60 protein-coding genes and 4 tRNA genes are annotated in these 55,458 nt (G+C 60.8%); 5 read left to right on the top strand and 59 right to left on the bottom strand.

Annotated elements, in window-relative coordinates; translation table 11 throughout:
- Positions 1-107: 107 nt before the first annotated feature.
- Genes pilQ through pilM form a run of 4 tightly spaced genes read right to left on the bottom strand, consistent with a single transcriptional unit; the run spans position 108 to position 4,198 of the window.
- Positions 108-1,700, bottom strand: coding sequence for a type IV pilus secretin PilQ (gene pilQ, locus J8I87_RS31055; protein ID WP_209935979.1), 1,593 nt, complete (start codon positions 1,698-1,700; stop codon positions 108-110).
- A gap of 19 nt (positions 1,701-1,719) precedes the next feature.
- Positions 1,720-2,619, bottom strand: a complete 900-nt coding sequence (locus tag J8I87_RS31050) for a hypothetical protein (RefSeq protein ID WP_245254289.1) — start codon at positions 2,617-2,619, stop codon at positions 1,720-1,722.
- Positions 2,616-3,221 carry a fimbrial assembly protein gene (locus J8I87_RS31045; RefSeq protein WP_245254288.1) on the bottom strand — a complete coding sequence of 202 codons (606 nt, stop codon included), beginning with the start codon at positions 3,219-3,221 and terminating at the stop codon, positions 2,616-2,618. The genes J8I87_RS31050 and J8I87_RS31045 overlap by 4 nt, the downstream gene beginning before the upstream one ends.
- Before the next feature lie 17 nt (positions 3,222-3,238).
- Entirely contained in the window at positions 3,239-4,198 is a 960-nt protein-coding gene (pilM, locus tag J8I87_RS31040; protein WP_209935977.1) for a type IV pilus biogenesis protein PilM, read from the bottom strand.
- Positions 4,199-4,444: 246 nt separating this feature from the next.
- Between pilM and J8I87_RS31035 the strand changes: the two genes are divergently transcribed.
- Positions 4,445-6,835, top strand: a complete 2,391-nt coding sequence (locus tag J8I87_RS31035; RefSeq protein ID WP_209935976.1) for a penicillin-binding protein 1A — start codon at positions 4,445-4,447, stop codon at positions 6,833-6,835.
- Positions 6,836-6,947: 112 nt separating this feature from the next.
- Here J8I87_RS31035 and cyaY read toward each other — a convergent pair whose 3' ends face one another.
- Complete coding sequence (gene cyaY / locus J8I87_RS31030) at positions 6,948-7,265, bottom strand: iron donor protein CyaY (protein ID WP_209935975.1); 318 nt, start codon at positions 7,263-7,265, stop codon at positions 6,948-6,950.
- Positions 7,266-7,300: 35 nt separating this feature from the next.
- Between cyaY and lptM the strand changes: the two genes are divergently transcribed.
- Both lptM and lysA read left to right on the top strand, forming a co-directional pair.
- Positions 7,301-7,639 (top strand): LPS translocon maturation chaperone LptM, encoded by a 339-nt coding sequence (lptM, locus tag J8I87_RS31025; protein WP_209935974.1) that lies wholly within the window; start codon positions 7,301-7,303, stop codon positions 7,637-7,639.
- A gap of 9 nt (positions 7,640-7,648) precedes the next feature.
- Complete coding sequence (gene lysA, locus J8I87_RS31020; protein WP_209935972.1) at positions 7,649-8,917, top strand: diaminopimelate decarboxylase; 1,269 nt, start codon at positions 7,649-7,651, stop codon at positions 8,915-8,917.
- An 83-nt stretch (positions 8,918-9,000) separates the two neighbouring features.
- Here the strand turns inward: lysA and msrQ are convergent, their stop codons facing one another.
- The 5 genes from msrQ to J8I87_RS30995 all read right to left on the bottom strand — a co-directional run bounded on the left by msrQ (position 9,001) and on the right by J8I87_RS30995 (position 15,137).
- Positions 9,001-9,726: a protein-methionine-sulfoxide reductase heme-binding subunit MsrQ gene (gene msrQ / locus J8I87_RS31015; protein WP_209935971.1), complete on the bottom strand. Its 726-nt coding sequence runs from the start codon at positions 9,724-9,726 to the stop codon at positions 9,001-9,003.
- Positions 9,727-9,737: 11 nt separating this feature from the next.
- Positions 9,738-10,733 (bottom strand): protein-methionine-sulfoxide reductase catalytic subunit MsrP, encoded by a 996-nt coding sequence (gene msrP / locus J8I87_RS31010; protein ID WP_209935970.1) that lies wholly within the window; start codon positions 10,731-10,733, stop codon positions 9,738-9,740.
- 171 nt (positions 10,734-10,904) lie between these two features.
- Entirely contained in the window at positions 10,905-12,137 is a 1,233-nt protein-coding gene (gene ccsB, locus J8I87_RS31005; protein ID WP_209935969.1) for a c-type cytochrome biogenesis protein CcsB, read from the bottom strand.
- Positions 12,138-12,141: 4 nt separating this feature from the next.
- On the bottom strand, positions 12,142-14,367 hold the full coding sequence (locus J8I87_RS31000) for a cytochrome c biogenesis protein ResB (protein ID WP_209935968.1): 2,226 nt from the start codon (positions 14,365-14,367) through the stop codon (positions 12,142-12,144).
- A gap of 116 nt (positions 14,368-14,483) precedes the next feature.
- Entirely contained in the window at positions 14,484-15,137 is a 654-nt protein-coding gene (locus tag J8I87_RS30995; RefSeq protein ID WP_209935967.1) for a cytochrome c, read from the bottom strand.
- Between the two features lie 268 nt (positions 15,138-15,405).
- On the opposite strand from J8I87_RS30995, the gene yihA reads away from it, so the two are divergent.
- Positions 15,406-16,068 (top strand): ribosome biogenesis GTP-binding protein YihA/YsxC, encoded by a 663-nt coding sequence (gene yihA / locus J8I87_RS30990; RefSeq protein ID WP_209935965.1) that lies wholly within the window; start codon positions 15,406-15,408, stop codon positions 16,066-16,068.
- A 235-nt stretch (positions 16,069-16,303) separates the two neighbouring features.
- The gene (gene hemB / locus J8I87_RS30985; RefSeq protein ID WP_209935964.1) at positions 16,304-17,302 is read left to right on the top strand and encodes a porphobilinogen synthase; all 999 of its coding nucleotides are present in this window, start codon (positions 16,304-16,306) and stop codon (positions 17,300-17,302) included.
- Positions 17,303-17,451: 149 nt separating this feature from the next.
- Here the strand turns inward: hemB and dsbD are convergent, their stop codons facing one another.
- From dsbD to J8I87_RS30740, 49 genes are all read right to left on the bottom strand, one after another.
- Entirely contained in the window at positions 17,452-19,311 is a 1,860-nt protein-coding gene (gene dsbD / locus J8I87_RS30980) for a protein-disulfide reductase DsbD (protein WP_209935963.1), read from the bottom strand.
- Entirely contained in the window at positions 19,304-19,636 is a 333-nt protein-coding gene (cutA, locus tag J8I87_RS30975) for a divalent-cation tolerance protein CutA (RefSeq protein WP_409518844.1), read from the bottom strand. Before cutA ends, dsbD begins: the two co-directional genes overlap by 8 nt.
- A 149-nt stretch (positions 19,637-19,785) precedes the next feature.
- Positions 19,786-20,181 carry a 50S ribosomal protein L17 gene (rplQ, locus tag J8I87_RS30970; protein WP_007730705.1) on the bottom strand — a complete coding sequence of 132 codons (396 nt, stop codon included), beginning with the start codon at positions 20,179-20,181 and terminating at the stop codon, positions 19,786-19,788.
- 153 nt (positions 20,182-20,334) lie between these two features.
- Positions 20,335-21,312 (bottom strand): DNA-directed RNA polymerase subunit alpha, encoded by a 978-nt coding sequence (locus J8I87_RS30965; RefSeq protein WP_007730697.1) that lies wholly within the window; start codon positions 21,310-21,312, stop codon positions 20,335-20,337.
- Between the two features lie 124 nt (positions 21,313-21,436).
- On the bottom strand, positions 21,437-22,060 hold the full coding sequence (gene rpsD, locus J8I87_RS30960; RefSeq protein ID WP_035988825.1) for a 30S ribosomal protein S4: 624 nt from the start codon (positions 22,058-22,060) through the stop codon (positions 21,437-21,439).
- Between the two features lie 146 nt (positions 22,061-22,206).
- On the bottom strand, positions 22,207-22,611 hold the full coding sequence (rpsK, locus tag J8I87_RS30955) for a 30S ribosomal protein S11 (protein ID WP_017777173.1): 405 nt from the start codon (positions 22,609-22,611) through the stop codon (positions 22,207-22,209).
- 28 nt (positions 22,612-22,639) lie between these two features.
- Positions 22,640-23,005: a 30S ribosomal protein S13 gene (gene rpsM / locus J8I87_RS30950; RefSeq protein WP_054918516.1), complete on the bottom strand. Its 366-nt coding sequence runs from the start codon at positions 23,003-23,005 to the stop codon at positions 22,640-22,642.
- A 41-nt stretch (positions 23,006-23,046) separates the two neighbouring features.
- Positions 23,047-23,163, bottom strand: a complete 117-nt coding sequence (gene rpmJ / locus J8I87_RS30945) for a 50S ribosomal protein L36 (protein ID WP_004199844.1) — start codon at positions 23,161-23,163, stop codon at positions 23,047-23,049.
- Positions 23,164-23,183: 20 nt separating this feature from the next.
- The gene (infA, locus tag J8I87_RS30940) at positions 23,184-23,402 is read right to left on the bottom strand and encodes a translation initiation factor IF-1 (protein ID WP_004521905.1); all 219 of its coding nucleotides are present in this window, start codon (positions 23,400-23,402) and stop codon (positions 23,184-23,186) included.
- Positions 23,403-23,410: 8 nt separating this feature from the next.
- Positions 23,411-24,757: a preprotein translocase subunit SecY gene (gene secY, locus J8I87_RS30935; RefSeq protein ID WP_209935962.1), complete on the bottom strand. Its 1,347-nt coding sequence runs from the start codon at positions 24,755-24,757 to the stop codon at positions 23,411-23,413.
- A 46-nt stretch (positions 24,758-24,803) separates the two neighbouring features.
- Complete coding sequence (gene rplO / locus J8I87_RS30930; protein WP_209935961.1) at positions 24,804-25,238, bottom strand: 50S ribosomal protein L15; 435 nt, start codon at positions 25,236-25,238, stop codon at positions 24,804-24,806.
- Between the two features lie 30 nt (positions 25,239-25,268).
- Entirely contained in the window at positions 25,269-25,451 is a 183-nt protein-coding gene (gene rpmD, locus J8I87_RS30925) for a 50S ribosomal protein L30 (protein ID WP_004202755.1), read from the bottom strand.
- 10 nt (positions 25,452-25,461) lie between these two features.
- Positions 25,462-25,980, bottom strand: a complete 519-nt coding sequence (rpsE, locus tag J8I87_RS30920; RefSeq protein WP_004197945.1) for a 30S ribosomal protein S5 — start codon at positions 25,978-25,980, stop codon at positions 25,462-25,464.
- Between the two features lie 14 nt (positions 25,981-25,994).
- On the bottom strand, positions 25,995-26,360 hold the full coding sequence (rplR, locus tag J8I87_RS30915) for a 50S ribosomal protein L18 (RefSeq protein WP_087736419.1): 366 nt from the start codon (positions 26,358-26,360) through the stop codon (positions 25,995-25,997).
- Between the two features lie 12 nt (positions 26,361-26,372).
- Entirely contained in the window at positions 26,373-26,903 is a 531-nt protein-coding gene (gene rplF, locus J8I87_RS30910) for a 50S ribosomal protein L6 (RefSeq protein ID WP_209935959.1), read from the bottom strand.
- Positions 26,904-26,923: 20 nt separating this feature from the next.
- Complete coding sequence (rpsH, locus tag J8I87_RS30905) at positions 26,924-27,319, bottom strand: 30S ribosomal protein S8 (RefSeq protein WP_007730595.1); 396 nt, start codon at positions 27,317-27,319, stop codon at positions 26,924-26,926.
- A 14-nt stretch (positions 27,320-27,333) separates the two neighbouring features.
- Positions 27,334-27,639, bottom strand: a complete 306-nt coding sequence (gene rpsN / locus J8I87_RS30900; RefSeq protein ID WP_209935958.1) for a 30S ribosomal protein S14 — start codon at positions 27,637-27,639, stop codon at positions 27,334-27,336.
- A gap of 7 nt (positions 27,640-27,646) precedes the next feature.
- A complete protein-coding gene (rplE, locus tag J8I87_RS30895) occupies positions 27,647-28,186 on the bottom strand; it encodes a 50S ribosomal protein L5 (protein ID WP_006052214.1) in 540 nt (179 codons plus the stop codon).
- A gap of 16 nt (positions 28,187-28,202) precedes the next feature.
- Positions 28,203-28,511: a 50S ribosomal protein L24 gene (rplX, locus tag J8I87_RS30890; protein ID WP_209935957.1), complete on the bottom strand. Its 309-nt coding sequence runs from the start codon at positions 28,509-28,511 to the stop codon at positions 28,203-28,205.
- 9 nt (positions 28,512-28,520) lie between these two features.
- Entirely contained in the window at positions 28,521-28,889 is a 369-nt protein-coding gene (gene rplN / locus J8I87_RS30885; RefSeq protein ID WP_012402188.1) for a 50S ribosomal protein L14, read from the bottom strand.
- Positions 28,890-29,181: 292 nt separating this feature from the next.
- Positions 29,182-29,454, bottom strand: a complete 273-nt coding sequence (gene rpsQ, locus J8I87_RS30880) for a 30S ribosomal protein S17 (protein WP_054918505.1) — start codon at positions 29,452-29,454, stop codon at positions 29,182-29,184.
- Complete coding sequence (gene rpmC / locus J8I87_RS30875; protein ID WP_075159014.1) at positions 29,451-29,645, bottom strand: 50S ribosomal protein L29; 195 nt, start codon at positions 29,643-29,645, stop codon at positions 29,451-29,453. The genes rpsQ and rpmC overlap by 4 nt, the downstream gene beginning before the upstream one ends.
- Positions 29,646-29,655: 10 nt before the next feature.
- Positions 29,656-30,072, bottom strand: coding sequence for a 50S ribosomal protein L16 (rplP, locus tag J8I87_RS30870; RefSeq protein WP_012402192.1), 417 nt, complete (start codon positions 30,070-30,072; stop codon positions 29,656-29,658).
- 2 nt (positions 30,073-30,074) lie between these two features.
- The gene (rpsC, locus tag J8I87_RS30865) at positions 30,075-30,869 is read right to left on the bottom strand and encodes a 30S ribosomal protein S3 (RefSeq protein WP_012402193.1); all 795 of its coding nucleotides are present in this window, start codon (positions 30,867-30,869) and stop codon (positions 30,075-30,077) included.
- Positions 30,870-30,880: 11 nt separating this feature from the next.
- Positions 30,881-31,210 carry a 50S ribosomal protein L22 gene (rplV, locus tag J8I87_RS30860; protein WP_004199272.1) on the bottom strand — a complete coding sequence of 110 codons (330 nt, stop codon included), beginning with the start codon at positions 31,208-31,210 and terminating at the stop codon, positions 30,881-30,883.
- A 12-nt stretch (positions 31,211-31,222) separates the two neighbouring features.
- Positions 31,223-31,498 (bottom strand): 30S ribosomal protein S19, encoded by a 276-nt coding sequence (gene rpsS, locus J8I87_RS30855; protein WP_006998484.1) that lies wholly within the window; start codon positions 31,496-31,498, stop codon positions 31,223-31,225.
- 10 nt (positions 31,499-31,508) lie between these two features.
- Positions 31,509-32,336, bottom strand: a complete 828-nt coding sequence (rplB, locus tag J8I87_RS30850; RefSeq protein ID WP_028367649.1) for a 50S ribosomal protein L2 — start codon at positions 32,334-32,336, stop codon at positions 31,509-31,511.
- A gap of 2 nt (positions 32,337-32,338) precedes the next feature.
- Positions 32,339-32,653, bottom strand: a complete 315-nt coding sequence (gene rplW, locus J8I87_RS30845) for a 50S ribosomal protein L23 (RefSeq protein ID WP_054929165.1) — start codon at positions 32,651-32,653, stop codon at positions 32,339-32,341.
- Positions 32,650-33,270 (bottom strand): 50S ribosomal protein L4, encoded by a 621-nt coding sequence (gene rplD / locus J8I87_RS30840; RefSeq protein ID WP_087736410.1) that lies wholly within the window; start codon positions 33,268-33,270, stop codon positions 32,650-32,652. The genes rplW and rplD overlap by 4 nt, the downstream gene beginning before the upstream one ends.
- Positions 33,270-33,929: a 50S ribosomal protein L3 gene (rplC, locus tag J8I87_RS30835; RefSeq protein WP_209935989.1), complete on the bottom strand. Its 660-nt coding sequence runs from the start codon at positions 33,927-33,929 to the stop codon at positions 33,270-33,272. Before rplC ends, rplD begins: the two co-directional genes overlap by 1 nt.
- 187 nt (positions 33,930-34,116) lie before the next feature.
- Complete coding sequence (gene rpsJ, locus J8I87_RS30830; RefSeq protein ID WP_006998489.1) at positions 34,117-34,428, bottom strand: 30S ribosomal protein S10; 312 nt, start codon at positions 34,426-34,428, stop codon at positions 34,117-34,119.
- A 130-nt stretch (positions 34,429-34,558) separates the two neighbouring features.
- Positions 34,559-35,749: an elongation factor Tu gene (tuf, locus tag J8I87_RS30825; RefSeq protein ID WP_012402197.1), complete on the bottom strand. Its 1,191-nt coding sequence runs from the start codon at positions 35,747-35,749 to the stop codon at positions 34,559-34,561.
- A gap of 47 nt (positions 35,750-35,796) precedes the next feature.
- Positions 35,797-37,899 (bottom strand): elongation factor G, encoded by a 2,103-nt coding sequence (gene fusA / locus J8I87_RS30820; protein ID WP_209935956.1) that lies wholly within the window; start codon positions 37,897-37,899, stop codon positions 35,797-35,799.
- A gap of 126 nt (positions 37,900-38,025) precedes the next feature.
- A complete protein-coding gene (gene rpsG, locus J8I87_RS30815) occupies positions 38,026-38,496 on the bottom strand; it encodes a 30S ribosomal protein S7 (RefSeq protein WP_006053291.1) in 471 nt (156 codons plus the stop codon).
- A 184-nt stretch (positions 38,497-38,680) separates the two neighbouring features.
- A complete protein-coding gene (gene rpsL / locus J8I87_RS30810; protein ID WP_006053290.1) occupies positions 38,681-39,061 on the bottom strand; it encodes a 30S ribosomal protein S12 in 381 nt (126 codons plus the stop codon).
- A gap of 215 nt (positions 39,062-39,276) precedes the next feature.
- The gene (gene recQ / locus J8I87_RS30805; RefSeq protein WP_209935955.1) at positions 39,277-41,124 is read right to left on the bottom strand and encodes a DNA helicase RecQ; all 1,848 of its coding nucleotides are present in this window, start codon (positions 41,122-41,124) and stop codon (positions 39,277-39,279) included.
- A 214-nt stretch (positions 41,125-41,338) separates the two neighbouring features.
- On the bottom strand, positions 41,339-45,580 hold the full coding sequence (rpoC, locus tag J8I87_RS30800) for a DNA-directed RNA polymerase subunit beta' (protein WP_209935953.1): 4,242 nt from the start codon (positions 45,578-45,580) through the stop codon (positions 41,339-41,341).
- A gap of 21 nt (positions 45,581-45,601) precedes the next feature.
- A complete protein-coding gene (gene rpoB / locus J8I87_RS30795) occupies positions 45,602-49,708 on the bottom strand; it encodes a DNA-directed RNA polymerase subunit beta (RefSeq protein WP_209935952.1) in 4,107 nt (1,368 codons plus the stop codon).
- A 370-nt stretch (positions 49,709-50,078) separates the two neighbouring features.
- On the bottom strand, positions 50,079-50,456 hold the full coding sequence (rplL, locus tag J8I87_RS30790; RefSeq protein ID WP_209935951.1) for a 50S ribosomal protein L7/L12: 378 nt from the start codon (positions 50,454-50,456) through the stop codon (positions 50,079-50,081).
- A 75-nt stretch (positions 50,457-50,531) separates the two neighbouring features.
- Positions 50,532-51,053: a 50S ribosomal protein L10 gene (rplJ, locus tag J8I87_RS30785; protein ID WP_209935950.1), complete on the bottom strand. Its 522-nt coding sequence runs from the start codon at positions 51,051-51,053 to the stop codon at positions 50,532-50,534.
- Between the two features lie 279 nt (positions 51,054-51,332).
- Positions 51,333-52,031, bottom strand: coding sequence for a 50S ribosomal protein L1 (gene rplA, locus J8I87_RS30780; RefSeq protein WP_209935949.1), 699 nt, complete (start codon positions 52,029-52,031; stop codon positions 51,333-51,335).
- Complete coding sequence (gene rplK / locus J8I87_RS30775; protein WP_209935947.1) at positions 52,032-52,463, bottom strand: 50S ribosomal protein L11; 432 nt, start codon at positions 52,461-52,463, stop codon at positions 52,032-52,034. It abuts the gene before it with no gap.
- Between the two features lie 151 nt (positions 52,464-52,614).
- Positions 52,615-53,172 carry a transcription termination/antitermination protein NusG gene (nusG, locus tag J8I87_RS30770; protein WP_007578364.1) on the bottom strand — a complete coding sequence of 186 codons (558 nt, stop codon included), beginning with the start codon at positions 53,170-53,172 and terminating at the stop codon, positions 52,615-52,617.
- Position 53,173: 1 nt separating this feature from the next.
- Positions 53,174-53,554, bottom strand: a complete 381-nt coding sequence (secE, locus tag J8I87_RS30765; RefSeq protein ID WP_209935946.1) for a preprotein translocase subunit SecE — start codon at positions 53,552-53,554, stop codon at positions 53,174-53,176.
- A 35-nt stretch (positions 53,555-53,589) separates the two neighbouring features.
- Positions 53,590-53,665 (bottom strand) — tRNA-Trp (locus J8I87_RS30760).
- A 62-nt stretch (positions 53,666-53,727) separates the two neighbouring features.
- Positions 53,728-54,918 (bottom strand): elongation factor Tu, encoded by a 1,191-nt coding sequence (tuf, locus tag J8I87_RS30755; protein WP_012402197.1) that lies wholly within the window; start codon positions 54,916-54,918, stop codon positions 53,728-53,730.
- Between the two features lie 65 nt (positions 54,919-54,983).
- A tRNA-Thr gene (locus tag J8I87_RS30750) sits at positions 54,984-55,058 on the bottom strand.
- A gap of 22 nt (positions 55,059-55,080) precedes the next feature.
- A tRNA-Gly gene (locus tag J8I87_RS30745) sits at positions 55,081-55,154 on the bottom strand.
- 45 nt (positions 55,155-55,199) lie between these two features.
- A tRNA-Tyr gene (locus tag J8I87_RS30740) sits at positions 55,200-55,285 on the bottom strand.
- Positions 55,286-55,458: the final 173 nt, after the last annotated feature.

Raw genomic sequence — 55,458 nt, 5'->3', positions numbered from 1 at the left:
TGCGGCAGCTTACTGGCAAAGCGCCTGCCTTGTCGAGCCTGACGGCCGGCGCGCTTGCGCCCTGCCGTGCTTCCGGCCCGCGCCCGTGGCGCTTCGCCAGCGATCCGTCAATTTGTCTGCACAACCCTCGGCGTGATGAAGACGACGAGTTCGCTGGTCAGATCGCGACGGGCGCGATGACGAAAAAATGCGCCCAGAAGCGGTATTTTGCCCAGGAGCGGCACCCGCGTCACATCATCGCGTTCGTCGGCCTCGTAGATTCCGCCTATGGACACCGTTCCGCCGTCCTCCACCTCGACGCGCGTCTGCACGTGCTTGGTGTTGATCGCGGGCCCCGCCGCCGTCTGCTCGCCGACACTGTCCTTCGCGACGTCGAGATCCAGCACGACCCGGCCGTCGGGCGTGATTTGCGGCTCGACCTCCAGTTTGAGGCTGGCGCGGCGAAACTGCACGCCCGACACGCCTTGCCCGACTTTCGCCTGATACGGCAGCTCCGTGCCCTGCTCGACCACCGCCTTCATGCGGTCCGCCGTCACGACGCGCGGGCTCGACACGATCTGTCCGCGCCCGTCTGCTTCGAGCGCGCTCAGCTCGATGTTCAGGAGCCGCGTCGCCCGCGCCGCGAACAGCGTCAGGCCTGCCGTTGCCGCGTCGAAACCGGAAATCGGGCGCGCCGACAGATCGAAGATCGCGCCGTCCTTGCCGCCGACGACACCCATCCCCTTGCCGTCTTCGCTGGTGGCCGCCATCGACAGCTTGACCCCGAGATTGCGCGAAAAGCCCTTTTCCGCTTCGACGATCCGCGCCTCGATCAGCACCTGACGCGTCGGCCGGTCGAGCGACGCGACCAGCTCCGCGATCTGCGCGAGCCGCGCTTCGAGATCAGTGACGAACAGCAGATTGGTGCGCGGATCGGCCATGGCCGCGCCGCGTTTGGACAGCACGCGCTGATTGCCCGACGCCGTCAGCAGCTTGCGCAGTTCCTCGGCGTGTGCGTAGTGCAGTTCGAACGTGCGGCTCGCGAGCGGCTCGAGCTCGGCGGCGCGCGCGTGCGCTTCGAAACGCTGGCGCTCGCGCGCGGCCAGTTCGGAGAGCGGCGCGACCCAGATCACATTGCCGCGCTGTTCCATTGCGAGACCGTTGACGTCGAGCAGGGTGTCGAACGCGGCGCGCCAGGGGACATTAGCCAGATGCAGCGTGACCGTGCCGCGCGCCTTATCGCTGGCGACGATGTTCAGCCCGGTGAAACGCGCGAATGCGCCGAGCACGGCGCCCAGTTCGGCGTGCTGGAAATGCAGCGTGATGGGCTTCTCGCCAGCAGGCACGGTGGACGCGCTCGTGCTCAGGCGCGCCGCGGGCGCGAGCGGTATGGGCGGACCTTCGAGTGCATCCGGCTGCGCTTGCACGTCGCTTTTCGGTTGACGCCTGGATTCAGCTTCGTCACGTGCGGCAGAAGGCTGCTGAGCCGCGTCCGGCGACGCCGGTTCGCCAGCCGATGCTGCAACAGCGTTAGTTGCGTCCGGCGTGAAGGGATTGGCTACGTCCGTCGTGATTGCGCGTGGCAGCGGCGGCATGCCGGCAGGCGTGATCGCGTCATCGAGCGGCATGTGCGCGGGAAGCGGCGGCAACGACGCGCGCGCCGCCAGCGCGACGAACGACAGGCAGGCGAACAACCACCGTATGCTGTGCAAGCGGATCATTCGACAGCCTCCGCAAGCGTCAGCGAATGCATGCGGCATCGCGACTCGCCAGCGTAAGGCCGGTTGCGTCGATATGCGCGACCTGCTCATCACCCCATCGCTGTCCGGGTTCGAGCATCGCCGCGCCTTCGCCTGTTTCGATCAGCGCGAGCCCGCGCATATGATCCGCAAGAAGCCCGACCAAGCGCATCGACGTTGATGTGCGATCGAAGGCGGGCGCGAGCGTAGCCGGCAGGAAGGGATCGTAAAACATGATCTCTTCGTCAGGATCGAATGCATCCGGATCGTTGCGCGCAGATGGAAGGGCGGCATTCCGTACCGGATGTATCGCGCTGAACGACCGCAGCGTCGCGCTGATCGCCAATGACGCGCCCTGGCGTTTCAACGTCACCTCCTCGGGCACGACGAGCACGGGCAAACTCGCGAGCGCTTCGAAAAAATCGCCAACGTGATCGAAGTCGGCCTGTGCCGTCACATGCAGCACGCGCATCGCGTCGAGCCCGGCTCCCGTCATACTGCCCGGTTCGATGCCGAGCAGCGCCACGTCATGGTTCGCCGCCAGTTGCGAGATCACCCGTACGTCGTCGGCCGAGCTCCAGCTTGCCGGCACATGCTCGACGGGCGCCGCGCGACGCAACGCGGGCAGTTGCGCGACGGCGCGTTCGGCTTCGCTCAATTTGCGTTGCACGGCCGACAACGCTTCACTGCCCGCCTGCACGCCGCTCATGTCCGCCGCCAGCCACGCGTTCGCACCGAACGCAAACGTGGCGACAGCGATCGACAACGCCGCGATCCAGCGTCGCCGCACGCTCCACGCTTCGGGTGGCACGCGCAGACGTTCGACGAACCTGCGCGCCAAAATTCCCAGACTCTCACCCGCAGTCGGCGCGCCGATGCGCCCGGCAATCGTTATGTTCATTTCTCACCTCCTGTTTTCTGATGAGCCGCAACGGACGCCTTAGGCTTTTCCGGTGGTGGCCCGTCCCATTTCAGATGCGCGGTGATTTCAATCGCATCCTGCGAATCGGCTGCGTTCGCCGCGCGCCGCAGATCGCTCAGGTCCGAATCCGTCACGCCTCTCAACGTGGCAAGCCGGTTGACCCACGCCGCCGACGCCGCGTGATCCGCCGACACAGCGAGCAATTCCGTGTGGCGCTCCCGATGCCGCATTTGCCGGAGGAACACGGCCCCGGATGGCTCCTCACTCAACGCATCGAGCAGATCGAGCAGATGCACGAGCGGCTCGGCGAGCGTCATTGCGCGCTGGTTTTGCAGGCGTTCGCTGCGCGCTTCGCTGATAAGGCGTGCATGTTCCGCAAGCGGCGGCGCTAGCGTCGCGAGCCGTCGCTCAATCGATTCACGCTGCCGGTCGACACGCGTCCGTTCGATCGCCTGCCATCCCATCAGCATCGACACGCCAATGCATCCGCAAAGCGCCGCGCCCGCCCATTCGGCGTAGCGGCGCCGGCGCGCAAGTCGCGCGTCGCGCTGTCGATGCGGCAGCAGATTGAAGCCCCGCATTCCCGTTCGGGCCGCCGTCATTGCGCCAGCCCGCGCAGCGCCAGCCCGAAAGCGACCGCGAACGACGGGTCATGCAAAAGATCGGACGGCGGGATCACGTCGCCGTCGCTCAACGACGAACAGTCGAACGGCAGCACGGTGCAGCCCAGTACATCGCCGATGTCGGCGAGCGAAAAGCAGACGCCTTCGAGCAGTTCGATCTCGCCACCCACCAGCGCGCACACATTGAAGCTGTCGTCCGCGAGATCGCGCAACGCATCGGCCACGCATGTGTATTCCGGCGACGGGTAGCGGATCTCCTGCGCGATCGTCTCGCCCTCGATGCGCCAGCCGTACACGCCGTCGCTGCCGATCCAGATGGCGACATACGGTTCGTGCAATTCGAGCTCGAACCTGGCCGCGTGGCGCAACGCGCGCAACGCCGCGTGCGGCTCGACATCGACGGTGGTCAGTGTGATGCCCGCCATCGCCGCGCATCCGATGCGCGCTTCGAGATGCTCGCGCGCCGTTGCGGCGATAGCCATTGCGCCGATACGCGGCGGCGTGTCTTCGAGATACCAGTCGATGGCCAGCGCATGACGTTCGAGACCCGCGATCCGCTCGGCTTCCATCACCACAGCCGGTTCGAGCGATGCCTGCCGCCGGTGTGAACCGTCCACGTGCTCGACGGACAGATGCGTCGTGAACGTCGCCGAACCGGGAATCGCCATCGCACAACACAACGCCGCCGACAGGCATTGCTGCGGCACATTGCCGAACACCTCGGACAGCGCCCGCGCCACCGCCTGCCCGTCGACGATTTCCGCGCCGGCCATTGCACCGGGTGCGAGCGGCCCGGACGCGATGCCTTCGATGCGCACGTGGCCCATCCTTCGCGCGCTGCCGCTCAGCACCATGATCCTGACCGACCGCGCGCCTATGTCGATGCCGACTGCCCGCCGCCGCATCGCCAACCGTAACGAGTTTTTCAAGGCCATTCCTTCCCCCTCAGGTATCAACCGAAACTGAAGACCCGCGGTACGACGCGGGCAACGGAAGGAATTCTGCGCAGCGCGGCGCGCGCGCGAAATTCGGCCGAATGGCTAATGGCCGGCCAAGCGATATCCGGCGACAATCAAAGGAACTACAGTGTTCTCATAGTCGTGCGGTTCCCGTGGCCGTAAGCACGCCGAAAGCTGTCAGATCGGGCGGCTATAATCGCGGGACCGTTTTTTGGTGTTCATATGCAATCCACGACTCCTACGTCTCCGCCTCCGGCACCGCAGAAGCGCAAGCGTCCTCTCTGGCTCAAGATCATCCTGGGCTTCTTCGGGCTGATCCTTGCCGGCATCGTCTGCGCGGTGCTCGTGCTGGGTTATGCGCTGGTCGTCGCGACGCCCAATCTGCCGTCGCTCGACGCGCTCACCGACTATCGCCCGAAGGTGCCGCTGCGCATCTACACGGCAGATCACGTGCTGATCGGCGAATTCGGCGAAGAGCGGCGCGACATCGTGCATATGCGCGACGTGCCGGACAATCTTAAGAAAGCTGTGCTCGCAATCGAGGACGCGCGCTTCTACGATCACGGCGGTGTCGACCTGACGGGCATCGTGCGCGCGGGCGTCGTGGCGCTCACGAACGGCCACGCGACACAGGGAGCGAGCACGATCACGATGCAGGTCGCGCGCAACTTCTTCCTTTCCAGCGAGAAGACTTACACGCGCAAGATCTACGAGATGCTGCTCGCGTACAAGATCGAATCGAAGCTGACCAAAGATCAGATTCTCGAGGTGTACATGAATCAGATCTATCTCGGCCAGCGCGCGTACGGCTTCGCGAGCGCCGCGCGCGTGTACTTTGGCAAGGACCTGAAGGATCTGTCGCTGGCGGAATGCGCGATGCTGGCCGGCCTGCCGAAGGCGCCTTCCGCCTATAACCCCGTCGTCAACCCGAAGCGCGCGAAAGTCCGCCAGGAATACATCCTCCAGCGCATGCTGGAACTCGGCTACATCACGCAGGACCAGTACGAGACGGCAAGCCGACAGCCGCTGATCGTCAAGGGCGCGGGCAAGGAGTTCAGCGTGCACGCGGAATATGTCGCGGAAATGGTGCGGCAGATGATGTACGCGCAGTATCGCGAAGAGGCGTACACGCGCGGCCTGAACGTCGTGACGACCATCGATTCCGCCGATCAGGACGCCGCTTATCACGCGCTGCGCAAGGGCTTGATGGACTATGAGCGGCGTCACGGCTATCGCGGGCCGGAAGCGTTCATCGATCTGCCCGCCGATGCCGACGAACGCGAACAGGCCATCGACGACGCGCTGCTCGAACACCCCGACAACGGCGAGATCATTGCGGCTGTCGTGACGGCGGCCAGTCCGAAGCAGGTTCAGGCGACGCTCATCGACGGCAACGTCGTGACGATTCAGGGCGACGGACTGCGCTACGCGTCGTTTGCGTTGAGCGCGCGCGCGCAGCCGAACCAGCGCGTACGGCCCGGCGCCATCATCCGTATCGTGAAGAATGACGACGGCAACTGGTCGATTACGCAATTGCCGCAGATCGAAGGCGCGTTCGTCTCCGTCGTGCCGCAAGACGGCGCGATTCGGGCGCTCGTCGGCGGCTTCGACTTCAACAAGAACAAGTTCAACCACGTGACCCAGGCGTGGCGTCAGCCGGGCTCGAGCTTCAAGCCGTTCATCTACTCGGCGTCGCTGGAAAAAGGCCTTGGCCCGGCAACCGTCATCAACGACGCGCCGCTCTTTTTCAGCGCCGCCGAAACGGGCGGCCAGGCGTGGGAGCCGAAGAACTACGGCGGCGGCTTCGACGGTCCGATGACCATGCGGACCGCGCTGCAGAAGTCGAAGAACCTCGTGTCGATCCGGATCCTGAACCACATCGGCACGAAGTACGCGCAGCAGTACATCACGCGCTTTGGCTTCGATGCGGAGCGCCACCCCGCCTATCTGCCGATGGCGCTCGGCGCGGGGCTCGTCACGCCACTGCAGATGGCGGCCGGCTATGCGGTGTTCGCCAACGGCGGCTATCGCGTCAATCCGTATCTGATCGCGGAAGTCACCGATCAGCGCGGGATGGTCGTCGCGCATGCGGACCCGCTCGTCGCGGGCCGCAACGCGCCGCACGCGATCGATCCGCGCAACGCGTACGTGATGAACAGCCTGCTGACGAGCGTCGCGCAACGCGGCACGGGCGCGAAGTCGAACGTGTTGAAGCGTACCGACCTCGCGGGCAAGACGGGCACCACCAACGATTCGCGCGACGCCTGGTTCGCCGGCTATCAGCACACGCTCTGCGCAATCGCCTGGCTGGGCTACGACAACCCGCGCAGCCTTGGCGACAAGGAGACGGGCGGCGGCCTCGCGCTTCCTGTGTGGATCGACTACATGGGACGCTCGCTGAAAGGCGTGCCCGAGTACAAGATGCCGATGCCGGAAGACGTCGTGTCGATCGGCGATGAGTTGTACTTCGACGATTTCACGCCGGGCAATGGCTTTATTTCGACAGTCGGCGTCACGTTGCCACCGCCGGACGCGAACGGAGCGAGCGGCGCGCCGGCACAGGTCGGTGAACAGGAGAAGCAGGACATCATGAACCTGTTCAAAGGACACTGATCCCGCTGAACCGTACTGAGAGCTCAAAAGACAAAGCCGCTGCGCGCGACGCGCAGCGGCTTTTTTCGTTTCGACAGACGCGCCCCAGGTGTAGCGCGCCGACGCTCACGCACTACGGAGCGAACCGAACCGGCTCACCCGCCTGTTGTGTCGCGTATTCGGATAGCGCGGCATAGAACTCGGTGCCGTTGCGCGTATCGCGCCACTCCCCATCGACGTAGCGGAAGTGATATCCGCCGGACTTCGCGGCGATCCAGATTTCCTGCATCGGCGGCTGCAGGTTCACGATGATCTTCGTGCCGTTCTCGAATTCGAGCGTCAGTACGTTGCCGCTGCGCTCGAATTCGATGTCGGCGCCGGTATCGTCGAGCGCGCGCTCCACGGCTGTCAGTACGGCCTCGGCACGGGTCAGGTATTCACTGTCGGACATGCTAAACTCCAACGATTCATTTTTCAGGGACAGTCATGCGAGTCGTTTTCCGCGAGAGCGCGGCAGCGCCCGGCGCAAACGCGCCCCGCGCGATTGTAGCGGCATTGGCTATTGTCGCAGGTGTCGCGCTCAGTGGCTGCGGGCAGCGCGGTTCGCTTTATCTGCCGACCGTTCCGCCTCTTCCCGCCAAACCGAACGAGCAAACCCAGCCGCCATCACCCGACGAAGTGAAGCCCGGTGCCGAAACCGCAGAAGGTTCGATCCCGGACACGTCGGGCACACCCTTGTCCCTGTCGCCCGATTCCGAACTGCGCATTGCGCCCAATTCGACTGCGCACGCTCAGCCCGCATCCGGCGCATCCGATGCTCAATAACACCGCCGTATGACTCAATCCGCCTTTGCCTATGTCGATGGCGTGCTGCACGCTGAAGGCGTGTCCGCCGTCTCGCTTGCCGAGCAGTTCGACACGCCGCTCTATGTCTACTCGCGCGCCGCGCTCACGGCCACGTGGCATGCCTACGCCGACGCATGCGCCGGCCGGCGCGCCACCGTGCATGTCGCCGTGAAGGCCAACAGCAACCTCGCCGTGCTCAACGTGTTCGCGCGCATGGGCGCAGGGTTCGACATCGTGTCGGGCGGCGAACTCGCGCGCGTGCTCGCGGCAGGCGGAAAAGCGGAAAACACGGTGTTTTCGGGTGTCGGCAAGAGCCTCGCGGAAATGCGCGAAGCGCTCGCGGCGGGCGTGAAATGCTTCAACGTCGAATCGATTCCCGAGCTCGACCGGCTGAACATGGTTGCAGGCGAGATGAGCAAGAAGGCGCCCGTGTCGCTGCGCGTGAATCCTGACGTCGATGCGAAAACGCATCCGTATATCTCGACGGGCCTGAAGTCGAACAAGTTCGGCGTCGCGTTCGACGACGCACGCGCCACGTATCGCGCCGCCGCCGCGATGAAGCATCTCGACGTGGTCGGCATCGACTGCCATATCGGTTCGCAGATTACGGAGGTCGCGCCGTATCTGGACGCCGTCGACAGGCTGCTCGAACTCGTCGACCAGATCGAAGCGGACGGCGTGAAGATCAGGCACATCGACGTGGGCGGCGGACTCGGCATCACGTACGACGACGAAACGCCGCCGGATATCGGAGAGTTCGTGCGCACGCTGCTCGACGAGATCGAAGCGCGCGGCCACGGTCATCGCGAAGTGTATTTCGAGCCGGGCCGCTCGCTCGTCGGCAACGCAGGCATCCTGCTCACGCGCGTCGAGTTCCTGAAGCCGGGCGTCGAAAAGAACTTCGCGATCGTCGATGCGGCGATGAACGACCTTGCGCGCCCCGCGATGTACGAGGCTTATCACGCGATCGAACCCGTCGTGCAGCGCAAGGGCGCAAAGCAGGTGTATGACGTGGTCGGTCCTGTGTGCGAAAGCGGCGACTGGCTGGGACGCGAGCGGCAACTGGCCGTGGAACCCGGCGACCTGCTGGCGATCCATTCCGCTGGCGCCTACGGTTTCGCGATGAGTTCGAACTACAACACGCGGCCGCGTGCGGCGGAAGTGATGGTCGATGGCGAGAACGCGTATGTCGTGCGCAAGCGCGAAGAGGTCAAGACACTGTTCGCGGACGAAGCCGTTTTGCCGGATCAAGCCTAAAGCGCCGGCCTCATCCACACCAAACGAAACGGCGATGCGTTCATGACGCATCGCCGTTTTTGTTGCTGCGGCCCGTACGCGCGCTATCGCGCTGTGCGTTGCCTGAGCCTGTCACGCGCCCAGACCACCAGACGCCAGCCAAGCAGTGCGACCACGATTGCCCCGTAAATCTTCGGCAAAATCAGATCGTGCTTGCCCGCCTTCATCCACCAGAAGTGCAGGATCGCGAGCGCGGCAATCGGATAGATCACGCGGTGCAACGTCTGCCAGCGCCGGCCGAGCTTGCGCACCATCGCTTTGGGCGAGGTGATCGCAAGCGGTATCAGCAAGATGAACGCCGCGAAGCCGACTGTGATGAACGGCCGCTTGCCGATGTCTTTGATGATCTCGGCAATATCGAACCATTTGTCGAACCAGAAATACGTCGTGAAATGCAGCGCGCCGTAGAAGAACGCGTACAGACCAAGCATCCGCCGAAAACGCAGCAGCGCATTCCAGCCGGTGAGCTTTCGCAGCGGAGTCACGGCGAGCGTGATGCAGAGAAACACCAGCGTCCACAATCCCGTTGAGCGCGTGATGAACTCGATGGGGTTCGCGCCCAGTCCGCCCGTCAAGCCGAACAGCACGATGCGCGCAAGCGGATACAGCGCCGCGATGAATACCGCGATCTTCGCGGGCGCCATCCAGCGGCTGACGGCCCCGCTGCCGGCCGCTGCCGTGTTGCGGGGCGTAGCCATCGCTTTCATCGCGCCTGCATTCATGCGCGTGCCGCTGCTAGCCGTTGCGGTTCGGGTCGTGTCAGTTGCCATGCGCGCCGCCGTCAGAAGTACTTCTTCAGGTCCATGCCCTGATACATCGACGCGACCAGATCGCCATAACCATTGAACACCAGCGTCTTGCGCTTCGGCGTGAAAAAGCCGTCCTCACCGATGCGCCGCTCAGTCGCCTGGCTCCAGCGCGGATGGTCGACGTTCGGGTTCACGTTCGAATAGAAGCCATATTCGTTGGGCGCGTAGGCGTTCCAGCTGGTCGGCGGCTGCTTGTCGACGAAGCGGATCTTCACCAGCGACTTCGCGCTCTTGAAGCCGTACTTCCACGGCACGACGATGCGCACCGGTGCGCCGTTCTGGTTCGGCAGCACCTGGCCGTAGACGCCCATCGTCAGCAGCGTGAGCGGATTCATCGCTTCATCCATGCGCAGCCCTTCGGAGTACGGCCAATCGAGAATCGGCACGGACAGACCCGGCATCTGCGACGGATCGGCGAGCGTGATGAACTGCACGTACTTTGCATTCGCAGTCGGCTGCGCGCGCTTGATGACCTCCGACAGCGGAATGCCGATCCACGGAATCACCATCGACCAGCCTTCGACGCAGCGCATCCGGTACACCCGCTCCTCGAGCGGCGCGAGTTTCAGCAGTTCGTCGATGTCGTACACCTTTGCGTTCTTCACTTCGCCTTCGACGCTCACCTTCCACGGGCGCGGCCTCAGCGTCCCCGCGTTGTGCGCCGGGTCGCCCTTGTCGGTGCCGAACTCGTAGAAGTTGTTGTATGTGGTGATGTCCTTGTGGGGCGTGACCTTGTCGGTGACGACGAACTTCGGGTTGGTCTTCGCACCGAGCTTCTGCGCTTTCGCGTCCGGCGACGCGTACTCTGCATGCGCCTCGCCGTGCCCGCCGATCAGACCGCCGAGCGCCATCGCACCCGCCGCCTGCAAAATCCGCCTGCGATTTTCGAACACGCGCTGCGGCGTGATTTCGCTGCGCGCGATATCGTCGCCATACAGGAGGCCCCGTTCGCCTCGCTTGATCCACATGGTGTAACTCCTTGTCGGGCATGCAGCCCCGATCGATATTCGTTCGACTCGCGCTCTGCGGTCGCGTTCTTGTTAACACAGCCGACGCGCAATCCTTCCATGCAGCCATAAAAAAACCGCCGGTGCGATGCACACGGCGGTTTTCCGATCCTCGTCCGGCGACGGCGAATCTTAGAGCTTGCCGTAGCTGTGCAGTCCCGACAGGAACATGTTGACGCCGAGGAACGCGAACGTCGTCACCAGCAGGCCCGTCAGTGCCCACCAGGCGGCGGCCGCGCCACGCAGGCCTTTCATCAGACGCATGTGCAGCCACGCTGCGTAGTTCAGCCAGACGATCAGCGCCCAGGTTTCCTTCGGGTCCCAGCTCCAGTAGCCGCCCCAAGCCTCGGCGGCCCACAGCGCGCCGAGAATCGTCGCGATCGTGAAGAATGCGAAGCCGACGGCGATCGACTTGTACATGACGTCATCGAGCACGTCGAGCGCGGGCAGACGGTCGGCCAGCACGCCGCGCTCCTTCATCAGATACGAAACCGCGACCATCGCCGATAGCGCGAAGCTGCCATAGCCGATGAAGTTCGCTGGCACGTGGATCTTCATCCACCAGCTTTGCAGAGCGGGGACGAGCGGCTGGATCTGCTGCGCGTCGCGCGCGATCGAGTACCACATCAGGAAGCCGACCGCCGCGCTGATCACAAGCAGCACGAACGCGCCGAGCGAGCGCGTGTTGTAGTGCTGCTCGTAGTACAGGTAGAAGAGTGCGGTGATCAGGCTGAACAGCACGAAGACTTCGTACAGGTTCGAAATGGGAATATGGCCGACGTCCGAGCCGATCAGGTACGACTCGTACCAGCGCACCATCATGCCGACGAAGCCCATCAGCACCGCGACCCACGTCATCTTCGAACCGATCGAGGCGCCCGTCGCCGACCGCGTGGCCATGCCGATCCAGTAAAACAGCGTGGCGAGCACGAACAGCGCGCTCATCCACAAGATGGCCGACTGGCTCGACAGGAAATACTTGAGGAAGAACGCGTGATCGGCGCGGGTCAGATCGCCGCCGTACAGCTGAATGGCGAAAAGCGACAGCACGGCGATGCAAGCCATCAGCAGGCGCACCGGCTTCCAACGCCATCCGAGCACGACGAAAGCAGGCACCGAGCACACCAGCACCAGCTTGTCGTAGTAATTCATGTACTCGTGGTAGCGCGACAGCGCGAACCCGGCTCCCGCGACCATCGCGAGCGCGAACAGCCAGTCGAAAGCGCTGAGGCGCTTCAGAAACGGACGATCGTCGAGCAGCGCCGACTGACCCGGCAGTTGTGCAGACAGATGCGGGGTCGAATGAGCCGCCGTATCGGCGCGCGGCTTGCCGCGCGAAGATGAGGAAACCTGAGTCAAGTCCATGTTCTTACCGGGTCGAATCGGGTGAATCTGCGGGCGCCTCGCTCGTTGCGCGGACGGCGCCCTTTGTATCGCGGGCGGGATCGGCGTCGACAGGCGTTGCGCCCAGCACGACGCCGACCGCGTCGCGCGTCTGCGCAAATTCCTTCTCGAAGTCGAACGTCCTGCGAGCCGTCGACATCGCCATCACGACGCTCACACCGCCGCCCGCTTCCTTGAGCCAGAACCACAGGCGGCGTTCGCGGACGTAGAACATCGAGAAGATGCCTAACACGAGTAGTAGGCTGCCAAGATACACGAGTTTTTTGCCCGGCGCGCGCGTCAACTGAAATACCGAAGCTTGCACCTGCTTGAAGGCGTCAAGCTGCAGATAGACGGGCGAACCGTACAGAAAGCTGTCAGATATCGCGTTGATCGAGCTCTGGACAAAGCGGCTAGTGGTCGCGTCGGCCGTCGCCGGGGCCTCTCCCGCCTGCTTGCGCCCAATTTGCCACACGTCCCACATTGCCCCTTCCAGCATCCGAAGCAAGAGTCCTGCCGCCTTCTCCTGCTCGCCCTTGGGGACGGACCGGTCGATGAACGCGGCGATCGCCTGGAATCCGCCAACCGTCTGACCATTGGTCGCCTTGCCAATCGCAGGGTCATCGCCAGCGAAGAGCGTCAGTACACGCGACGCGCTTTCCTCGAGATGCTGCTGCAATTGCGCGTTCGACGGCACCGAGCGCTGCGCGAACTGGCGCGCCGCCTGCGCGCGGATCGCCGGATCCTCCAGCGCGGCGCGCATGCGCATCCATTCGCTGACGGTTCCGCCGCCGTCGGCGGGAATGCGCAGGTAACGGAAAGGATCATCCGGGTTCGAGCGCATGCCGGCGAGGAATACGCGCTCGCCGCCCACGTCGACGGGCAGCATGTAGTTGTTGTACTCGCGCGCCTGACCGTCCTTGTCGCGCACCTTGTACTGCACCGACGGGCCGACGTTGTGCAGATCGAGCGGCTTCGATGTCTTCGCGCCAGAGCCGAGCCGCTCGTCGAACGCCTCCTTCAAAGACTGATGCGCGGTGACGCCGCGCGCGTCGTTCTGGCCATTGGCGTTCGAGATGTTCTCGACATTAATCGCGCGGAAATCGGCGAACTCGACCGTCTGGCCGTCCGTGCCAGGCATCGACGCGCTCAGCACCTTCGAGCCGCCGATCTCGCCGTTGAAAGGCTCGGTCTTCGTGCTGCTGCCCGCCATCGGCCACGCCGTCATCTGCATCTGCGAGCCGCCGTCCTGAAAGCTCGACTGGTAGATCGACACGCCGTCATATTCGAACGGCTTGTTCACCTCGACGCGCGCCGGAATGCGCGCGCCCGTCTTGTGGTCGATCACGACGATGTCGCTGGCGAAGAGCTTCGGCATGCCCGTCGTGTAGTAGTCGACGATGAATTTTTTCAGTTCGATCGAAAACGGCAGATCCTGGATCAGCGAGCCGTCCTGCTGGTTCAGGATCGCCGTCGATACATGCTGGCCTTCGGGCACCCATGCGTAGCCGCGGAAAGTCGGATTGCCCTGCGACAGACGGTGCTCGGGCGGAATCTCGTTGATGGCAGTGTTGCTGCGGATCGGCGTCTTGTCGAAGAGCCACATCTGCAGCTTGATGGGCAGATTGCTGTCGAGCAGCCCGCCAATACAGATGATCACGATCGCGAGGTGCGCGGAGATATAGCCGAGCTTCGTCAGTGCGCCGCGCTTCGCGGCGACCAGCGTCGCGCCTTCGGATTCGCGCGTCACGTACCTGTAGCCGAGCTTCGCCGACAGCTTGCCGAGCGTCTGCGCTGCTTGCGCGCGCGTTGCGTTCGGAACCGCGAACTCACCCTTGTGGTGGAACGCGCGCAGGCTGCCTTCGCGGACCTTGTCCTTCCAGCTTTTCGTGTCGGCGATCATCTTGGGCGCGTTGCGGATCACGCACAGTGAAACCGACACGACCAGAAAGCCGAGAATCAGCATGAACCACCAGGCGCTGTACACGTTGTACAGGCTCAGCGAGCGGAAGATGTCGGCCCAGAACGGCCCGAACTGGTTCACGTAGTTCGGGTACGGATCGTCCTGCGTGAGCACGGTACCGATGATGCTCGCGATCGACAGGATCACGAGCGACGCGATCGCAAAGCGCATCGAACTCAGCAGTTCGACCGACGTGCGCACGAAGCGCTGCCGCGACTTCAACTCCAAACCCGACGTGGTGACGCTCATTCAAACTCCGACTAACAGCAAAAAAGGGTGCAGGGATATCGCTGCTTGCGATTCCCTCACCCTTTTCTTGTTTTTCGCCAGCCTGTTGATGGCCGGCTTCGCTTTCGTATGGACTCTTAATGCAAGCCCGCGATGTAATCGGCGACAGCCTTGATTTCGCCGTCGGACAAGCGCGACGCAATCGCGTGCATCGCTTCGTTATTGTTTCGCGCGCCCGGTCCCTGCGTGAACGCGGTCAGTTGCGCCACCGTGTAGTCCGCCCATTGCCCCGACAGGCGCGGATACTGCGACGGAATCCCCTGCCCCGTCGGCCCGTGACAGCTCGCGCATGCCGGCACGCCCTTGTCGGCGACGCCCGCGCGATAAATCTTTTGTCCGAGGGGCACCGTGTCCTTGTTGTGCGCGTACCCCGGCTTCGGTGCCTGCGACGCGAAGTACGCCGCCACATTGACCATGTCCTGATCGGTCAGCGCTTGCGCCATACCAGCCATGATCGCATTGTTGCGGGCGGGCTGCTTCGCACCCGCTTGCGTCTTGAAATCCTTGAGCTGCTTGACGAGATACTCCGGATGCTGGCCCGAGAGCTTGGGATAAGCGCCGCCTGCGCTGTTGCCATCCGCACCGTGACATGAAGCGCACACCTGCGCTGCGATTGCCTGCCCCCGATTCAAATCCGGCTTTGCCTGATCTGCTGCCCTCGCCTGTACCGCCAAACCTGAAAGACCTGCTGCTGTGTGAAGTACCACCAGAAACTTGCCCAGTCGATTCATTCGCACACCCTGTTTCGTCTTGTGGGAATTAGAGGTTCTGCAAAATACGACAGCGACCGATCAGCCGCGGAGGCCCGCGCGGCGGCCTCACAGGTTTTCAGTAAACCATCGTATTGTACAATAACTCGCTAATCGCGCCGACGCCAGTCGGGCCTCTCCGGCCTTTGCGGCGAGGCTGCGTCGCCGTTGCACGGCATTCCATCACATCCGTCGGTGTTCGCTGGACGTCCGCTCGACGTCCATTTACTCCGTCCTCCTGGTCCGATCCATGTCTTTCCTGCTACACCAAGCCCGATTCTTCACGACCGTCAACCATTTGCGCGATCTGCCACCATCGCCGCAGCCCGAGGTCGCGTTCGCGGGCCGCTCGAATGCTGGGAAATCGACGGCCATCAATCTCCTGTGTAATCAGAAGCGGCTCGCTTTTGCGAGCAAGACGCCGGGGCGCACGCAGCACATCAACTATTTCTCGGTGGGTCCGGCGGCCGCGCCCGTCGCGAATCTCGTCGACCTGCCGGGCTACGGCTACGCCGAAGTGCCAGGCGCGGCGAAGGCACACTGGGAACAGCTGCTGTCGACCTACCTGCAAACGCGTTCGCAACTGCGCGGCATGATTCTGATGATGGATTCCCGCCGCCCGCTCACGGAACTGGACCGCCGGATGATCGAGTGGTTCGCGCCGACGGGCAAGCCGATTCACACTTTGCTGACCAAGTGCGACAAATTGACCCGCCAGGAGAGCATCAACGCGTTGCGCGCAACGAAGAAAGGGTTGGATGAATATCGCGCGGCGGGATATCGGGGCGAACTGACTGCACAGCTCTTTTCCGCCCTCAAGCGGATCGGCCTCGATGAGGCGCACGAGCTGATCGAAAGCTGGGTCGCGCCCGAAGCGGCGGGCGATGCCGACGCTTCGACACCGGCCGAATAACGCGGCCGACGGTCCCGGCCGGACGCCGGCGCTGCGTTTCGTCCGCCCAGAAAAAAACCCGCCGCTAGTGACGGCGGGTTAAACAGCCTAATCGAAAAACGACAGGCACCCGCTCAGGGAGGAGAAGCGGGGAGGTCAGCGCTAGGCGCCTTGCTCGATCGGTATGATATACCATTGTCTCGAAAAGTTTCTGGCAGGGTACGGCCAGCGTTTTTGACTTCTGCAGACACCCCACATGAGCTTCTATCCGCATCACCGTCCGCGCCGCATGCGCCGGGACGAATTCTCGCGCCGCATGATGCGCGAAAACATCCTCACCACCAACGATCTGATCTATCCCGTCTTCGTGATCGACGGCATGAATGCGCGCCAGGCCGTTCCGTCGATGCCGGGCGTCGAGCGCGTGTCGGTCGATCTGCTGATGGGCGTGGCCGAGCAGTGCATGGAGCTCGGCGTGCCCGTGCTGTCGCTGTTTCCGGCGATCGAGCCGTCGCTGAAGACGCCCGACGGCCGCGAGGCAGCCAATGAGGCAGGGCTGATTCCGCGCGCGGTGCGCGAACTGAAGAAGCGTTTTCCGGAATTGGGCGTGTTGACGGACGTTGCGCTCGACCCGTACACGAGCCACGGCCAGGACGGCGTGCTCGACGAAAACGGCTATGTGATCAACGACGAGACGGTCGAAATTCTCGTCGAACAGGCCCAGACACAGGCAGAGGCGGGCGTTGACATCGTCGCTCCATCCGACATGATGGACGGCCGCATCGGTGCGATCCGCGAGATGCTGGAGAGCGAGGGTCACATCCACACGCGAATCATGGCGTATTCGGCGAAGTTCGCGTCTGCGTTCTACGGGCCGTTCCGCGATGCCGTGGGGTCCGCGGCAAATCTCGGCAAGGGCAACAAGATGACCTATCAGCTCGATCCGGCCAACTCGGATGAGGCGCTGCGCGAAGTGCAAGCCGACATCGACGAAGGCGCGGATATGGTCATGGTCAAACCCGGCATGCCGTATCTGGACATCGTACGTCGCGTGAAGGATGAATTCCGGTTCCCGACCTACGTCTACCAGGTGAGCGGCGAATACGCGATGCTGAAGGCCGCCGCGCAAAACGGCTGGCTCGATCACGACAAGGTGATGATGGAATCGTTGCTCGCGTTCAAACGGGCAGGCGCGGACGGCGTGCTGACGTACTTCGCGCTGGATGCAGCGCGGGTGTTGCGCTCGCAGAAGTAAAGTTGCGGTCGTCGCCGTGTGCATCGTGCGCACGGCCCGGCCTGCTGAAAGACGGGGGTTGCCGCTTGGATACCCCCGTTAAATTTGTGGGCTCTTCCCGCTAACGATCGGATCTGTAATGCTCACAGCCTGCACGAAAGGCCGACTTTCTATGTCTGCGGGCCCACCGCAACGCGATCCAGACTTTTCAGGAATTTATCCGCCGACTCGTACCCCACTACTCGCAAGACCTCTTTGCCGCCGCGATCAAAAAAGATGATGCCGGGTGGTCCGAAGAGGTTGAAGCGTTTGAGCAGCACCTGATCGTCGGCGTTATTCGCCGTGACGTCCGCGCGGAGCAGATTCATCTGCTTCAGCTTGGCCTGGACGCGCGGATCGCTGAAGGTGAACTTCTCCATTTCCTTGCAGCTAACGCACCAGTCTGCATAAAAATCGAGCATAGCGGGCTGTGCAGCCGTTTTGACGGCTTCGTCGAGTTGCCCTGAAGTGCGCACTGGCGCAAAGGCCAAATCCCCTTGCTCGGGCTCTGTCGGCGGCGCGTTCGTGGTTCGTCCAGCAAGCACGGCGAGCGGCCGAAGCGGGTCCGTCGATCCTGCCGCGAGCCCGACGAGCAACGTCGCTGCCCAGATGGCGAGCGCCGCACCGATTCCGCGGCCAAGACTACGCCAGATGGAGCCCGTACCCGCGTGCGGCGAAAAAAGTCCGAGCCCGGCAGCCGCAATCAGCATCCACAACGCGGCGAGCAACATGTGCGCCGTCGCGCCGAGAACCGGCCACACGATCCACAGGGCAGCCGCGAGCAGCACGACACCGAAAAATACCTTCACGCTGTCCATCCAGGCGCCCGCACGCGGCAGCAAGGTGCCTGCGCCGAGCCCGATGATCAGCAGCGGCACGCCGAGCCCGATCCCCATTGAAAACAGCGCCGCGCCGCCCAACGCCGCATTGCCCGTATGCGCGATGAAGGCCAGCACCGCGAACAGCGGGGCCGTCATGCATGCGCCGACTACGAGGGCGGAGAGCGCCCCCATCGCCGCGACTGCCGCGAATTTGCCCCCCGAACGCCCCTCGGACGCCTTCGAAACGCCGCTCTGCCAGCGCTGCGGCAACGCAAGATCGACCCCCGCAATTAGCGTAAGGGCGAAACCAGCCAGCAGAATCCCGAATGCGCCGAGCACCCACGGGTTCTGCAACCAGGCGCCGAGGCTCTGACCAACGAGCGCAGCCACAATGCCGAGCACGGTATACACCAGCGCCATACCGACGACATAGGCCAACGATAGTGCGAAACCGCGCGCGCGCGTCACGCGCGGCCCTTCGCCGATGATGATCGCCGACAGGATCGGTATCATCGGATACGAACAGGGCAGCAAGCTGAGTACGACGCCCGCCACGAAATACAGTCCGACGATTGTGAAGAATCCTCCGCCTTGCAGCAGTGATTGCGCGTAGTCCGCATTCGTCGCGCGCTCGTACCAGGATGGACCTGGCGGCGTGTCCTGCGCGCTCTGGACGCCCTGTTTTCCCCCTGCGCCAGCGGCATGCAACGCCGCGCCCGTCACGTGGTAGACGCGTTCCATCGGCGGATAGCAGATGCCTGCGTCCGCGCAGCCCTGCGACGTGACAGCAAGGTCGAATGGGCCGCTCGCCTCCTTCACCGGCACGCGGACGGTCAGGTCCCTCCTGTACGTTTCGACGTTCTTCCCAAAGGTCTGATCGAATTTCACATGTCCGGCCGGCAATTGCGCTTCGCCGATCGTCACCGTCCCATTTCGGGTCGTGAAAGAAAACCGTTCCCGGTACATGTAGTAACCGTCGGCGATCTTGTAGTGGACCAGCACTTCTCCCGGCTGCTCGGACGCGCTGAATTTGAACGCGACCGCGGGATCGAGGAAATCGTCCGCCGCGCGAACGACGTCCGCCGTGGACAACGAAAGCAGCAGGACACCTGCGACAAGGGTGAGAAAGCGCGCGACGTTGCGCCAGCGCCGGGATAAACCGTTAAACATGGATCGGGCGTTGTGTTTCGGTATTCACCCATTGGCCATACGCGGCCGACGCGGTGACTTGCCAGGAAAGGATTTCGGGCGTGTCGTACGGATGCTGAGACTGGATGAACCGTTCGAGTTCGAGCGCACGTGCAACGCTCGTCTTGAATAACAACTGGATCTCTTCCGCCGATTCGATCTTGCCTTGCCAGTGATAGTTCGACTGGACGCTGCCGAGTTGCGTCACACATGCGGCGAGACGCGCCGAAAGTACGTCTTGAGCCAGTTTTTGCGCTGTTGCTGCGTCGGGCACGGTCGTCAAAACCAAACTCACATTCACGTTCACCGGCCGCTCCAGCGCTATCGACAACAAGGTGTCGTTATCGTATCACCATGTCAAGACAGCTCGCTCGCGGGCGAATCGCATAGGCAATTTGGACACGAAAACAAAAAAAGCCAGGCTTTTGCCTGGCTTTTTCGCGGTTGTCAGAACGCTTATTCAGCTTCTGCAACGTTTTCGACTTCCTCGACCTCCGGACGGTCGAGCAGTTCGACCAGTGCCATCGGCGCGTTGTCGCCGACACGGAAACCGAACTTCAGGATGCGCAGGTAGCCACCCGGACGGTTCGCGAAGCGCGGGCCCAGCACGTCGAACAGCTTCGTGACCGAGTCACGATCGCGCAGACGGTTGAATGCCAGACGGCGGTTTGCCAGCGACGGCTTCTTGCCGAGCGTGATCAGCGGCTCGACGACCTTACGGAGTTCCTTCGCCTTCGGCAACGTGGTCTTGATGACCTCGTGCTCGATCAGCGAGTTTGACATGTTACGGAGCATTGCCAGACGGTGGCTGCTCGTGCGGTTCAGTTTCCGCAGACCATGACGGTGACGCATTTCAGTTTCCTTGAATCAAAGTTTTGGTCCAGCTCTTCTATCGCTTTCTATGATGCCGAAAGCACGGGCCGGTAGGAAAAAAGGCAAGACGCGGATTTTAAAGGAAAATCCGCGTCTTTGCCAGTTGCGGTACAGCTTCTGTTCGACGTGAAATTACTTGTCGAGACCAGCCGGCGGCCAGTTTTCGAGCTTCATGCCGAGCGTCAGGCCACGCGAAGCGAGCACTTCCTTGATCTCGTTCAGCGACTTGCGGCCAAGGTTCGGCGTCTTCAGCAGCTCGTTTTCGGTGCGCTGGATCAGGTCGCCGATGTAGTAAATGTTCTCTGCCTTCAGACAGTTCGCCGAACGAACCGTGAGTTCGAGATCATCGACCGGACGCAGCAGGATCGGATCGATCTGCGGAGCGCGCGACGGTGCTTCTGCCGCTGCTTCCGTGCCTTCCAGCGCGGCGAACACCGACAGCTGATCGACCAGAATACGCGCCGATTGACGAATCGCTTCTTCAGGTGAAATCACGCCGTTGGTTTCGATGTTCATCACGAGCTTGTCGAGGTCAGTACGCTGTTCGACGCGCGCACTTTCCACAGCGTAGCTCACGCGGCGAACCGGCGAGAACGACGCGTCCAGCACGATACGACCGATGATCTTGGCCGACTCTTCGCCGTAACGACGCACATTGCCCGGCACGTAACCACGGCCCTTTTCAACCTTGATCTGAACGTCGAGCTTGCCGCCCTTCGACAGATGAGCGATCACGTGATCCGGGTTGATCACTTCGCAGTCGTGCGCGAGTTCGATGTCGCCCGCGGTCACAACGCCTTCACCTTCCTTGCGCAGCGTAACCGTTACTTCGTCACGGTTATGCAGCTTGAACACCACGCCCTTCAGGTTCAACAACAGGTTGACCACGTCCTCCTGCACACCATCGAGCGTCGAATATTCATGCACGACGCCTGCGATCGTCACTTCGGTCGGCGCATAGCCCACCATCGACGACAGCAACACACGCCGAAGCGCGTTACCCAAGGTGTGGCCGTAACCGCGTTCAAACGGTTCCATGACCACTTTCGCGTGGCTTTCGCCAAGCGATTCAACTGCGATGATCTTGGGCTTCAACAAACTGGTTTGCATAGGTTTTCCTTTTCAATACCCTCGGCTCGTTACACCGATAAGGCTGACCGGTAACAACCTGAAAATAAACAGCCGAGGCGCCCCCTTGCCTAACGCAATCCGGGAACCTCGGCCGTCAATCCGATTACCGCGAATACAATTCGACGATCAGGCTTTCGTTGATGTCGCCAGCGATGTCGCTGCGTTCCGGCATTTGCTTGAACGTGCCTTCGAACTTCTTCGAATCGACAGCAACCCATTGCGGCAGACCGCCTTGCTCGGCGAGCGACAGCGCTTCGAGAATACGCGCCTGCTTCTTCGCCTGTTCGCGCACGGCAACCACGTCGCCAGCCTTGACTTGCAGCGACGGGATGTTAGCGACGACGCCGTTCACCGTGATCGACTTGTGGCTCACGAGCTGACGTGCCTCAGCGCGCGTCGAGCCGAAGCCCATGCGATACACGACGTTGTCCAGACGCGACTCGAGCAGCTTCAGCAGGTTTTCACCCGTGTTGCCCTTGCGGCGGTCGGCTTCGGCGAAGTAGCGGCGGAACTGGCGCTCGAGCACGCCGTAGATGCGCTTCACTTTTTGTTTTTCGCGCAGCTGCGTGCCGTAATCGGACGTACGTGCGCCCGAGGTGCGGCCGTGTTGACCGGGCTTGCTGTCAAGCTTGCACTTGTCAGCGAGCGAACGACGTGCGCTCTTCAGGAAGAGATCGGTGCCTTCACGGCGAGACAGCTTGGCTTTAGGGCCGATATAGCGTGCCACTTTGCATTCCTTCTATGATTGATCACGTGAACATTCATTCACGCTAGTCCGAACCCTTTGGGTCGAACGGTGGGCTTAGTCAATTCAATAACGCAAGCAGCCTGCTACCGCCATTAGCGGCAACAGGCGCAAGCGGAGCAAGCGTCTTAGATACGACGACGCTTCGGCGGACGGCAGCCGTTGTGCGGAACCGGCGTCACGTCGGAGATCGCGGTGATCTTGATACCAAGACCATGCAGCGCGCGCACCGCCGACTCGCGGCCAGGACCAGGGCCCTTGATACGCACTTCGAGGTTCTTCACGCCGTATTCCATCGCCACGCGGCCAGCCGACTCAGCTGCAACCTGGGCTGCAAACGGGGTCGACTTACGCGAACCCTTGAAGCCTTGGCCACCCGACGTTGCCCAGGCCAATGCATTGCCTTGACGGTCGGTGATCGTGATGATGGTGTTGTTGAACGACGCGTGAACGTGAACCACGCCCTCGGCGACGTTCTTCTTGACCTTCTTGCGAACGCGTTGCGCCGCGGTGTTGTTCGAAGCCTTAGCCATTACGTTTTCCTGTAACTGTCAGTCTCGCTTACTTCTTCAGCGCTTGCGCTGCACGACGCGGACCCTTGCGCGTACGCGCATTCGTACGCGTGCGCTGGCCACGCAGGGGCAGGCCCTTACGATGACGCACGCCACGATAGCAACCGAGATCCATCAGGCGCTTGATGTTCATCGTCGTTTCACGGCGCAAATCGCCTTCAACGATGAACTTGCCGACTTCTTCACGCAGCTTTTCGAGATCTGCGTCGGTCAGGTCCTTAACCTTCTTCGAAAATGCCACACCAGCGGCGACGCAAATGTCGCGCGAACGCGTGCGGCCGATACCGTAGATTGCCGTCAGGCCGATTTCGGTATGCTGGTGGTTCGGGATGTTAACCCCTGCGATACGAGCCATTGTTTTTCCTCAAACAAAAAGCGCAAACAAAAGCGCGGCGTTCAGCCTTGACGCTGCTTGTGGCGCGGATCAGAGCTGCAAATCACGCGAACGACGCCCTTGCGCTTGATGATCTTGCAATTGCGGCAAATGCGCTTAACCGATGCCATCACTTTCATGATATTACCCTTTTTTCAAATCACTTCGCCCGGAACACGATCCGCGCACGCGACAGATCGTAAGGCGTCAATTCAACCGTCACCTTGTCGCCCGGCAGAATACGAATGTAGTGCATCCGCATCTTGCCGGATATGTGTCCCAACACGACATGGCCGTTTTCCAGCTTCACCCGGAAGGTAGCATTGGGGAGGTTTTCGATAACCTCGCCTTGCATCTGGATTACATCGTCTTTGGCCATAAGTCCTTTCAACGCATCGGGACGCCGCCGCCCTTGAAGTTTGCCTTCTTCAGCAGCGACTCATACTGTTGCGACATAACGTACGACTGCACCTGCGCCATGAAGTCCATTGTGACGACGACAATGATCAGCAGCGACGTTCCACCAAAATAAAACGGCACATTCCAGCGCAGCACCAGAAACTCGGGCAGCAGACAGACGAACACGATATAGATCGCACCGGCCAACGTCAGACGCGTCAGGATGCGGTCGATATAACGTGCAGTCTGGTCACCCGGGCGAATACCGGGGACGAATGCACCACTCTTCTTCAGGTTGTCGGCCGTTTCCCTGCTGTTGAACACCAGCGCGGTGTAGAAGAAGCAGAAGAACACGATCGCCAACGCATACAGCAACACGTACACCGGCTGACCAGGCTTGAGCGCTTCAGCCACATTGTGCAGTGTGTCCGCGAACCAGCCGGTCCGCGTTCCGGAACTGAACCAGTTCAGGATGGTTGCCGGGAACAGGATGATCGACGATGCGAAGATCGGCGGAATCACGCCCGACATGTTCAACTTCAACGGCAGATGCGACGACTGTCCGCCATAAATCTTGTTACCGACCTGCCGCTTCGCGTAATTCACAAGGATCTTGCGCTGGCCGCGTTCGATGAACACAACCAGATACGTCACAGCAGCAATCAGCGCAACCACGATAATCGCCGAAATGATACTCATCGAGCCAGTTCGCACCAATTCGAAGAGACCACCGATCGCATTCGGGAAACCCGCAGCGATACCGCCGAAAATAATGATCGAGATGCCATTACCCAGACCGCGTTCCGTGATCTGCTCACCGAGCCACATCAGGAACATCGTGCCGGTTACGAGCGTCACAACCGTCGTCAGCCGGAAAACCATGCCAGGGTCAATCACCAACGCTGGCTGATTCTCCAGCGCGACGGCGATGCCGAACGCCTGGAACGTCGCCAGAACCACCGTGAAGACACGCGTGTACTGCGTGATCTTCCGTTGACCTGCCTGCCCTTCCTTCTTCAGCGCTTCCAGTTGCGGCGACACGATCGCCAGCAACTGCATGATGATCGACGCCGAGATGTACGGCATGATCCCTAGCGCGAAAATCGTGAACCGCGAAAGTGCGCCACCCGAAAACATGTTGAACATGCCAAGGATGCCGCCCGACTGGCTTTGGAACAGCTTTGCCAGCTGGTCCGGGTCAATACCCGGCACCGGAATGTGCGCGCCAATACGGTAGACGACCAGCGCCAGCAGCAGGAACACTGCACGCCGGCGCAGATCGCCGAACTTCGCCGCGCTTCGACCGGGTTTTGCGAGACTCGGGCTGTTAGCCAAGTACCTTCTCCGATGCAAATGCTAGTGACGGCAAACGACTTGCACGTTACTCGGCGAAAGAACCGCCAGCTGCTTCGATCGCAGCGCGCGCGCCCTTCGTCGCACCCAGACCCTTCACGACGATCTTGCGCTTCAGCTCGCCCGTCGCGATGATCTTGGCGCTCGTCATCATCTCGCCGATCAGACCGGCTTGCTTCAGTGCGAGCAGATCGATTTCGTCGACCGGCAGTTTTTCCAGATCGCCAAGGCGCACTTCACCGACGAATTCCTTCGTCAGCGAGGTAAAGCCACGCTTCGGCAGACGGCGTTGCAGAGGCATTTGACCGCCTTCGAAGCCGACCTTGTGAAAGCCGCCCGAACGCGATTTCTGACCCTTGTGACCACGGCCGGCGGTCTTGCCGAGGCCGGAGCCGATGCCGCGACCAACGCGACGCTTTGCGTGCTTCGCGCCTTCAGCCGGCTTCAGGTTATTCAATTCCATTATCAACTCCTTGAGTGCCCGAACGGCCGCTTAGCCGATGACCTTAACGAGGTACGAAACCTTGTTGATCATGCCGCGCACAGCCGGCGTGTCCTGCAACTCGCTAACCGAGTTCAGGCGGCGCAGGCCAAGACCGCGCACCGTTGCGCGGTGCGATTCGCGGGTCCCAATCAGGCTCTTGACGAGCTGAACCTTGACAGTTTTTTCAGACATGGTGACCACCTTAGCCCAGAATTTCTTCGACGGACTTACCACGCTTCGCCGCGATGTCCGCCGGCGTCGACTGCTTGCGCAAGCCGTCCAGCGTCGCACGGACGAGGTTGTACGGGTTCGTCGAACCGTGGCTCTTGGCCACGACGTTTTGCACGCCCATCACGTCGAACACTGCGCGCATCGGGCCGCCAGCGATCACGCCGGTACCGTCCTTCGCCGGAGCGAGGAGAACCGTCGATGCGCCGTGCTTGCCGTGCACTTCGTGCTGCAACGTACCGTTCTTGAGCGGCACCTTGAACATGTTGCGGCGGGCTTGTTCCATTGCCTTCTGAACAGCAACGGGCACTTCCTTTGCCTTGCCCTTGCCCATGCCGACGCGGCCATCACCGTCGCCAACCACGGTCAGTGCGGCGAAGCCGAGAATACGGCCACCCTTCACGACCTTGGTCACGCGATTGACCGAAATCATCTTTTCGCGAAGGCCGTCGTCGCGTTCGTCAGCCTGAACTTTCGCTTGCATCTTTGCCATGACGAATTCCTTCCTTAGAACTTGAGCCCGGCTTCGCGCGCCGCATCAGCCAGCGCCTTCACGCGGCCGTGGTAGCGGAAACCCGAGCGGTCAAAGGCGACGGATTCGATGCCGGCAGCCTTAGCCTTTTCTGCGATGCGCTTGCCGATCAGGGTTGCAGCGGCAACGTTGCCACCCTTGCCCGACTTGTCGGCCAGCTGCGCACGCACTTCGGCTTCGAGCGTCGATGCGCTGGCGAGCACCTTGGTGCCGCACGGCGAGAACACTTGCGCATAGATGTGCGTGTTCGTGCGATGCACGGCCAGACGCGCGACTTGCAGCTCAGCGATCTTGAGACGCGTCTGACGAGCGCGGCGCAGGCGAGATTGAGTCTTATCCATGATTGCGCACCCTTACTTCTTCTTCGTTTCTTTGAGGATCACAACCTCGTTGGCATAGCGCACGCCCTTGCCCTTATAGGGCTCCGGCGGACGGTAGCCGCGCACTTCTGCAGCGACCTGGCCAACTTTCTGCTTGTCGATCCCCTTGATCACGATTTCGGTCTGCGACGGAGTTTCAGCCTTGATGCCTTCGGGCATCTGGTGCACCACCGGGTGCGAGAAACCCAGCGACAGATTCAGCTTGTCGCCTTGCGCTTGCGCACGATACCCAACGCCAACCAGCGTCAGCTTGCGCTCGAAACCCTTCGTCACGCCTTGCACCATGTTCGCGACCAGCGCGCGCATCGTGCCCGACATCGCATTTGCTTCGCGGCTTTCGTCAACCGGCTCGAACTTCAGCGTGCCGTTGTCGTTCACCACCTTCACCAGGCGATTCGCGTTCTGCGTAATCGTGCCCAGCGGGCCCTTGACGGTAATGCGCTCGTCGCTCAGGGCCACTTCTGCGCCTTGCAGCGCGATCGGGCTTTTACCTACTCGAGACATGTTTCTCTCTCCCTTCGGCTTTAAGCGACGTAGCAGATGACTTCGCCGCCGACGCCAGTAGCGCGCGCCTTGCGGTCGGTCATCACACCCTTCGGCGTCGAAACGATCGCGACGCCCAGGCCATTCATGACCTGCGGAATGTCGTTGCGGCCGCGGTACACGCGCAGACCGGGCTTCGAGACGCGCTCGAGGCGCTCGATAACCGGACGGCCTGCGTAGTACTTCAACGCGATGTTCAATTCCGACTTCGCACCTTCAGCCTTCACCGCGAAATCGTCGATATAGCCTTCATCCTTCAGGACTTGCGCGATTGCAACCTTGACTTTCGACGAGGGCATCGTCACCGAAACCTTCTCGACCATCTGCGCGTTGCGGATGCGAGTCAGCATATCGGCGATAGGATCACTCATGCTCATTTACGTTTCTCCTATTACCAGCTCGCCTTGGTCAGGCCAGGGATCTCGCCGCGGAACGCGATTTCGCGAATCTTGTTACGCGCCAGCCCGAATTTACGGAACGTGCCACGCGGACGACCGGTGAGAGCACAACGGTTGCGCTTACGGGTCGGGTTTGCATTGCGCGGCAGTTGCTGCAGCTCGAGGCGAGCCGCATAACGCTCTTCTTCCGACTTGCTTTGGTCGTCGATGATTGCCTTCAGCTCAGCACGCTTCGGTGCGAACTTGGCAGCCAGGCGCGCACGCTTCTTTTCACGTTCGATCAGTGCCAGTTTAGCCACGGTAACCTCAGTTTCTGAACGGGAACTTGAAGCTGGCGAGCAGTGCCTTTGCTTCGTCGTCAGTCTTCGCAGTCGTCGTGATGCTGATGTTCAGCCCACGCAGCGCGTCGATTTTGTCGTAGTCGATTTCGGGGAAAATGATCTGCTCTTTCACACCGATGTTGTAGTTGCCACGACCGTCGAATGCACGGCCCGACACGCCACGGAAGTCACGCACACGCGGGAGCGCGACCGTCACGAAACGGTCCAGGAATTCGTACATTGCCTGGCCACGCAGCGTGACCATTGCGCCAATCGGGTAACCCTGACGGATCTTGAAGCCCGCGATTGCCTTGCGCGCTTTCGTGATCACCGGCTTTTGGCCCGCGATCTTCGTCAGATCGCCAACGGCGTTCTCGATGATCTTCTTGTCAGCGACGGCTTCACCAAGACCCATGTTCAGGGTGATCTTGGTAATGCGCGGCACTTCCATCACGGACTTGTAACCGAACTTCTCGATCAGGCCAGGAACAACCTTCTCTTTATAAAATTCTTGCAAACGTGCCATTTTTTACTCCGCAGCGTCAGGCGCTCAGCACAGCACCGGTCGTCTTCAGGAAACGGACTTTCTTGTCCCCCTCGACCTTGATGCCGACACGCGACGGCTTGCCATTCGCGTCGACCAGCGCGACGTTCGAAATATGCAACGGCATCGCCTTCGCTTCCACGCCGCCCGTCGTACCCTTCATCGGGTTCGGCTTCACATGCTTCTTGGCGATATTCAAGCCCTCGACGGTCACACGGTCGTCGCCAACGGCCAGCACGACGCCGCGCTTGCCCTTGTCTTTGCCGGTGATGACGACGACTTCGTCACCCTTGCGAATCTTGTTCATCTCGGCTCCTTACAGCACTTCCGGCGCGAGCGAAACGATCTTCATGAAGCGTTCGCTACGCAGCTCACGCGTGACCGGCCCGAAGATGCGGGTGCCGATAGGCTCGAGCTTGGTATTCAAAAGCACGGCGGCGTTGCCGTCGAACTTGATCAGCGAGCCGTCTTGACGGCGAACGCCCTTGGCAGTGCGGACCACCACAGCGTTGTAAATTTCGCCTTTCTTCACGCGCCCGCGCGGCGTTGCCTCTTTGACGCTCACCTTGATGATGTCGCCGATGTTGGCATAACGACGCTTCGAGCCGCCGAGCACCTTGATGCACATGACTTCACGCGCACCCGTGTTGTCGGCCACTTCGAGCCGAGTTTCGGTCTGGATCATGGTTTATCTTTCCCAACTTAATCCGATTGCACCACCATGGCACACTCGGTCAGTCTTGGTCCCGTCAGCCAATCGGCTGCTTGGGTTAGAACAGCAGCGACGGCAAACGAAACCCGCCATCGCAATCCGGTGATTCTGCCGACATGGACTGGCGCCCATATCGCTTCCCCCACCTACAACTTCGCCCGCGATGGGGCTCCCACAAAGAGGGAAGACCGAGATTATAACAAATAATCCCGGTCTTGCAAGCGAAATCTACTGCGATTTCAACTACTTCTGTTGCCCAGCTGCCTTAGATGATGCGAGCAGCTTCGACCAGACGGGACACCGTCCAGGCCTTCGTCTTCGACACCGGACGAGTTTCCTGGATTTCAACGAGGTCGCCCTCGTTATAGGTGTTCGCTTCGTCGTGAGCGTGGTACTTCTTCGAGCGTACGACGTACTTGCCGTAGATCGGGTGCTTCACGCGGTGCTCGACCAGCACGGTAACCGTCTTGTCCATCTTGTTGCTGACGACCTTGCCGACCAGCGTCCGCTTGAGCGAGGTTTTTACGCTATCGTTCATTTCTGGTTCGCCTTCTCAGTCAGGACGGTCCGCACACGTGCGATGTCGCGACGGACCTTCTTCAGCTGGCTCGTGTTCGTGAGCTGCTGGGTCGCGAGTTGCATGCGCAGGCCGAATTGCGCCTTCAACAGGTCCGACAGCTCCTTGTTGAGCGCGGCCTTATCTTTCTGGTGAAGTTCGGATGCCTTCATCATTCACTCCTTAGGCGCCGAGCTGACGAACCATGAACGTCGTCTTCAGCGGCAGCTTGGCTGCAGCCAGACGGAACGCTTCACGTGCCAGTTCTTCGGACACACCGTCCATTTCGTACAGCATCTTGCCCGGTTGAATCTCGGCGACGTAGTACTCAGGGTTACCCTTACCGTTACCCATACGCACTTCAGCCGGCTTTTGCGAGATCGGCTTGTCCGGGAAAATGCGAATCCAGATGCGGCCGCCGCGCTTGATGTGACGCGTCATTGCACGACGCGCTGCTTCAATCTGACGCGCGGTCAGGCGGCCGCGACCGATAGCCTTCAGACCGTATTCACCGAACGACACCGCGTTACCACGCGTTGCCACACCAGTGTTACGACCTTTCTGCTCTTTGCGATACTTCCTGCGTTTCGGTTGCAGCATCGTTATTCTCCAGTCTTACCGTCGCCGGCACCGCCACGACGCGGGGCGCCACGGCGAGCACCTGCCGGTGCACCTTCACCATCGCGACGCGGGCGGCGGTCACCCGGACGTGCGTTGCGGCGCGGACGCTTTTCTTCGGCGACTTCTTCAACCACCGGAGCGTCGTTGCGGCCGAGCGTGTCGCCCTTGTAGACCCACACCTTCACGCCGATGATGCCGTACGTCGTCTTCGCTTCCGAGGTTGCGTAGTCGATGTCCGCACGCAGCGTGTGCAGAGGCACGCGGCCTTCGCGATACCACTCGGTACGAGCAATTTCGATACCGTTCAGACGGCCCGCGCTCATGATCTTGATGCCTTGAGCACCCAGACGCATCGCGTTTTGCATCGCACGCTTCATCGCGCGGCGGAACATGATCCGGCGCTCGAGCTGTTGCGTGATCGAATCGGCGATCAGTTGCGCATCGGTTTCCGGCTTGCGGATTTCTTCGATGTTGACGTGAACCGGAACGCCCATACGCTTTTGCAGCTCGGACTTCAGCAGTTCGATGTCTTCACCCTTCTTGCCGATCACGACACCCGGACGCGAGCTGAAAATCGTGATGCGCGCGTTCTTTGCAGGACGCTCGATCACGACGCGGCCGACGGACGCGTTCTTCAGCTTCTTCTTCAGGTATTCACGAACACCGATGTCTTCCTGCAACATCGCCGCGAAATTGTTGTTGTTCGCGTACCAACGCGACGCCCAATTGCGGCTGACGGCCAAACGGAAGCCAGTCGGATGAATTTTCTGTCCCATCGTATGACCCCTTAATTCCCGACCGTCACAGTGATGTGACAGGATTGCTTCTCAATGCGGTTACCGCGGCCCTTGGCGCGCGCGGTGAAACGCTTGAGCGATGCCGCCTTGTCGACGTAGATGCTCTTGATCTTGAGCTCGTCGATATCGGCGCCCTCGTTGTGCTCCGCATTCGCGATCGCCGACAGCACGACCTTCTTCACGATGCCAGCCGCTTTCTTCGGCGAGAACGTCAGAACGTTCAGCGCCTTGTCGACCGGCAAACCGCGGATCTGGTCAGCCACAAGGCGCGTCTTCTGCGCCGAGATGCGGGCACCGCGATGAATTGCTTTCACTTCCATCTTGATTGCCCCTTATTTCTTGGCCTTCTTGTCGGCCGCGTGACCCTTGAACGTACGGGTCAGTGCGAACTCGCCAAGCTTGTGGCCGACCATGTTTTCCGTGACATACACCGGAACGTGTTGACGGCCGTTGTGAACAGCGATCGTCAGACCGATGAAGTCCGGCAGGATCGTCGAGCGACGCGACCAGGTCTTGATCGGCTTCTTGTCGCGCGATGCTGCAGCCGCCTCAACTTTCTTCAGCAAATGGGCGTCGCAGAACGGACCTTTTTTAATAGAACGTGCCATTGCCTACTCCTTAACGCTTGTGACGGCGCTGGACGATCATGCTCGTCGTGCGCTTGTTGCTACGAGTGCGATAGCCCTTCGTCGGCGTACCCCACGGGCTCACCGGATCGCGACCTGCAGCCGTCTTGCCTTCACCACCACCGTGCGGGTGATCGACCGGGTTCATTGCAACACCACGCACCGTCGGGCGGATACCGCGCCAGCGGTTCGCGCCAGCCTTACCGATTTGACGGAGGCTGTGCTCTTCGTTGCCCACTTCACCGATGGTCGCGCGGCATTCGATGTGAACGCGGCGGATTTCGCCCGAACGCAAACGAACCTGTGCGTACGTGCCTTCACGAGCCAGCAGCATCGCCGACGTGCCAGCCGAACGCGCCATTTGCGCGCCCTTGCCCGGCAGCATTTCAATGCAATGAATCGTCGTACCGACGGGGATGTTGCGGATCGGCAGCGTGTTGCCTGCGCGGATCGGAGCTTCCGAACCCGACATCAGTTGCTGACCAACCGTCACGCCCTTCGGAGCGATGATGTACCGGCGCTCGCCATCTGCGTACACGACCAGCGCGATGTTCGCGCTACGGTTCGGATCGTATTCCAGGCGTTCAACCTTTGCCGGAATGCCATCCTTCGTGCGACGGAAGTCGACGATACGATAGTGCTGCTTGTGACCACCGCCCTTGTGACGGGTGGTGATGTGACCGTTGTTGTTACGGCCGGCGGTCGAGCTCTGCGTGTCGAGCAGCGGTGCGTACGGCTTGCCCTTGTGCAGATCCTTGTTGACCACCTTGACCATCGCGCGGCGACCCGGCGAAGTCGGCTTAACTTTCACGATTGCCATGATTACTTGGCCTCCGCTTCGAAGTTGATTTCCTGGCCGGGCTTCAGGCAGACGTACGCCTTCTTCACGTCCTTGCGCTTGCCCATGAAGCGGCCAAAGCGCTTGGCTTTGCCCTTTTGGACCAGCACGTTGACGGAATCGACTTCCACCTTGAACAGCAGCTCGACAGCAGCCTTCACTTCCTGCTTCGTAGCGTCCGGCGCAACTTCGAACACGACTTGCTCGTTCTTGTCAGCCACCAGCGTCGCCTTTTCGGAGATCACCGGCGCGAGCAGAACTTGCATCAAACGATGATCGTTTTTGCGAACTTCGCTCATGACAGCAACTCCTCGATCTGGGCGACCGCAGCCTTCGTGATCAGCACTTTCTTGAAGTAGATCAGCGACAGCGGGTCGGCGTAACGCGGCTCGACAACGGCCACGTGGGCCAGATTGCGCGACGCGAGGTACAGGTTTTCGTCAACCGTGTCGGTGATGACCAGCACGGAATCGAGACCCATTGCCTTGAACTTTTCGGCCAGCAGCTTCGTCTTCGGCGCCTCGAGCGTCAGCTCGTCGACAACCGCGATACGGCCTTCACGGGCCAGCTGCGAGAAGATCGAGCAGAGACCTGCGCGATGCATCTTCTTGTTGACCTTGTGCGAGAAATTTTCTTCCGGCGAATTCGGGAAGATGCGACCACCGCCACGCCACAGCGGGCTCGACGACATACCGGCACGAGCACGGCCCGTACCTTTCTGGCGCCACGGCTTCTTCGTGGTGTGCTTGACCTGCTCGCGATCCTTCTGAGCGCGGTTGCCGCTACGTGCGTTCGCCTGGTATGCGACGACGATCTGGTGAATCAGGGCTTCGTTGTAGTCACGGCCGAACACGACGTCCGACGCGCTGACTGCCGCGCCTTCCTGACCATTGGCGTTCAGGAGCTTAAGTTCCATTATTTCGCTCCTTTCACGGCACGCGTCTTGACAGCCGGCGTCACGAAAACCTTGCCGCCCTTCGCACCCGGAACAGCACCCTTGACCAGCAGCAGCTTACGGTCTGCGTCGATACGCGCGATCTCGAGGTTTTGCACGGTGACCGTCTCGTCACCCATGTGACCCGTCATGCGCTTACCCGGGAAAACACGACCCGGATCCTGCGCCATACCGATCGAGCCCGGCACGTTGTGCGAACGCGAGTTACCGTGCGATGCACGGCCCGAGCCGAAGTTATAACGCTTGATGGTTCCGGCGTAGCCCTTACCGATCGAGGTGCCTTGCACGTCGACCTTCTGGCCCACTTCGAAGAGATCCACACCGATCACGGCGCCGTTCGACAACTCGGCTGCCTTGGCGGCGTCGATTTGGAATTCCTTGAGGATTTCACCGGCTTGAACACCGGCTTTGGCGAGATGACCTGCCAGCGGCTTCGTCACGCGCGATGCACGGCGCGTACCGAAGGCAACCTGAACGGCCGTGTAGCCGTCGGTTTCAACCGTCTTGATCTGCGTCACGCGGTTGTCGGACACGTCCAGCACGGTGACGGGAATCGAATCCCCTTCAGCCGTGAAGATACGGGTCATGCCAACCTTGCGACCTACGAGTCCAAGGCTCATCGTTTTCTCCATTCCCGACTGCGATTGGTCGGGGCTAATTTACAAAATGCCGCGCACTTCAAGGCGAAGCACAGCGGCTTTTTTACGCAAATGCGCGAAAAGCCTAGCATTATAGCGAGGCTTTTCGTTTTCCGCAAGCAATCAAAGACTTAGCGGCATCCGATAGTTTGGATGCCTCTCAAAACCTTTACTGCAGCTTGATTTCGACGTCCACGCCAGCCGGCAGATCCAGCTTCATCAGTGCGTCGACGGTCTTGTCCGTCGGATCGACGATGTCCATCAGGCGTTGGTGCGTACGGATTTCGAGCTGATCGCGCGACGTCTTGTTGACGTGCGGCGAACGCAGGATGTCGAAACGCTGAATACGGGTCGGCAGGGGCACCGGACCACGAACGATTGCGCCAGTCCGCTTTGCCGTGTCGACGATTTCAGCTGCCGATTGATCAATCAGACGATAGTCGAAAGCCTTCAGACGAATGCGGATTTTCTGGTTCTGCATGACGAATTCCTTGGAAAGAGCGAGGCGGTATTGCACCGCCGACTAGTAAAAGAACGTAGGTCCGGACGCCCGCCGAGAGCGAGTGCCCGGACCCGGGCACTGCATACTGCTGTTACAGCAATCCTCGATTTTACTCGATGATCTTGGCAACGACACCTGCGCCGACGGTACGGCCACCTTCGCGGATTGCGAAGCGCAGACCTTCTTCCATGGCGATCGGCGCGATCAGCTTGACCGTGATCGACACGTTGTCGCCCGGCATCACCATTTCCTTGTCCTTCGGCAGCTCGATCGAGCCCGTCACGTCCGTCGTGCGGAAGTAGAACTGCGGACGGTAGTTGTTGAAGAACGGCGTATGACGGCCGCCTTCGTCCTTGCTCAGCACGTACACTTCAGCCGTGAAGTGCGTGTGCGGCGTGATCGAACCCGGCTTGGCCAGCACCTGGCCGCGCTCCACGTCTTCACGCTTCGTGCCGCGCAGCAGGATACCGACGTTGTCGCCTGCCTGACCCTGGTCGAGCAGCTTGCGGAACATTTCCACGCCCGTGCAGGTCGTCTTCACCGTCGGCTTGATACCGACGATTTCGATTTCCTCGCCGACCTTGATGACACCGCGCTCGACGCGGCCCGTCACCACCGTGCCACGACCCGAGATCGAGAACACGTCTTCCACCGGCATCAGGAATGCACCGTCAACCGCGCGCTCCGGCGTCGGGATGTACGTATCCAGCGCGTCGGCCAGGTTCATGATCGCCACTTCGCCCAGCTCGCCCTTGTCGCCTTCGAGCGCCAGCTTCGCCGAGCCCTTGATGATCGGCGTGTCGTCGCCCGGGAAGTCGTACTTCGACAGCAGCTCGCGCACTTCCATTTCGACCAGCTCGAGCAGCTCCGCGTCGTCGACCATGTCGCACTTGTTCAGGAACACGATGATGTACGGCACACCGACCTGACGCGCCAGCAGGATGTGCTCACGCGTTTGCGGCATCGGGCCGTCAGCGGCCGAGCACACCAGGATTGCGCCGTCCATCTGCGCTGCGCCCGTGATCATGTTCTTCACGTAGTCAGCGTGGCCCGGGCAGTCGACGTGCGCGTAGTGACGGTTAGCCGTCTCGTACTCGACGTGCGCCGTGTTGATCGTGATGCCGCGCGCCTTTTCTTCCGGCGCCGCGTCGATCTGGTCGTACGCCTTTGCCTCACCGCCGAACTTTGCGGTCAGCACCGTCGTGATTGCTGCCGTCAGCGTGGTCTTGCCGTGGTCAACGTGACCGATCGTGCCCACGTTCACGTGCGGCTTGGTCCGTTCGAATTTACCTTTAGCCATGGTTCTCTTCTTTCAAAAAATTGTTCGATGAATGACTGTGCGAGGTCTTACTTCGACTTCGCGTTGATGATCGCTTCCGACACGTTACGCGGAGCTTCTGCGTAGTGCTTGAACTCCATCGTGTACGTTGCGCGGCCCTGCGTCAGCGAGCGCAGCGACGTCGAGTAGCCAAACATCTCCGACAGCGGCACTTCAGCGCGAACGATCTTGCCACCGCCCACCATGTCTTCCATGCCCTGGACGATACCGCGACGGCCCGACAGGTCGCCCATCACGTTGCCCATGTAGTCTTCAGGCGTTTCGACTTCCACGGCCATCATCGGCTCGAGGATCACCGGGCTCGCCTTGCGCATTGCTTCCTTGAACGCCATCGAACCAGCCATGCGGAACGCATTTTCGTTCGAGTCAACGTCGTGGTACGAACCGAACGTCAGGTGAACCTTGACGTCGACGACCGGGAAGCCAGCCAGCACGCCGGCCTTCAGCGTTTCCTGGATACCCTTGTCGACCGCCGGGATGTATTCACGCGGAATCACACCACCCTTGATCTCGTCCAGGAACTCGTAGCCCTTGCCTTGTTCGTTCGGCTCGAGCGTGATGACCGCGTGACCGTACTGGCCCCGACCACCCGACTGCTTGACGAACTTGCCGTCGACGTCCGCAGCCGTAGCGCGGATCGTTTCGCGGTAAGCGACCTGCGGCTTGCCGACCGTCGCTTCCACGCCGAATTCACGCTTCATACGGTCGACCAGAATTTCGAGGTGGAGCTCGCCCATGCCCGAAATAATGGTTTGGCCCGACTCTTCGTCCGTTTGAACGCGGAACGACGGGTCTTCCTGTGCCAGACGGTTCAGCGCCAGGCCCATCTTTTCCTGGTCAGCCTTGGTCTTCGGCTCGACAGCCTGCGAAATCACCGGCTCCGGGAAAATCATGCGTTCGAGCACGATCGGGTTCTGCGGATCGCACAGCGTGTCGCCCGTGGTCGCTTCCTTCAGGCCAACGGCTGCAGCGATATCGCCCGCGCGCACTTCCTTGATTTCTTCGCGCTGGTTCGCGTGCATCTGCAGAATACGGCCGAGACGTTCCTTCTTGTCCTTGGTCGCGTTCAGCACCGTGTCGCCCGAATTGACGACGCCCGAATACACACGGAAGAAGATCAGCTGACCAACGAACGGGTCCGTCATGATCTTGAACGCGAGTGCCGAGAACTTTTCGTCGTCAGCTGCGCGGCGCTCTGCCTTTTCACCGTTTTCCAGCTCGCCGGTAACCGGCGGGATGTCCACGGGCGACGGCAGGAAGTCCAGAACGGCGTCCAGCATGCGTTGCACGCCCTTGTTCTTGAACGCGGTGCCGCACAGCATCGGCTGGATTTCGCAAGCGATCGTACGGTCGCGCAGACCCTTGATGATTTCCGCCTCCGACAGCTCGCCGTCTTCGAGGTACTTGTTCATCAACTCTTCGCTCGACTCAGCCGCGGCTTCGATCATCTTTTCGCGCCATTCGTTGCACGAATCGACCAGTTCAGCCGGGATGTCTTCGTACGAGAACTTGGTGCCCTGGGACGCTTCGTCCCAAATGATCGCCTTCATCTTCATCAGATCGACGACGCCCGTGAAGTTCTCTTCCGCGCCGATCGGCACGACGACGGGAACCGGGTTCGCCTTCAGACGCAGCTTGAGCTGGTCGTAGACCTTGAAGAAGTTCGCGCCGGTACGGTCCATCTTGTTGATGAACGCGAGACGGGGAACCTTGTACTTGTTCGCCTGGCGCCACACCGTTTCCGACTGCGGCTGCACGCCGCCCACTGCGCAGTAGACCATGCACGCGCCGTCGAGCACGCGCATCGAGCGCTCGACTTCAATCGTGAAGTCGACGTGGCCCGGGGTGTCGATGATGTTGATACGGTGTTCTGCGCGGTCGCCTGCCATGCCCTTCCAGAACGCCGTGGTGGCAGCGGACGTGATCGTGATACCACGTTCCTGTTCCTGCTCCATCCAGTCCATGGTGGCGGCGCCGTCGTGCACTTCACCGATCTTGTGGTTCACGCCGGTATAGAACAGGATGCGCTCGGTCGTCGTCGTCTTGCCGGCGTCGATGTGAGCGCTAATACCGATGTTGCGGTAGCGCTCGATAGGAGTCTTGCGAGCCACTTTGATCCTCTATTGGGATGACACGATGGAACCTGCCCATCGCGCCCTAACACAAACGGGCGAGGCGCTTTGTAAGCGCACCCGCCCGGAATTCTTTCCGCTTTACTGCCAGCCCGGGATGGGTGCTTAGAAACGGAAATGCGAGAACGCCTTGTTGGCTTCCGCCATCCGGTGAACTTCGTCGCGCTTCTTCATTGCGCCACCGCGGCCTTCAGCCGCTTCCGAAAGTTCACCAGCCAGACGCAGAGCCATCGACTTCTCGCTGCGCTTCTTCGCGGCTTCACGCAGCCAACGCATCGCCAATGCCATACGACGCGACGGACGCACTTCGACCGGAACCTGATAGTTCGCACCACCAACGCGGCGGCTCTTCACTTCGACCACCGGCTTGACGTTGTTGAGCGCTACCGTGAACACTTCCAGCGGGTCCTTGCCACCCTTGGTCTGGATCTGTTCGAAAGCGCCGTACACGATGCGCTCGGCAACCGACTTCTTGCCGGAGAGCATCAGCACGTTCATGAATTTTGCTACATCAACGTTACCGAACTTCGGATCCGGCAACACTTCCCGCTTGGGGACTTCGCGACGACGCGGCATGTTTCTTCCTTTACCTTTTCAGTTGGAGCAGTGCTTGTTCACCACCCCGCGGCCACCAACTAACCCGATTCATCCATTACGACTTACCAGCCTGGTCGGGTGACCACTTACTCGACAGCACCGGCTATCCGGCACCACCGCTAAAACCGCTCTTGCGAGCGACCTGTTACTGCTGACCGGCTGATTACTTGCCAGCCTTGGCGCGCTTCGCACCGTACTTCGAGCGAGCCTGCTTACGATCCTTGACGCCCTGGGTATCCAGCGAGCCACGAACCATGTGGTAACGCACACCCGGCAAGTCCTTCACACGGCCGCCGCGGATCAGCACGACCGAGTGTTCCTGCAGGTTGTGGCCTTCACCACCGATATACGAAATCACTTCGAAGCCGTTCGTCAGACGAACCTTGGCAACCTTACGGAGTGCCGAGTTCGGCTTCTTCGGCGTCGTGGTGTACACACGCGTGCACACGCCGCGACGCTGGGGGCAGTCCTGCAGGGCCGGGCTCTTGCTTTTCGTCGTTTCCGACGTGCGGCCTTTGCGAACCAGTTGATTGATGGTTGGCATTGTTTATTCCTGAAATTGAACAAAATCGACGCGTTCGTTCTTGGGCAAAGCAAAAACGAACACGCTTCTGACTCCCGGTATTGGAGGACGAGCGGCCAGCGTGCGCCAGACGCAATCCTGCCAAAATCCGGAACCTAGCATCATATTCCGAAAATCCCAAACGAGTCAATAGCTTGCGTCGGTCCAAGAGGATTTCGCGGGGAGCCGGAGCTTAATCAGTCAGCGGCGACGACTTCGAGCAATTCGTCGCCGAAACGGTCGAGCTTACGAGCACCCATACCCGGGATGTGACGCAAGTCCTCGATCGACTCGGGACAATTGCGCGCGATTTCCGCCAGAGTCGCGTCGTGAAAGATGACATAAGCGGGCACGCCATCGCTCTTGGCGGTTTCGGTCCGCCATGCGCGCAGCCTGTCCCAGCGGGCGCGTTCGCGAGCATTCATGCCCGCCGTAGGATCGGCGCGCTCGCTCGTCCGTCCCGACGACTGGCGCGTGCGCACCGGCTTCACGTAGCGGCGCATGATCACTTTCTGCTCGCCCTTCAGCACGGGCTTGCTCGCCTCAGTCAGAACCAGCGCGCCGAAACCCTCGTGATCGACGGTGAGAAATCCGAATGCCACGAGTTGACGAAACACAGCGCGCCACTCGTGTTCGGACAATTCAGCACCGATTCCAAAGGTGGTCAGCTTTTCGTGACCGCGCTGCAGAATTTTCTCGTTGCGATTGCCGCGCAAAATATCAATCAGATGCCCGGCTCCGAAATTGAAGCCGCTTGCACGCTGGACCCGGAACACACACGACAGTGCCATCTGCGATTCGCGCGTCGCGTCCCACGACGCCGGAGGATCCAGACATGTATCGCAGTTGCCGCAAGGCTTGCCCTCCTCGCCGAAGTACGCAAGCAGGCGCACCCGTCGACACGACGCGGTTTCGCATAGCCCAAGCAACGCGTCGAGTTTGCCCGTTTGCACGCGTTTGTGAGCGTCGTCAGCTTCGGACTCGTCGATCATCTTGCGCTGCTGCACGACGTCGCCTAGCCCGTAAGCCATCCATGCGTTCGCCGGCAATCCGTCACGGCCCGCGCGGCCCGTTTCCTGGTAGTAGCCTTCGACGCTCTTCGGCAAATCCAGGTGGGCGACGAAGCGCACATCAGGCTTGTCGATGCCCATGCCGAACGCAATCGTCGCGCACATCACGATGCCTTCCTCGCGCTGGAAGATCTCCTGATGCTGCTGCCGGACATCGAAGTCCATGCCCGCGTGATAAGGCAGCGCGCGCAGGCCCTGCCCCTTCAGCCATTCGGCCGTTTCCTCCACCTTCCGACGCGACAGGCAGTAGACAACACCGGCATCCGTCGTGCCGTCCGGACGTGTGTGTTCCGCACGGACGAAATCGAGTAACTGTGCGCGCGCATTGTCCTTCTCGACTATCCGGTAGCGGATGTTCGGCCTGTCGAAGCTCGATACGAAAACGCGCGCATCGTCGAGCGCGAGTCGATGGATGATTTCGTCGCGCGTGATGGCGTCGGCCGTGGCCGTCAGCGCGATGCGGGGCACGGAAGGAAACCGCTCGTGAAGCACCGAGAGCTGGATGTATTCAGGGCGGAAATCGTGCCCCCATTGCGACACGCAATGCGCTTCGTCGATGGCGAACAGGCCGATGCGCGTGCGCTCGAGCAAGTCCAGAAAGCGCGGGGTCATCAACCGCTCGGGCGCGACGTACAGCAGATCGATCTCGCCTTCACGCAGCGCGCGCTCCGTGGCGGCGGCATCGGCGCCCGACAGCGTCGAATTCAGATATGCCGCGCGCACGCCGACTTCGGTGAGCGCCGCAACCTGATCCTGCATCAGCGCGATCAGCGGCGACACGACGATACCCGCGCCCAATCCCGCTTCACGCCGCACCAGCGACGGAATCTGATAACACAGCGACTTGCCGCCGCCCGTCGGCATCAGCACGAGGCAATCGCCTCCTGCCGAAACATGTTCGACGATTTCGCCCTGCTGCCCTCGGAACGCGGGATAACCGAAAACTTCGTTGAGGATCTGGAGCGGACGGGACATGAAGAAAAGAAAGAAGAGCGCAGAGCGGGTGACCGGAATTTTACCAACGCAACCGCGTTTCGCCGGGGCTTTGTCGACGCATTCGCTATCCGGCAGAGTCCAGATGACCTAGGCAAAACGCGCAAGTGACAGACGAAAAAAACCGCCCGGTCGAAGCCGGGCGGTTTTGGCAAAGAGGTTTGCCTGACATGGCAGCTTGCGCCGCCAAGCCCGCTTACTCGTTGGTGTGCGGCGTCTGCTCGGCGGCCGGGGATTCTGGCGTACCGAACTCGAAGGCCTCTTCGGCAGCGATCTGGTCGAAACGCTCGCGGTCGGCCAGTTCCTTGCTCTTGCGCGCCTTGTGGAACGCGAGACCCGTACCGGCCGGAATCAGACGGCCGACGATCACGTTTTCCTTCAGGCCACGCAGATCGTCGCGCTTGCCCATGATCGCCGCTTCCGTCAGCACGCGGGTCGTTTCCTGGAACGATGCTGCAGAGATGAACGAATCCGTCGACAGCGACGCCTTCGTGATACCCAGCAGGATGTTCTCGTACGTTGCCGGACGCTTGTCTTCCGCGATCATGCGGTCGTTTTCGTCCAGCATGTCCGAACGCTCGACCTGCTCGCCCGGGATGAAGCGCGTATCGCCGTTATCGACGATCTGCACACGACGCAGCATCTGACGCACGATCACTTCAATGTGCTTGTCGTTGATCTTCACGCCCTGCAGACGGTACACGTCCTGCACTTCGTCGACGATGTAGCGCGACAGCGCTTCGATACCCTGCAGACGCAGGATGTCGTGCGGATCGGCCGGTCCGTCGACGATCATTTCGCCCTTGTTGACGACCTGACCATCGTGCACCAGAACCTGCTTTTCCTTCGCGATCAGGAACTCGTGCTGGTTGCCCTCGAGGTCCGTGATAACGAGACGCTGCTTGCCCTTCGTGTCCTTACCGAACGACGTCGTACCCGTGACTTCCGCCAGGATACCTGCGTCCTTCGGCGAACGTGCTTCGAACAGCTCCGCCACGCGCGGCAGACCACCCGTAATGTCACGCGTCTTCTGCGCTTCAGTCGGGATACGTGCGAGCACTTCACCCACCTGAACCTGCTGACCGTCCTTCACGGTGATCAGAGCGCCGACCTGGAAGCCGATCTGAACCGAGTGCTCCGAGTTCGGGATCTTCACTTCCTCGCCGTTCGCGTCGAGCAGCTTGACCTGCGGACGCACGCTCTTCGACGATTGCGAGCCGCGGCGCTTCGCGTCGATCACGACCAGCGTGGACAGACCCGTCACGTCGTCGATCTGCTTCGCGACCGTCACGCCTTCCTCGACGTTTTCGAACTTCACCGTACCGCCCCACTCGGTGATGATCGGACGCGTCAGCGGGTCCCACGTGGCCAGCTGCGTGCCAGCCTTGATCTGCGCACCGTCGAGCTGCAGCAGCGTCGCGCCGTACGGCACCTTGTGACGCTCGCGCTCGCGGCCGTGGTCGTCGGTGATCAGCGCTTCGCCCGAACGCGAGATGACGATCTGCTCGCCCTTCGCATTCGTCACGTAACGCATGGTCGCGGTGAAACGCACCGTACCGTTGCTCTTCGCTTCGACCGACGACGCCACTGCCGCACGCGATGCCGCACCACCGATGTGGAACGTACGCATCGTCAGCTGCGTGCCCGGCTCACCGATCGACTGCGCAGCGATCACGCCGACTGCTTCGCCGACGTTCACGAGCGAGCCACGGCCCAGGTCGCGGCCATAGCACGACGCGCACAGACCGTAACGCGTTTCGCAGGTGAGCGGCGTGCGCACGCGCACTTCGTCGATGCCCAGACGCTCGATTTCTTCGACGGCCGTTTCGTCGAGCAGCGTGCCCGATTCATACAGCGTCTCCTGCGTTTCCGGATTGACGACGTCAGCCACCGCGACGCGGCCGAGGATACGGTCGCGCAGCGCTTCGACGACTTCACCGCCTTCGACCAGCGCCTTCATCGCCACGCCGTTCGACGTACCGCAATCGTCTTCGACCACGACGAGATCCTGCGTCACGTCGACGAGACGCCGCGTCAGGTAACCCGAGTTCGCCGTCTTCAGTGCCGTATCAGCCAGACCCTTACGTGCGCCGTGGGTCGAGATGAAGTACTGCAACACGTTCAGGCCTTCACGGAAGTTCGCCGTAATCGGCGTCTCGATGATCGAGCCGTCCGGCTTCGCCATCAGGCCGCGCATACCGGCCAGCTGACGGATCTGAACTGCCGAACCACGCGCGCCCGAGTCGGCCATCATGTAGATGGAGTTGAACGACTCCTGACGCGTTTCGTTGCCGTCGCGGTCCACGACAGGCTCCGTCGACAGCTGCTCCATCATCGCCTTGCCGACCGCTTCCGACGTCGCCGACCAGATGTCGACCACGTTGTTGTAGCGTTCCTGCGCGGTGACGAGACCCGACATGTACTGACGGTCGTATTCCTTCACCTTCTTCGCGGCGTCGCCGACGATCGTTTCCTTCTGCGGCGGCACGAGCATGTCGTCGACGCAGATCGAAATACCGGCGCGCGTTGCCAGGCGGAAGCCCGACTGCATCAGCTGGTCGGCGAAGATCACCGTTTCGCGCAGACCGCACTTGCGGAATGCCGTGTTGATCAGACGCGAAATCTCCTTCTTCTTCAGCGGCTTGTTCAGCACCGAGAACGGCAGGCCCGGCGGCAGGATCTCCGACAGGATCGAGCGTCCGACCGTGGTCGCGTACAGCGTGATCTTCGGCACGAACGCCGGCGCGCCTTCCGACTTGTCTTCGTTGTGGACCATTTCCGTGATCCGCACGTTGACGCGCGAGGCCAGCTCGACTTCCTTGTTCTCGTAAGCGCGCAGCACTTCCGACACGCCCGTGAACGTCAGGCCTTCGCCCTTGCCGTTGATGGCTTCGCGCGTCGCGTAGTACAGGCCGAGCACGATATCCTGCGACGGCACGATCGACGGATCGCCGTTAGCCGGGAACAGCACGTTGTTCGACGCCAGCATCAGCGTGCGCGCTTCCATCTGCGCTTCGAGCGACAGCGGAACGTGAACGGCCATCTGGTCACCGTCGAAGTCGGCGTTGAACGCCGCGCAAACGAGCGGGTGCAGCTGGATTGCCTTACCTTCGATCAGCACCGGCTCGAAAGCCTGAATGCCGAGACGGTGCAGCGTCGGCGCGCGGTTCAGCATCACCGGATGTTCGCGGATCACCTCTTCGAGGATGTCCCACACCACCGGCGTCTGGTTCTCGACTTCCTTCTTCGCAGCCTTGATGGTCGTCGCGACGCCCATCACTTCCAGCTTGTTGAAGATGAACGGCTTGAACAGTTCGAGCGCCATCAGCTTCGGCAGACCGCACTGGTGCAGCTTCAGCGTCGGGCCGACCACGATGACCGAACGGCCCGAGTAGTCGACGCGCTTACCCAGCAGGTTCTGACGGAAGCGGCCGCCCTTACCCTTGATCATGTCGGCGAGCGACTTCAGCGGGCGCTTGTTCGCGCCCGTCATCGCCTTGCCCCGACGGCCGTTGTCGAGCAGCGAATCGACGGCTTCCTGCAGCATCCGCTTTTCGTTGCGGACGATGATTTCAGGCGCCTTCAGTTCGAGCAGACGCTTCAACCGGTTGTTACGGTTGATCACACGGCGATACAGGTCGTTCAGGTCCGAGGTCGCGAAGCGGCCGCCGTCCAGCGGAACCAGCGGACGCAGTTCCGGCGGCAGCACCGGCAGCACTTCGAGAATCATCCACTCGGGCTTGATGCCCGAACGCTGGAAGGCCTCGAGCACCTTCAGACGCTTCGCGTACTTCTTGATCTTCGCTTCCGAACCCGTGTTCTTCAGCTCCGAGCGCAGCGTTTCGACCTGCTCGTCGATGTTGATCGCGCGCAGCAGTTCGCGCACGCCTTCCGCGCCCATTTCAGCGCGGAACTCGTCGCCGTACTCTTCGACCTTGTTGTAGTAATCCTCTTCCGTCATGATCTGACGCGCCTTCAGCGGCGTCATGCCCGGATCGATCACCACATATGCTTCGAAGTACAGCACGCGCTCGATGTCGCGCAGCGTCATGTCGAGCACCATGCCCAGACGCGACGGCAGCGACTTCAGGAACCAGATGTGCGCGACAGGCGAGGCCAGTTCGATGTGGCCCATGCGCTCGCGACGCACCTTGGCGAGCGTCACTTCGACGCCACACTTCTCGCAGATCACGCCACGGTGCTTCAGGCGCTTGTACTTGCCGCAAAGGCATTCGTAGTCCTTGATCGGACCAAAAATCTTCGCGCAGAACAGACCATCCCGCTCCGGCTTGAACGTGCGGTAGTTGATGGTTTCCGGCTTCTTCACTTCGCCGAACGACCACGAACGGATCTTGTCGGGCGAGGCCAGACCGATCTTGATCGCGTCGAAAACTTCTTCCTGTTGGACTTGCTTGAATAGATCGAGCAGAGCTTTCATTGCTTTCTCTCCGTAGTCCGATTAGTTGCGGTCGAGGTCGATGTCGATACCGAGCGAGCGGATTTCCTTCACCAGCACGTTGAAGGATTCCGGCATGCCCGCGTCGATCACGTGATCGCCCTTGACCAGGTTCTCATAGACCTTGGTCCGGCCTGTCACGTCGTCCGACTTGACCGTCAACATTTCCTGCAGCACATACGACGCGCCGTAGGCTTCGAGCGCCCACACTTCCATTTCACCGAAGCGCTGACCACCGAACTGCGCCTTACCACCCAGCGGCTGCTGCGTGACGAGCGAGTACGGACCCGTCGAACGCGCGTGCATCTTGTCGTCGACCAGGTGGTGCAGCTTCAGGTAGTGCATGTAGCCAACCGTCACCGTACGTTCGAAGGCTTCACCCGTGCGGCCGTCGTACAGACGCACCTGGTTCTTCGACTTCGTCATGCCGAGGTTCTGCGCGATGGCGTCCGGGAAGGCGAGGTCGAGCATGCTCGACATTTCTTCTTCCGTTGCACCGTCGAACACCGGCGTAGCAAACGGCACGCCTTCGCGCAGGTTCTTCGCCAGTTCGAGGATCTCGTCGTCGGAGAAGCTGTCCAGCTCTTCCGCGCGGCCCGACTCGTTGTAGATCTTGGTCAGGAACGCACGAACTTCCTCGATCTTCGACTGACGCTGCAGCATTTCGCCGATACGCCAGCCCAGACCCTTCGCGGCCCAACCCAGATGCACTTCGAGAACCTGACCCACGTTCATCCGTGACGGAACGCCGAGCGGGTTCAGCACGACGTCTGCGGGACGGCCATCGGCCATGTACGGCATGTCTTCGATCGGCACGATCTTCGACACGACACCCTTGTTACCGTGACGGCCTGCCATCTTGTCGCCAGGCTGCAGGCGGCGCTTGACTGCCAGGTACACCTTGACCATCTTCAGCACGCCCGGCGGCAGTTCGTCGCCTTGCGTGAGCTTCTTGCGCTTCTCTTCGAATGCCAGGTCGAACTGGTGGCGCTTCTGTTCGATCGAATCCTTGATCGCTTCGAGCTGTGCCGCTGCTTCTTCGTCGGCGAGGCGGATGTCGAACCAGTGATAGTGATCCAGATCTTCCAGGTAAGCGCGCTCGATCTTCGTGCCCTTCGCGAGCTTCTTCGGACCGCCGTTCGCGACCTTGCCTTCGAGCATGCGTGCGAGACGCTGGAACGCGTCGCCTTCCACGATGCGCAGCTGGTCGTTCAGGTCGAGGCGATAGCGCTTCAGTTCATCGTCGATGATCTGTTGCGCGCGCTTGTCGCGCTGGATGCCTTCACGCGTGAACACCTGCACGTCGATGACCGTGCCGCTCATGCCCGACGGCACGCGCAGCGACGTGTCCTTCACGTCCGAAGCCTTCTCGCCGAAGATCGCGCGCAGCAGCTTTTCTTCCGGCGTCAGCTGGGTTTCGCCCTTCGGCGTGACCTTGCCGACCAGCACGTCGCCTGCTTCGACTTCCGCGCCGATGTACACGATGCCCGACTCGTCGAGACGGCCAAGCTGCACTTCAGCGAGATTCGAAATATCGCGCGTGATTTCTTCCGGTCCGAGCTTCGTGTCGCGAGCCACGACGTTCAGTTCTTCGATGTGGATCGACGTGTAGCGATCGTCGGCCACGACCTTCTCCGAGATCAGGATCGAGTCTTCGAAGTTGTAGCCGTTCCAGGGCATGAACGCGACCAGCATGTTCTGGCCGAGCGCCAGTTCGCCGAGGTCCGTCGAAGCGCCGTCAGCCAGCACGTCGCCGCGTGCGACCTTGTCGCCGACCTTCACGATCGGACGCTGGTTGATGTTCGTGTTCTGGTTCGAACGCGTGTACTTGATCAGGTTGTAGATGTCGACACCGACGTCACCCGCCACCGCTTCATCGTCGTTCACACGAATCACGATACGGCCGGCGTCGACGTAATCGACCACACCGCCGCGCAGCGCCTGCACGGTCGTACCCGAGTCGACAGCCACCGTACGCTCGATGCCCGTACCGACGACCGGCTTTTCCGGACGCAGACACGGCACGGCCTGACGCTGCATGTTCGAGCCCATCAGTGCACGGTTCGCATCGTCGTGCTCGAGGAACGGAATCAGCGATGCTGCCACCGACACGATCTGCGACGGCGCCACGTCCATGTACTGGATGCGGTCCGGCGTGACCATCAGCGTTTCGCCCGCTTCACGCGACGACACGAGTTCGTCCGTCAGCGTGCCGTCGTCGGCCACTGCCGCGTTCGCCTGAGCGATCACGTAACGGCCTTCTTCAATTGCCGACAGATAGTCGATCTGGTCCGTGACCTTGCCGTCCGTCACCTTGCGATACGGCGTTTCGAGGAAGCCGTATTCGTTCAGGTGCGCGTACAGAGCCAGCGAGTTGATCAGGCCGATGTTCGGACCTTCCGGCGTTTCGATCGGGCACACGCGGCCATAGTGCGTCGGGTGCACGTCGCGGACTTCAAAGCCAGCGCGCTCGCGCGTCAGACCGCCCGGGCCAAGTGCCGACACGCGGCGCTTGTGGGTGATTTCCGACAGCGGGTTGGTCTGGTCCATGAACTGCGACAGCTGCGACGAACCGAAGAACTCGCGAATCGCCGACGAAATCGGCTTCGAGTTGATCAGGTCGTGCGGCATCAGGTTTTCGCTTTCGGCCTGGCCGAGGCGTTCCTTTACGGCACGTTCGACACGCACGAGACCCGCGCGGAACTGGTTCTCCGCCAGTTCGCCGACGCAACGCACACGACGGTTGCCGAGGTGGTCGATGTCGTCCACTTCGCCCTTGCCGTTGCGCAGCTCGACGAGGATCTTGATCGTCGCGAGGATGTCGTCGTCCTGCAGCGTCATCGGGCCGACGATTTCGTCGCGGCCGACGCGGCGGTTGAACTTCATACGACCCACCTTCGACAGGTCGTACGCTTCTTCGCTGTAGAACAGGCGGTTGAACAGCGCCTCGACGGCTTCTTCCGTCGGCGGTTCGCCCGGACGCATCATCCGGTAGATCGCGATGCGCGCGGCCATCTTGTCGGCCGTTTCGTCGATACGCAGCGTCGACGAGATGTACGGACCTTGATCCAGGTCGTTCGTGTAGAGCGTCTGGATGTCCTTGATCTTCGCTTCGCGCAGCTTTTCGAGCACGCTTTCCGTGATCTCGTCGTTCGCGTTGGCGATCACTTCGCCCGTGTCGCCGTCAACGACGTTCTTGGCCAGCACGCGGCCGAGCAGATAATCTTCGGGGACCGAAATGTACTTGGTCTTCGCGTTTTCGAGGTCACGAATGTGCTTCGCGTTGATACGCTTGTCCTTCGTGACGATGACCTTGCCGTCGCGATCCGTGATGTCGAAGCGCGCGACTTCACCGCGCAGACGCTCCGGCACGAACTCCATCTGCGCGCCTTCCGGCATCAGCGTGAAGTTGTCGAACACGAAGAAGTTCGCGAGGATCTGTTCCGGCGTCAGGCCGATGGCCTTCAGCAGGATCGTGACGGGCATCTTGCGGCGGCGGTCGACGCGGAAGTACAGCACGTCCTTCGGGTCGAATTCAAAGTCGAGCCACGAGCCGCGGTAAGGAATGATACGTGCAGAGAACAGCAGCTTGCCGGAGCTGTGCGTCTTGCCCTTGTCGTGTTCAAAGAACACACCAGGCGAACGGTGCAGCTGCGACACGATCACACGTTCCGTGCCGTTGATGACGAACGAGCCAGTCGGCGTCATGAGCGGAATTTCGCCCATGTACACTTCCTGCTCCTTCACTTCCTTGACGACGGGCTTGCTCGGCGATTCCTTGTCGAGCAGCACCAGACGCACCTTGGCACGCAGCGCCGAGCAGTAGGTCAGACCGCGCTGCTGACATTCCTTGATGTTGAATGCCGGCGGCGACAGCATGTAGCTGACGAACTCTAGACGAGCGAAGCCGTTATGCGAAACAATGGGAAAAACGGAGGTGAACGCAGCCTGCAGACCTTCCGGTTTGCGCTGCACCGTTGGCACTTCTGCTTGCAGAAACGTGCTGAATGATTCAAGCTGGGTAGCCAGCAGGAAAGGTACTTGGTGAACGATGGGGCGTTTCGCGAAACTCTTGCGAATACGCTTCTTCTCGGTGAAGGAATATTGCATACGATCTCCGAATCACGGCGGGCATTGTTGTCGAGGCGGGATACCTTGATGTGACAACCCGAGTGTTCACCGACTGAGACCCGTTGGCCGTCCGATGGCTTGAACGAGCCTAGAAGCTTGGTGGTTGGCCGCTACCAACCGCTGGCTGACGGTAGTGGATGCCTGTGTTGCCCGCTACCCGACCAAACTTGCCTTCTGCAGTCGCTTCAGAAGACAAAGAGAAACGTCAGTCGGACTTGCCGAACGGCGATTCTCTTTGGCTTCTAGTCAGACGTTTTTACCGATTCAAGCAGGCAAAAACGTCGTTTCCACAAAGCACAAAAAGGCCGGCGGTAGGATAACCGCCAGCCTTCGCACAGCGCGCCGGAAATTACTTGATTTCAGCCTTCGCGCCTGCGTCTTCCAGCTTCTTCTTGGCTTCTTCAGCAGCAGCCTTGGGCACCGCTTCCTTAACGGGCTTCGGTGCGCCGTCAACCAGGTCCTTCGCTTCCTTCAGGCCGAGACCCGTCAGTTCGCGAACAGCCTTAATCACTGCAACCTTGTTGCCACCGGCTTCCGACAGGATGACCGTGAACTCGGTTTGCTCTTCAGCAGCAGCAGCACCGCCGCCTGCGCCTGCGGGGCCAGCAACTGCAACAGCAGCAGCCGACACGCCAAACTTTTCTTCGAACGCCTTAACCAGCTCGTTCAGTTCCAGAACCGACATCGCGCCTACGGCTTCGAGGATGTCTTCTTTTGCGATTGCCATTTGAAATACTCCTAAATTGAATTCGGATACAGCCAGCGATCAATTACGCCCGACTGAAGTGCGTCGATGCACTGCTTACGCAGCTTCGCCTTGCTTCTTTTCTGCCAGCGCGGCCATAGCGCGCGCAAAGCCAGAAACAGGCGCTTGCATGACGAACAACAGCTTGGAGAGCAGTTCTTCGCGGCTCGGGATGCTGGCCAGCGCTTGCACGCCTGCCTTGTCCATCACCTTGCCTTCGTACGAACCAGCCTTGATGATCAACTTGTCATTGCCCTTGCTGAAGTCGTTGACGACCTTAGCAGCAGCAATTGCATCTTCCGAGATGCCGTAGATCAGAGGACCGGTCATCTGCTCAGCCAGCGGAGCAAACGGGGTACCTTCGACAGCGCGACGCGCCAACGTGTTTTTCAACACGCGCAGATACACCTGTTGCTCGCGCGCTTTCGCGCGCAGCTTGGTCAGATCGCCAACCGTGATCCCACGATACTCGGCCAGAACCATGGTCTGGGCTTTCGCGACTTGCGCGGAAACCTCAGCCACTACGGCCTGCTTACCTTCTTTGTTCAGTGGCACGGTTAACCTCCAGATTCGACGCATTGGGCGATTGCTTCATGCGTCGCGTTCAACAACGGCGTCCGACCAGTCAGGAGTATTTCGACCATTCGAGGTCCGCATGGCTGCGGGGTTCAAACGGCTTCATCACTTCAAAACCTTTTCGGGTTCGCCATCTGCGTTGGCTTGAATTAAGGAAACACCCAACCGCTGAGCTTCCACCAACGGTCTTTGACAACCGGCCGCGCGAACCAGACTGAAATCGCGCGACCGCCCAAAGCCCTTAAAGCCCGCCTCGATCTCTCGAACGAGGCGGCTAAAACTTTACTGTGCTGCCAGCGTAGCCTGATCGACACGCACGCCGACACCCATCGTGCTCGACAGTGCGATCTTACGCAGGTACACGCCCTTGCTCGTAGCCGGCTTCGCCTTTTGCAGCGCTTCGACCAGTGCGTTCAGGTTGCTACGCAATGCCGTCGGCTCGAACGACGCCCGGCCAATGGTTGCGTGGATGATACCGGCCTTGTCGACACGGAACTGAACCTGACCAGCCTTTGCGTTCTTCACTGCCGTCGCAACGTCGGGCGTGACCGTACCGACCTTCGGGTTCGGCATCAGGCCGCGCGGGCCGAGAATCTGACCCAGCGTACCGACGATACGCATCGTATCCGGCGAAGCAATCACGACGTCGAAGTTCAGGTTTCCGGCCTTCACTTGCTCCGCCAGATCTTCCATACCGACAACTTCCGCGCCTGCTGCACGAGCCTGTTCGGCCTTTTCGCCCTGTGCGAACACAGCAACTCGAACCGACTTACCGGTACCTGCTGGCAGAACGACCGAACCACGAACGACCTGGTCCGACTTCTTTGCATCGATACCCAGTTGCACAGCGACGTCGATCGACTCGTCGAACTTCGCGCTTGCGCATTCCTTCACGAGCGAGAGGGCCTCGTCGATCGCGTACAGCTTCTGACGATCGACCTTGCTTGCAAATGCTTGCAGACGTTTCGAAAGCTTAGCCATTTACACGCCCTCCACTGTGATGCCCATCGAGCGGGCGCTGCCAGCGATCGTACGGACCGCTGCGTCCAGATCAGCTGCCGTGAGATCCGGCATCTTGGTCTTGGCGATTTCTTCAGCTTGAGCGCGCGTAATCTTGCCGACCTTGTCGGTGTGCGGCTTGCTCGAACCCTTGTCGATCTTCGCCGCTTTCTTGATCAGAACCGTTGCGGGCGGAGTCTTCAGAACGAACGTGAAGCTCTTGTCAGCGAACGCGGTAATGACGACCGGAATCGGCAGACCCGGTTCCATGCCCTGAGTCTGCGCGTTGAACGCCTTGCAGAACTCCATGATGTTCAGGCCGCGCTGACCCAGTGCGGGACCAACCGGCGGCGACGGGTTGGCTTTACCTGCAGGAATCTGCAGCTTGATAAAGCCGATGATTTTCTTTGCCATGTGGAAAACCTCTTTAGAACGCATTTGCGTTCGGTGAGTAGTAGCGCGCTTTCGTCGAACTTCGGCTACCGGCGCTCCTCAACGGCCATTACGCGGACCGTAAGCGCGAAAGACGAATCGCGCCGTTGGGCGCGATCCGCTAAAACTTGATTTATAGCTTTTCGACCTGGCCGAACTCTAGTTCGACCGGCGTCGCGCGACCGAAAATCGTCACAGAAACACGGACTCGCGACTTTTCGTAGTTCACTTCCTCGACGCTGCCGTTGAAGTCCGTAAACGGACCGTCCTTCACACGAACCATTTCGCCAACTTCGAAGAGGGTCTTCGGGCGCGGCTTCTCCACACCCTCCTGCATCTGCGACATGATCTTTTCGACTTCCCGCGGGGAAATCGGACTCGGACGATTGCGCGCACCGCCGACAAAACCCGTCACTTTGGCAGTGTTTTTCACCAAGTGCCAGGTTTCATCGGTCATCTCCATCTCAACGAGCACGTAACCCGGAAAGAATCGACGCTCCGTTACCGACTTATGACCACCCTTGACTTCGACTACCTCTTCGGTCGGCACCAGGATCTGGCCAAATTTGTCCTGCATGCCGGCCCGCTCGATGCGCTCTTGAAGCGCACGTTGCACGCTCTTCTCCATACCGGAGTAGGCGTGCACCACATACCAACGTTTTCCACTCGGGGATGCCGGAATATCGCTCATATCATTTCCAACCCAGAATCGCCGAGAAAATCGCCCACTCGATGGATTTGTCACAAATCCAGAGGAAGACCGCCATAATCAGCACAAAACCGAATACCACCAAAGTCGTTTGGCTCGCCTCTTTGCGCGTCGGCCAGACAACCTTGCGGACTTCCTTATATGAATCTTTCGCGAACGCGATAAAACCTTTGCCGGGCGCCGACAGGAGACCGACTGCGACGCCAGCGATCAGTCCCACAGCCAAGGCCGCTCCGCGGACATACCACTCTTGGCCATTCAGCCAGAAGAACCCCACGAACCCGGCGAAGACCAACAATACTCCGGCAGCGAGCATCAGCTTGTCGCTAGAAGTATTAACAGTTTCGACTGAAGGATTCGCCATAACACCTTAAAGAGCGTCACAAGCGACGCGAGAATTGGCAGGGGCAGAGGGAATCGAACCCCCAACCTTCGGTTTTGGAGACCGACGCTCTGCCAGTTGAGCTATACCCCTAAACCATTGGGGTCAGCGACATCGCCAACCCCGAAACAACCGATCAACGAGAACTAGCTGGCTTACTCGATGATCTTGGCAACGACACCTGCGCCGACGGTACGGCCACCTTCGCGGATTGCGAAGCGCAGACCTTCTTCCATGGCGATCGGCGCGATCAGCTTGACCGTGATCGACACGTTGTCGCCCGGCATCACCATTTCCTTGTCCTTCGGCAGCTCGATCGAGCCCGTCACGTCCGTCGTGCGGAAGTAGAACTGCGGACGGTAGTTGTTGAAGAACGGCGTATGACGGCCGCCTTCGTCCTTGCTCAGCACGTACACTTCAGCCGTGAAGTGCGTGTGCGGCGTGATCGAACCCGGCTTGGCCAGCACCTGGCCGCGCTCCACGTCTTCACGCTTCGTGCCGCGCAGCAGGATACCGACGTTGTCGCCTGCCTGACCCTGGTCGAGCAGCTTGCGGAACATTTCCACGCCCGTGCAGGTCGTCTTCACCGTCGGCTTGATACCGACGATTTCGATTTCCTCGCCGACCTTGATGACACCGCGCTCGACGCGGCCCGTCACCACCGTGCCACGACCCGAGATCGAGAACACGTCTTCCACCGGCATCAGGAATGCACCGTCAACCGCGCGCTCCGGCGTCGGGATGTACGTATCCAGCGCGTCGGCCAGGTTCATGATCGCCACTTCGCCCAGCTCGCCCTTGTCGCCTTCGAGCGCCAGCTTCGCCGAGCCCTTGATGATCGGCGTGTCGTCGCCCGGGAAGTCGTACTTCGACAGCAGCTCGCGCACTTCCATTTCGACCAGCTCGAGCAGCTCCGCGTCGTCGACCATGTCGCACTTGTTCAGGAACACGATGATGTACGGCACACCGACCTGACGCGCCAGCAGGATGTGCTCACGCGTTTGCGGCATCGGGCCGTCAGCGGCCGAGCACACCAGGATTGCGCCGTCCATCTGCGCTGCGCCCGTGATCATGTTCTTCACGTAGTCAGCGTGGCCCGGGCAGTCGACGTGCGCGTAGTGACGGTTAGCCGTCTCGTACTCGACGTGCGCCGTGTTGATCGTGATGCCGCGCGCCTTTTCTTCCGGCGCCGCGTCGATCTGGTCGTACGCCTTTGCCTCACCGCCGAACTTTGCGGTCAGCACCGTCGTGATTGCTGCCGTCAGCGTGGTCTTGCCGTGGTCAACGTGACCGATCGTGCCCACGTTCACGTGCGGCTTGGTCCGCTCAAACTTACCTTTGGCCATTTTCGACTCCTAAGAGGATTTTTCCGTACGTTGCGCCCGGCGCAAGCAATCACTTTGATACTGGCTGGTGCCCATGGGCAGGATCGAACTGCCGACCTCTCCCTTACCAAGGGAGTGCTCTACCACTGAGCCACATGGGCGCTACATCTACTTTCTGCTGGCTGGAGCGGGTGAAGGGAATCGAACCCTCGTCGTAAGCTTGGAAGGCTTCTGCTCTACCATTGAGCTACACCCGCAAGGATCTATCGATTCCCGACAGCCGCTTTTACAGCGTTGAAATCTGGTGGAGGAGGTTGGATTCGAACCAACGTAGGCGTAAGCCAACAGATTTACAGTCTGCCCCCTTTAGCCACTCGGGCACCCCTCCGCAGAGAACTGATGATTATGGGAGAGCGATTACGTCGTGTCAAGTGTCTCTTGATCGCTCGGAACCCATAGGCTCTCACTTATAAGTAAGAGTTTAAAACGCAGCAACCCCGCTTTTGAGGGCGGGGTTGGTGCATGGGGTAAGGAGCCTGACGATTACCTACTTTCACACGG

Source organism: Paraburkholderia sp. LEh10 (assembly GCF_017814945.1).
GTDB lineage: Bacteria > Pseudomonadota > Gammaproteobacteria > Burkholderiales > Burkholderiaceae > Paraburkholderia.
This window is presented reverse-complemented; position numbering and strand designations above follow the sequence as displayed.

Coding starts and splice junctions, on each gene's coding strand:
- pilQ (WP_209935979.1), bottom strand. CDS start 1,700: ATGATCCGCTTGCACAGCATACGGTGGTTGTTCGCCTGCCTGTCGTTC.
- J8I87_RS31050 (WP_245254289.1), bottom strand. CDS start 2,619: ATGAACATAACGATTGCCGGGCGCATCGGCGCGCCGACTGCGGGTGAG.
- J8I87_RS31045 (WP_245254288.1), bottom strand. CDS start 3,221: ATGCGGGGCTTCAATCTGCTGCCGCATCGACAGCGCGACGCGCGACTT.
- pilM (WP_209935977.1), bottom strand. CDS start 4,198: ATGGCCTTGAAAAACTCGTTACGGTTGGCGATGCGGCGGCGGGCAGTC.
- J8I87_RS31035 (WP_209935976.1), top strand. CDS start 4,445: ATGCAATCCACGACTCCTACGTCTCCGCCTCCGGCACCGCAGAAGCGC.
- cyaY (WP_209935975.1), bottom strand. CDS start 7,265: ATGTCCGACAGTGAATACCTGACCCGTGCCGAGGCCGTACTGACAGCC.
- lptM (WP_209935974.1), top strand. CDS start 7,301: ATGCGAGTCGTTTTCCGCGAGAGCGCGGCAGCGCCCGGCGCAAACGCG.
- lysA (WP_209935972.1), top strand. CDS start 7,649: ATGACTCAATCCGCCTTTGCCTATGTCGATGGCGTGCTGCACGCTGAA.
- msrQ (WP_209935971.1), bottom strand. CDS start 9,726: ATGGCAACTGACACGACCCGAACCGCAACGGCTAGCAGCGGCACGCGC.
- msrP (WP_209935970.1), bottom strand. CDS start 10,733: ATGTGGATCAAGCGAGGCGAACGGGGCCTCCTGTATGGCGACGATATC.
- ccsB (WP_209935969.1), bottom strand. CDS start 12,137: ATGGACTTGACTCAGGTTTCCTCATCTTCGCGCGGCAAGCCGCGCGCC.
- J8I87_RS31000 (WP_209935968.1), bottom strand. CDS start 14,367: ATGAGCGTCACCACGTCGGGTTTGGAGTTGAAGTCGCGGCAGCGCTTC.
- J8I87_RS30995 (WP_209935967.1), bottom strand. CDS start 15,137: ATGAATCGACTGGGCAAGTTTCTGGTGGTACTTCACACAGCAGCAGGT.
- yihA (WP_209935965.1), top strand. CDS start 15,406: ATGTCTTTCCTGCTACACCAAGCCCGATTCTTCACGACCGTCAACCAT.
- hemB (WP_209935964.1), top strand. CDS start 16,304: ATGAGCTTCTATCCGCATCACCGTCCGCGCCGCATGCGCCGGGACGAA.
- dsbD (WP_209935963.1), bottom strand. CDS start 19,311: ATGTTTAACGGTTTATCCCGGCGCTGGCGCAACGTCGCGCGCTTTCTC.
- rplQ (WP_007730705.1), bottom strand. CDS start 20,181: ATGCGTCACCGTCATGGTCTGCGGAAACTGAACCGCACGAGCAGCCAC.
- J8I87_RS30965 (WP_007730697.1), bottom strand. CDS start 21,312: ATGCAAACCAGTTTGTTGAAGCCCAAGATCATCGCAGTTGAATCGCTT.
- rpsK (WP_017777173.1), bottom strand. CDS start 22,611: ATGGCTAAGGCTTCGAACAACACCGCGGCGCAACGCGTTCGCAAGAAG.
- rpsM (WP_054918516.1), bottom strand. CDS start 23,005: ATGGCTCGTATCGCAGGGGTTAACATCCCGAACCACCAGCATACCGAA.
- rpmJ (WP_004199844.1), bottom strand. CDS start 23,163: ATGAAAGTGATGGCATCGGTTAAGCGCATTTGCCGCAATTGCAAGATC.
- infA (WP_004521905.1), bottom strand. CDS start 23,402: ATGGCCAAAGACGATGTAATCCAGATGCAAGGCGAGGTTATCGAAAAC.
- rplO (WP_209935961.1), bottom strand. CDS start 25,238: ATGGAATTGAATAACCTGAAGCCGGCTGAAGGCGCGAAGCACGCAAAG.
- rpmD (WP_004202755.1), bottom strand. CDS start 25,451: ATGTCTGAAAAAACTGTCAAGGTTCAGCTCGTCAAGAGCCTGATTGGG.
- rpsE (WP_004197945.1), bottom strand. CDS start 25,980: ATGGCAAAGATGCAAGCGAAAGTTCAGGCTGACGAACGCGACGACGGC.
- rplR (WP_087736419.1), bottom strand. CDS start 26,360: ATGGATAAGACTCAATCTCGCCTGCGCCGCGCTCGTCAGACGCGTCTC.
- rplF (WP_209935959.1), bottom strand. CDS start 26,903: ATGTCTCGAGTAGGTAAAAGCCCGATCGCGCTGCAAGGCGCAGAAGTG.
- rpsH (WP_007730595.1), bottom strand. CDS start 27,319: ATGAGCATGAGTGATCCTATCGCCGATATGCTGACTCGCATCCGCAAC.
- rplE (WP_006052214.1), bottom strand. CDS start 28,186: ATGGCACGTTTGCAAGAATTTTATAAAGAGAAGGTTGTTCCTGGCCTG.
- rplX (WP_209935957.1), bottom strand. CDS start 28,511: ATGAACAAGATTCGCAAGGGTGACGAAGTCGTCGTCATCACCGGCAAA.
- rplN (WP_012402188.1), bottom strand. CDS start 28,889: ATGATCCAGACCGAAACTCGGCTCGAAGTGGCCGACAACACGGGTGCG.
- rpsQ (WP_054918505.1), bottom strand. CDS start 29,454: ATGAACGATAGCGTAAAAACCTCGCTCAAGCGGACGCTGGTCGGCAAG.
- rpmC (WP_075159014.1), bottom strand. CDS start 29,645: ATGAAGGCATCCGAACTTCACCAGAAAGATAAGGCCGCGCTCAACAAG.
- rplP (WP_012402192.1), bottom strand. CDS start 30,072: ATGCTGCAACCGAAACGCAGGAAGTATCGCAAAGAGCAGAAAGGTCGT.
- rpsC (WP_012402193.1), bottom strand. CDS start 30,869: ATGGGACAGAAAATTCATCCGACTGGCTTCCGTTTGGCCGTCAGCCGC.
- rplV (WP_004199272.1), bottom strand. CDS start 31,210: ATGGAAGTGAAAGCAATTCATCGCGGTGCCCGCATCTCGGCGCAGAAG.
- rpsS (WP_006998484.1), bottom strand. CDS start 31,498: ATGGCACGTTCTATTAAAAAAGGTCCGTTCTGCGACGCCCATTTGCTG.
- rplB (WP_028367649.1), bottom strand. CDS start 32,336: ATGGCAATCGTGAAAGTTAAGCCGACTTCGCCGGGTCGCCGCGCGATG.
- rplW (WP_054929165.1), bottom strand. CDS start 32,653: ATGAGCGAAGTTCGCAAAAACGATCATCGTTTGATGCAAGTTCTGCTC.
- rplD (WP_087736410.1), bottom strand. CDS start 33,270: ATGGAACTTAAGCTCCTGAACGCCAATGGTCAGGAAGGCGCGGCAGTC.
- rplC (WP_209935989.1), bottom strand. CDS start 33,929: ATGAGCCTTGGACTCGTAGGTCGCAAGGTTGGCATGACCCGTATCTTC.
- rpsJ (WP_006998489.1), bottom strand. CDS start 34,428: ATGCAGAACCAGAAAATCCGCATTCGTCTGAAGGCTTTCGACTATCGT.
- tuf (WP_012402197.1), bottom strand. CDS start 35,749: ATGGCTAAAGGTAAATTCGAACGGACCAAGCCGCACGTGAACGTGGGC.
- rpsG (WP_006053291.1), bottom strand. CDS start 38,496: ATGCCGCGTCGTCGCGAAGTCCCCAAGCGGGAAGTGTTGCCGGATCCG.
- rpsL (WP_006053290.1), bottom strand. CDS start 39,061: ATGCCAACCATCAATCAACTGGTTCGCAAAGGCCGCACGTCGGAAACG.
- recQ (WP_209935955.1), bottom strand. CDS start 41,124: ATGTCCCGTCCGCTCCAGATCCTCAACGAAGTTTTCGGTTATCCCGCG.
- rpoC (WP_209935953.1), bottom strand. CDS start 45,580: ATGAAAGCTCTGCTCGATCTATTCAAGCAAGTCCAACAGGAAGAAGTT.
- rpoB (WP_209935952.1), bottom strand. CDS start 49,708: ATGCAATATTCCTTCACCGAGAAGAAGCGTATTCGCAAGAGTTTCGCG.
- rplL (WP_209935951.1), bottom strand. CDS start 50,456: ATGGCAATCGCAAAAGAAGACATCCTCGAAGCCGTAGGCGCGATGTCG.
- rplJ (WP_209935950.1), bottom strand. CDS start 51,053: ATGCGTCGAATCTGGAGGTTAACCGTGCCACTGAACAAAGAAGGTAAG.
- rplA (WP_209935949.1), bottom strand. CDS start 52,031: ATGGCTAAGCTTTCGAAACGTCTGCAAGCATTTGCAAGCAAGGTCGAT.
- rplK (WP_209935947.1), bottom strand. CDS start 52,463: ATGGCAAAGAAAATCATCGGCTTTATCAAGCTGCAGATTCCTGCAGGT.
- nusG (WP_007578364.1), bottom strand. CDS start 53,172: ATGAGCGATATTCCGGCATCCCCGAGTGGAAAACGTTGGTATGTGGTG.
- secE (WP_209935946.1), bottom strand. CDS start 53,554: ATGGCGAATCCTTCAGTCGAAACTGTTAATACTTCTAGCGACAAGCTG.
- tuf (WP_012402197.1), bottom strand. CDS start 54,918: ATGGCCAAAGGTAAGTTTGAGCGGACCAAGCCGCACGTGAACGTGGGC.